The organism is Pseudarthrobacter cellobiosi (genome assembly GCF_023913755.1).
GTDB classification, from domain to species: Bacteria; Actinomycetota; Actinomycetes; order Actinomycetales; family Micrococcaceae; genus Arthrobacter; species Arthrobacter cellobiosi.
Window position 1 is genome coordinate 1 of record NZ_JAMXBJ010000025.1, and the last position, 54,576, is coordinate 54,576.

Consider the following 54,576-nt stretch of genomic DNA (forward strand, 5'->3'; position numbering starts at 1 on the left):
TTGGCACACTATTGAGTTCTCAAACAACAGACACACCCGGCACCACCACAACCAACCATTCGGCCGTGGATCGCTCCGGAGCAACTTTTCAAACTTACCCGGTTTCCCGCCCCGATGCAAATCCATATTCCAGGACCCGCACCAGCAGAAAACACATCCCCACCAAACCGAGGCGCTCAAAAGAACAACCAACATTTGGTCTTGAATTAGGGGGTTTGGCCGCCCGCGGTAACCAGCTCTTCGCTGTTCCCCTCGCGGCGACTTAGAAAACAATACACCCACCCAACCCCCACCGCAAATCCACCCCCACAACAGGCCCTATGCCCCCAGGATCCGCGTCGTGGCGGGGAATCTGGGGGGCTCACCGGGGTCCCGGTTCAGTAATTGGCCAGAACAAGTTTGTGTTGTGTGGATCACATCCAGCGAGGAATGGCCAGCAGCCGAGACGACCAAGGCTGTGGCCTCTCCGGTGGCAGCTCGGAACCTCTGCTTTGTTGTAGGTTCGCCTTATCGTGCACCTGTGCGCATCCCTGCTGGCCGATGACCAGGATCAGTTCGTCTCTGATGCGAGATGGTTTCGAAGCCGGCGGCACCAGGCATCATAGTTAGTTCCCCCACGGGCCAGGAGTATGCAGGCGATACAGCGTGTGGAAATCTCGCGATTTCGTCGCCTTCAAACATTCCTAGTAGGAGAAGCCCGCCAGGAGTTAGGCGCCGTGCCAGCTCCCGGAGAACGGAGGGAACCTGGTCGGGGGCAAAGTGGATTAGCGAGTACCAAGCCAGGATGCCGAATGCATATCCTTCGGGAACTCCGAGACTCGTGAGGGAGGCGACGCGGAATGGGATTCCGGGGAAAGTCGCTTCTGCTTGCTTGATGAGAGAGCCGGCACCAAATCGATTCCTTCGACCGCGGCCCCTTGGTCCGCGAGGAACTTGGTCCAATGGCCGGGCCCGCATCCTACGTCCAGCACTGGCCCCACCAGAGGTGCGACCCACTCAGCTATGAGCTTCCGGTCAGCCGGATGCGTGGACTCGACCGACCCAAATCTGGCAATGTACTCGGCGGCTCTCCTTGAGTACGCGATCTCGACCTCTGCGTCCGTCATGCAGCCACCCTATGGTGGGCGGCAGTAATCGATGCTTTCCGGGCAGAGTTTGCCTATTCGTGTGAGGTGCCCTCTACGGACCGGTGCGGCAGCGGTGGCCATGGATGGCCTGCTGGACCCGACGCCGGCCCTCATCGAGCGCCTCGCCGGCCAGGAGGGTCACGTGGAAGGGATCCAGGACCGCGACCGCCCCGGGGAGCTCTTCGCGGCAGCAGTCTTGAATGCGGTGCACCTGTTCATCGCGGCGTCGCGCCAAGCCGTGGGTCGCTCGGCCAGCCAGGAAATGAACGCCTTCTTCGAGCGGCCCTCGACCACGTCGAGCAGGCGGGCGGGGCCGGTGCCCTCACGGATCGTTGTGAGGTCGATGACCACGGTGACGTACTTGTCGCCACGCCGGGTGTGGCGACACGCGTACCCGCAGTCGATACACCGGTGCCGGCGGATCGTGTCCTTGAGGACCTTGGGACGACACCCCAACGGCTCGTGCGCCAACTCCCGCGTCACCGTGTCCCGCGCCATGCTCTCAAGCCCGCAACGTCGGCATCACCGGTCGATCGAATCGCGGAGCTCGACGACCCGACCGCCAGCACCGCACGATCGGGCTCGGGCCGCAGCCCGGTGACCTTCAGACCCAGCTAGTCGAGCCGACGGAACGTGGTCAGATCAGGACAGGCGAAAGCGGTCGTGGGGGTAGCGTCGAGCACGTCGAGGTCTCCTGGATGGATGGCGTAGGAACCTCCATCATCTGGAGCCTCGCCCGTACCCCGCACCGACCACGGTCGTGTCCACGCGATCCATGGCCGCCCCTTCTCCGCGGGCACGCGCCTAAGGACGCGCTTTCAGACGGTACCGCTCGAGCAGGTTCTGCGGGTCGGTCGCGAGCTCTACCTTGACCACGGGTCGGGCGCCGGAGCCATAATCGGTCTGGGCACCAGAGCGGTGCCGCACAGAAGAGCCGACGGATGGCGCCGCCGGAGCAGAGGAGTCCTCGAATGACGAAATACCTGATCTCGTTCCCCGGTGAGGCCATGGCGTTCCCCGAGGAGGACTTCGAGGCCGTAGTCGAAGCCTCACATGCCGTCATCGCCGAGGCCAAGGCGGCGGGCGTTTACGTCTTCGGCGGCGGAATCGATGAGGACGTAGACCCGGTGCACGTGGCCGGTGACGGCACCGTCACCGGCGGCACGTACCCAGGCCACAAGGTGCCCAACGGCGGCTACACCGTTCTCGAGCTGCCCTCGCGGGAGGCGGCACTCGGGTGGGCCGCGAAGATCGCCGTCGCCTGCCGCTGCTCGCAAGAGGTCCGGCAGTTCCAGTACGACCCGGCCAGCTGACGAGGGCAACCCCAGCCAGAGTCGATCGAAGTCGGTCGGCAGGTCAGCCGGCGAGGTTCCTGTGAGGATCAGGGACGACGTCCGTGTATCTACTACCTACTGGGACTGAACGGTGACTGCACAGGCAGATGACCCGAGCAGCCTCCCCGTTGAACGAGTCCGGTTCCTCGCATGCGACATTGCAGCGTGAGGTGCGGGAATGTGCCGAAATTCACTGTCAGGTCCTGCGCTCGTCGCCTGGACGCTCGGAGCGGAGCCTGTGTGGTGTACGACGGCGGCGGGTTGGGGCCGGTGCCGCTTCTTCGGCTGTGCGCGGGGCGAGGCGGGTGCGCGGCTTTGAGGTGCAACGCAGTCCATGNTCGAAACCCCGCCATTCCGGGCCCAAAGCCGGCATCGGCACCCAAAACCGGGCGCCGCCGTCGTACGTGACTTCTGTGTGCTGCAGCACAACGGCCAACACTGCGCGGGATCTCGACAAGTTCGATCACCAGACGGGGCTCGATCCACAGGGGGAGCTCGATCACCGCAAGACTTAAACGCAGAAGGGCCGGCAACCAAACGGTTGCCGGCCCTTCTCAAGCAGCTGGAATCAGCGGTGCTGGATTACCAGGAAGACTTGGTGATACCCGGGAGCTCACCGCGGTGAGCCATGTCGCGGAAGCGAACACGGGAGATACCGAACTTCTGGAAGGTACCGCGGGGACGGCCGTCGATGATGTCGCGGTTTCGCAGACGGACGGGCGACGCGTTGCGGGGAAGCTTCTGCAGGCCGAGGCGTGCAGCTTCGCGAACTTCGTCGGTCGAGTTGGGGTCAACCAGAGCCTTCTTCAGTTCGAGGCGCTTTGCGGCGTAACGCTCAACGATGACTTTACGCTGTTCGTTCTTTGCGATCATTGACTTCTTAGCCATGTGTTTAGCGCTCCTCTCGGAATTCGACGTGCTGACGGATCTTGGGATCGTACTTCTTCAGAACCATACGGTCCGGGTCGTTACGACGGTTCTTCCGCGTCACGTAGGTGTAACCCGTGCCCGCAGTCGACTTGAGCTTGATGATCGGACGTACGTCCTTGTCCTTAGCCATTAGAGCTTCACTCCCCGAGCAAGGATGGCGGCGACGACTACGTCGATGCCGCGCACGTCGATGGTCTTGATGCCCTTTGCAGAAAGCTGCAGCGTGACATTACGGCGCAGGGACGGAACCCAGTAGCGCTTCTTCTGGATGTTCGGATCGAACCGACGCTTGTTGCGACGGTGCGAGTGCGAAATGCTGTGCCCAAAGCCCGGCTCGGCTCCGGTCACTTGGCAGTGTGCTGCCATGACTTCTCCTCAAGAATTGAATGTAATGATCCGCATATCTGCTGCAGGATCATGCGGCTAAGTGCGACCCAAAGTGATCAGGGTGAACGGTTAGTCACGCAACTTGAGCCCCTAACTACCGGCTACCCTGGAGAAAATTACCGGGCCACCGGAGCAATTGCGCACGCTCCGCGCACTTAGCGCTCACCAAGTCTACGAGTTCACGCAATTAAAGACCAATCCGTGCTCGGACGGTGTATAAGGGGGCGCTGCTTCAGAGGCGCGTGAGCTGGGCGTACTTGGGCGCCAGTCCGTCGCCCGAGGACTTGCCGGTGACACGGCGGACCACCCAGGGGCCGGCGAATTCGCGGACCCAGCGCGCGTTTGCGCGGAGGGCTTCGGCCCGGTTCAGCTCGGGCACCGGGGTCATGGGCGGGACTTCGATCGAGTGGTCGTGCTCCAGGACGGTAAGGACGCGTTTGGCCATGTTGGCGTGCCCGGCGGAGGACATGTGCATCCGGTCCTGGGCCCACATGCCCCAGTCGTAGTACTCGTTAAAGCGCCAGTAATCCACCAGCAACGCTCCATGGTCCCCGGCAATGCCGCGGACCAGTTCGTTGTAGATGGCGGTGCGGCCGCGCATGGTGCTGAAGACCTTCGAGCCGCGCGCGTCGAAGCCGGTGAACATCACCACTGTGGCGCCGGTGGCCGCCAGCTTGCGGATGCCGGCGTCGTATTCGGCCAGCAGATCGTCGATGTCGATCTTGGGCCGCAGAATGTCGTTGGCACCTGCGTAAATGGTCACGAGGGTGGGGTTAAGTTCGACGGCGGCGTCCACCTGTTCTGCCATGATCTGGCGGAGCTTCCTGCCGCGGATGGCCAGGTTGGCGTAGCCGAAGCCGGGATCCGCCGCGCCCAGCTGCTCCGCCACGCGATCCGCCCAGCCGCGGACGCCGTTGGGGCGGCTCGGATCGTCATCCCCGACCCCTTCCGTGAAAGAGTCGCCGAGCGCTACATAACGGGTCGAAAAGTCCATGGCGTCAGTCTTTCATTTGTTGCCGAGAGCAACCAAGGCGGGGCCTGTCCGGACGGTGTCCATCAGGGCGACGGCTTATGGCCGGCTTTCGGTCTCGCGCAGGATCCAGTGGTCATCGTCCAGCCGGGCAACGATCTTTTCGCCGATGCGGGCAAGGTCATTGACGTCACGTTCCGTCAAGGCGTCCAGGAACTTGGTGCGCACCGCCTCCACGTGCCCCGGTGCGAGTGCCTCCAAAGTGGCCATCCCGACGTCGGACAGGTGTGCGGTGGTGACCCGTGCATCGCGGGGGTGCGGACGCCGCTCCAGCCATCCGCGCTTCTCCAGTTTGGCAACCACATGCGAGAGCCGGGAAAGCGACGAACTCGTACGGGCGGCCAGTTGGCTCATCGGCAGGAAGCGGCCCTCGGCTTCGGACAGCATGGCCATGACGTTGTAATCGAACAGGGACACCTTGCCGGCGGTGTGGAGCTGGTTGTCCAGGGCAGCCGGCAGCAGCGTGTTGATGCTCAGGAGTGCCAGCCAGGCACGGCGTTCGTCGGCGTTGAGCCAGCGCGGTTCGGTCATGCGTCCATTCTAGAAGCAGAGCGTGGTTGAGCGTTCAAGTGACGCACCAGTTCCCGTGGACCCATCCGGGTAGGCTGACTTTATGTTTGTTGTATCGCTGACCTACAAGGTGCCCGAAGACATCGTGGACTATCACCGCCCTGCGCATATGGCGTGGGTTAAGCAGGCGTTCGACGACGGCGTGTTCCTTGCGTCCGGACGCCTGGTTCCGGCGGTGGGCGGTGTGCTGTTATCCAAGGCCGACCGAACCACACTGGATGCTGCGTTGGCCAAGGACCCTTTCTACAGCAACGGAGTGGCCGAGTTCGAAGTTATCGAATTCACCGCCACGACCGTGGCGGTGGGTTACGAAAACCTGCTGGACACCTAGGCCCCTGGCCCCTGCGCCAGCAGGCTCCGGGGAACTGCCCGGCAGTTCCCCGGAAGCACCTACTGCTCCAGAACCAGCAGCTGCGCCTTGTCCGGCTCCCAGGTCACGAACAGCTCCGCGACTGGCGCGGGCCGACCTGTCGCATCTGAACGCCGCGTGCCGAAGGGGCAGGTTGGGGATTCCGCGTTCACGCTGGCATCTCGACGGCGGCGGTTCACGCCCCCAAACGGTCCACGCAGCGCTGAGCGGACTAGAGCTGACGCGTTGAGTCGTCGTCAGTGCCGCAAGTATCTGTAATGTTGCACACAAATCAACAGATGTTTACAAACCACTTGCTTTCGGGCTGTTCTTGAGCACCGCGTCCCGGTCCATCAGCTTCTTCAGCCCGCGCTTCCGCGGCACCTTGACGGGTTCCGGCCAGCGCGGCGCGAGGGTATCCCCCAGCGTGACGCCCCTGATTTTGCGGCCAAAAAGCGGCAGCACCCAGTCATTCACCCAACGCCGCTGCCGCTGCTCCCACTCCCGCAGGCTGAGCCGCACCGGCGGGTCCCAGTCCTTGAGCCGGATTTTGTGGGGCACCCCGAGCTGGTCCAGCACCTGCCCGGCGAGGTACTTGTGGCCCGCCTTGGACATGTGGAGGCGGTCCGAGTCCCACATCCGCCGGTCATGGAAGGCGTCCAGGCACCAGTAATCCACCAGGACCGTCCCGTATCTCGCGGCGATCTCACGGACCCGCTCGTTGTAGACCGTGTTCCGCTTCTTCAGCAGCTCCAGAACGGCCGAGACTTTGACGTCGAAGCCGGTGAACAGGACCACCGTGGCCCCGGTCCCGGCGAGTCGCGCCACGAGGTCCTCGTACTCGTCCATCAGGGCAGCCATGTCCGTGCCGATGTCCAGGATGTCATTTCCGCCGGCATACAGCGTGATCAGCGTGGGCTTCATGGCCAGCGCCGGTTCCAGCTGCTCGGTGATGACGTGACGCAGGCGCTTGCTCCTGATGGCCAGGTTGGCATATTCCCACCCCGGCTCAGCCTTGGCCAGTTTCTCCGCCACCCGGTCAGCCCACCCCCGGACCCCGTTGGGCAGCCGCTCATCCCGGTCCCCAACACCTTCTGTAAACGAGTCCCCCAAAGCGACAAACACCCGCCGGCCTTCACGGTCCGAAAGTAAAGGATTAGAACCCATCCACTGAAAGTAACCGCCCAATGAAACGCCAAGGTAAACGGACAGCAACAGGATATGCAGAAGGGTTGAGATCTAGAGGCAGAGTGCGAGGGAGCGGTTGCGAACTAGTGCCGGGTGCAAGGCGTGTCCATCAAGCCGCCGCCGCTGGCTTGGGCCGAATCCCCACCCAAGTTGCGCGGTTTGGCTGGGTTTCCAGATAGTGGCAGTACATGGCTGACCGCAGGCAACAGCTATAGGCGGAGTCCACGAATCGGGGCCAGATAGGTCTGATCATCAGCAGCTGCTCAGCCTCTGTCACATTTTTGCGACCGATGGTCACGATCAGGTAACGTTGGCGGCTGGCCCCAATGCAGGGCCCCGGGCGGCCGATCACTGGACCCCCGATGCGCCCTTTCGGCGCCTGCTAGCTCCGGCCCTGCCAAGGGGCCCAGGGATGCTTTCCGCACTCGTCATCGCCTCAAGTGCATCAGTCGTTTCTTCCAGTCCTGAGCCCGGAGGTATCTTGTTCAAGAAAATAGCCATCGTAACGACCATGGGTGCTTTGTCCCTGACAGGATGCGGCCTAGCCCCTACGACCAATGGGGCATCTGCCCCATCCTCGGCTGGCCGCGCGTCCGCACCTGCCACTCCAGCCGCAACTGCCGCAGCCGCGGCGTCTTCAGCCGCAGCATCTCCGGCGCCCACGGCTTCGAGCAGCGGCCAGACCCCCGCTTCGGCGGCGGCAACCCAGGTGGCAGCCGTCACCTCGGCGCCAGCGCCCGCGCCTGCCGCGGCCCCGGCGACGGTGGTGCCCCCAGCCAGCCAAAGTCTCGCGACGACGGGTGACGGTGCGCAGGCAGCTACCGCCTTCGGTTGGGGCCCGGTCCTGACGGGCGACGAATTCTCCAACACCGGCGCACCGGACCGGACGAAATGGAGTGTCTATAACAGTGCAGGGCATGCAGGCAAAGGCCTGCGCAGTCCCCAGGCTTGGTCGGTTGCCAACGGCGTGGCCACCGTTAGCGGAGACGCGGCCGGCACCACTGGCGGCATGTCGGCAAAGTTCGCGGAACAAAAGTATGGCCGCTGGGAAACGCGCATGAAAACCAATGCACGGGACCCGAAATACCACCCGGTCCTGATCCTCAACAACAACAGTGCCCCGAACTGTGCCGAGATCGATTATGCCGAGGGCAGCACAGTCACCTCCGTGATGAGGTTCTTCCTGCACTACGCCTGTGGTGGAGCGGATTTCCAGACCACAACGGCGACGCCCGTCGATAGCACACAGTGGCACAACTACGCGGTGGAGTGGACCCCGGCCGGCATCACCGGATACGTCGACGGAGTAAAGACCTTCACTGACACGAACCCGGCGCACCAGCCCTCTGTCGCCATGAAGCAGACATTGCAGCTGGATTGGTTCCCGGACGGCTCCGCCACCAAGCCCTCGCAGATGCAGGTCGATTGGGTCCGCGTCTACCGGTAAGACAGGCCTTTCCGGCTGAGGGCTCGCCGGGGAACGGTTGGAATAGCCGCGGGGCCGACTCGCGGGGTGCCGCAAGTCTCTGAGCGGCAACGAAGTAAATGAGAAAGACCCACCGGGACCTGACGAGTTCCAGCGGTCGACTCTTCTATGTCTGTCAAGCCGCTGCCTGGACCTTTTTCGCCAGAGCCGCGGCATTCAAGATCCGGAACACACGACGGGCCTAGACCTCGGCCTTGCCCTGACGCCAGTACCCCATGAACGCAACCTGCTTGCGGTCGATCCCGACGTCGCGCACAAGGTACCGCCGCATGTCCTTGATAACGGCGGCCTCGCCGGCGATCCAGGCGTAGAACGGCATGGCGCCGGCAGGCATGGCGGGGTTCTTGGTGGCCTCGATTTCGGCTGTCTCCATCCGCGCCGGCGTCTCCCAGAGGATGTCCACGTCCACGTTGACGTCTTCGGGCTCCGGGCCCGCACCGGCGTCGGACGCTTTGATGCCCACCCAGCCGGGAACGGGAACTGCCGTGCGCACTGCCTGCTGCAGCAGCTCGCCGTGCGGGCGTGAGCGGCCAATGGCAGCACCGCGGGCAAGCCAGGTGATGTCGACGTCGGCGTCCGTCTTGAGATCCAGGAAGTCACCGGCCTCCGGTACTTCAAGGAAGGCGTGGCCGCTCATGTAGGACGGCAGGCTTTCGAGGATCGCGGAGATGGCCGGGATGGCGGTTTCGTCGCCGGCGAGCAGGACACGCTGGGCCATACCCGGCCGCCACTCGATGCCGGAGTAGATCTCGGCCGTGACGCAGTGGGCGGCGCGGTTGTTGGGGCCGATGAGGGTGATGGCGTCGCCCGGCTTGGCGTTCAGGGCCCAGTTCGCGGCGGGACCGCCGTGTCCCTCGGCGTCGAAATGCATTACGAAGTCAACGTCAATTTCCGGATAAACGGCATCAAGCCGGGATTGACGGACCGTGTAGGTGCGCATGGAGCCGCGCACGGCGGGGTCCATGGCCAGCCATTCCCGGTACCAGCCGGACTGCGCCATTTCGAAGACCGGCAGGGGCAGCTTCGTGCCGTCGGACGCCATGGACGGGATCATCAGCTTGATCCGCAGGTCCATGGTCTCGCCGTGAACGCCGAAGTCCCGCAGCGAGTAGCCGCCGAAGGTGATCCGTCGGAAGTTGGGGCTCAGCTCCTGCACCGAGGAAACGGTCACCTCGAAAGCCAGGGTCATGGGCTCGGTGGCGGCGATGTCGCGGGTCTTCATGAAACGAGCTCCAGTTCGGTTGCGGCGGTGTGGTGGCGGCCGATGGGGATAATCAGGGGCGTGCCCGAGACGGGATCGGGAATCACCCGGGACTCGAGGCCGAAAACGTCGCGGACCAGCTTTTCGGTGACAACAGTTATGGGGTCACCCAGGGCCACGATCTCGCCGCCCTTCATGGCGATGACGTGGTCCGCGTAGCGTGCCGCCAGGTTCAGGTCGTGCAGGACGATGGCCACGGTGGTGCCGCGCTTGCGGTTCAGATCCGTGACCAGGTCCAGGACTTCCACCTGGTGCGCCAGGTCCAGGTAAGTGGTGGGTTCGTCCAGCAGGAGCACGTCGGTTTCCTGGGAGAGCGCCATGGCGATCCAGACGCGCTGGCGCTGGCCCCCGGACAGTTCATCGACGTTCCGCTCAGCGAGTTCCAGCGTTTCCGTCGCTTCGAGCGCGCGCTGCACGGCGGCGTCGTCCTCCGTGCTCCAGCTGCGGAAGAAGCCCTGGTGCGGATACCGGCCGCGGCCCACGAGGTCGCGGACAGCGATGCCGTCCGGCGCCGTGGGGTGCTGCGGGAGGAGCCCCAGGGTGCGCGCCAGTTCACGGGCCGGGCGGGCGTGGATGTCCTTGCCGTCCAGGGTCACCGTGCCGGAGGCGGGTTTGAGGAGGCGGGACAGGCCGCGGAGCAGCGTGGACTTGCCGCAGGCGTTGGCGCCCACAATCATGGTCACCTTGCCCTCGGGGATTTCCGCCGTGAGGCCGTCCACCACGCAGCGCTGGTCGTATTTCAGGGTGAGGTCCTGGGCGCTAAGAACGGCGATGTCAGGCATCCTTTCGGTTGGCCGTGACCAGAAGCCACAGCAGGAACGGGGCACCGAGCGCGCCCGTGATAACACCGACGGGCAGCACGGTGCCGTCCAGCAGCAAGGGGGCGAGGTTGGCCGCGACGTAGTCGGCGGTGAGGACAATCAGGGCACCCACCAGGGCCGACGCCGGGAGGCTGGCCTTGCGGGTGAAGCGCCGGGCGATCGGGCCGGCCAGGAAGGCGACGAACGAGACCGGCCCGGCAGCCGCCGTCGCCACCGCGGCGAGTGCGACGGCGGTGACCACCACGGCGAGGCGGGTAAACCCGACGCGGATGCCCAGCCCGGCCGCGGCGTCGTCGCCGAGTTCCAGGATGCGCAGCGGCCCGGCAAGGGCGATTACGGCGGGGACCAGGATCAGCAGCGCCAGCGAGAGCATGCCCGCCCGGTCCCAGTTGGCGGAGTTGAGGGAGCCGTTGAGCCAGACGAGTGCGTCGGCTGCCGTGCGGATGTCCGCGCGGGTCATCATGAAGTTGACCACCGCATGCAGGGCGGCGGCGATGCCCACACCGGCCAGAATCAGCCGGTTGCCCGCGGCGTTCCCCCGGATGCCGCCGCCTGAGCCCAGTGCCGGTCCGCGGGAGATGGCGTAGATCAGCGCTGGGATGCCCAGCGCGCCGCCAAGCGCCGCTCCGGACACGGCCGGACCGGTGGCGCCGAAGATCACGATGGCGGTGACCGCGGCCGCGCTTGCACCGTAGCTGATGCCGATCACGTCCGGGCTGGCCAGCGGGTTGCGGAGCATGGTCTGGAAGAGGCCGCCGGAGAGTCCGAACGCGGCGCCGATCATCACGCCGATGACGGCCCGGGGCAGCTTGTTCTCCATGACAATGAAGCTTGCGCCCGGGATTCTTTCGCCGCCGGTCAGGTGTCCGATGAGGATCTTGAAAAAGTCCGGGATGGTCACGGTGTAGCTGCCCAGGAGCACGTACACGGCGAACATGATCACGACGCCGAGGGCCAGGGCGGCGGTCCGGTTCAGGATGGTCCGGCGCATCAGGGGTTCGCGAACTGGCAGATAATCCCCTCTTTTCGCGGTTTTGAGGGCGTTATCTGCCAGTTCGCGCCGGGTGGAGGTGGTCACAGCCCGGCCCCCTTGCCGCGGCGGATGAGCCACACGAAGACCGGCGCACCAACAAGTGCAGTCATGATCCCGGCCGGAATCTCGCCGGGAAGCAGCACAACGCGGCCGACAATGTCCGCGCCGAGCAAAAGTGCCGGAGCGAGGACCAGGGAGAACGGCAGGATCCAGCGGTAGTCCGGGCCGGTGAGTGACCGGACCGCATGCGGAATGACCAGGCCAACAAAGCCGATGGGCCCTGCCAATGCCGTCGCGGAACCGCACAGCAGTACGATGCCCAGGGCGGTGACTCCCCGGCTCAGGCCCACACGCTGGCCCAGGCCGCGGGCGATGTCGTCACCCAACGCGAGGCTGTTGAGGATGCGGCCGGTGCCAAGAATAATTAGTGCCCCGACGGCCAGGAACGGGAGGCCCGGGAGCACCACTGCCCAGTCGCGGCCGGAGATTCCGCCCACTTGCCAGAAACGGAAGCGGTCCAGGGTGTCCTGGCTGGAGACGAGAATGACGCTCATCAGGGAATAGAGTCCGGCGCTGAGCGCGGCGCCGGCGAGGGCGAGCTTGACCGGCGTCGCACCGTCCCTGCCCATGGACGCGACCAGGTAGACCACGACGGCGGCGGCTCCGGCGCCGATGAAAGCGAACCAGATGTAGCCGCTCAGGGAGGTGACGCCGAAAAGGTAGATGCCGGTGACCACGGCCAGCGCGGCTCCGGCATTTACGCCCATAATGCCCGGATCTGCCAGGGGGTTGCGGGCAACGCCCTGCATGGCGGCGCCGGCCAGGCCCAGGGCACCGCCGGCAAGTATGCCGAGGACGGTGCGGGGGATGCGCGCGTGGACCACGGCGTGGTCCCCGTTGGCGGCGTCGAACTGGGTGAGCGCCTGCCACACAGTGGCCAGGGAAAGGCCCCGGGCGCCGATGGCCAGGGAAGCGGCGGCTAATAAAGAAAGTACGACGACGGCGGCCAGCAGCCAGGCAGTCTGCCTGGTTCTGGCCTTCCCGCCGGCGCTAGCCAATCGACCGGCGCGAACGGACAGTTGGTGCCCTCGTTGCGACCCGATCGGGGTCCCAAGTGTCCGTTCGCGCTGTCCGGCGGGTGCCGCCGTCGTACTTTCCGTCATGGAGCGGTGCTTACTTCACTGCATCCGCGGCGGTGGCGAGCTGCGGGAGGAAGGTGTCCAGCGCCCACGGCAGGCTCAGCGGCGAGGAGGCCGAGATTGCCAGGACCAGGCTCTTGTCCGCATCTGCAACGAACGCGCCGTTCTTGACGGCCGGAATCTGGCCCAGCAGGGGGTCGCTCTTGACGGCCGCGGCGGTCGCGGTATCCTCAACCGAGCTCAGGAAGATATCGGCCTCAAGTTCGTTGGCTTTCTCGGCGGCCCACGGCACGAAGAAGTCCTTGGAGCCGGCTGAAGCCTTCTCGGCGACTGGGGCCAGCTTCATCCCGATAGCTGAGAGGAACTTCGGACGGTTGTCATTGGCGGTGTAGAAGCCCGTGGCAGTGAGGTCCGAGGGATCGGTGTAACCGTAGACGAAGCTCTTGCCGGCGATCTGCGGGTACTTGGCAGCTTCCGTCTTGACGGTGGCCTCAGTATCGGCGATGAGCTTGGTAGCCTCAGCCTCCTTGCCCAGTGCCTTGCCGATGATGGAGGTTGAATCCTGCCATGAGGTTCCGTAGGCAACCGCGGGGTGGGCCACCACCGGTGCGATCTCGGTGAGCTTCTTGTAGTCCTCTTCGGTCAGGCCGGAGTAGGCGGCCAGGATGACGTCCGGGGTCAGCTTGGCGATCTCAGTGAAGTTGATGCCGTCAGCTTCGGAGAACTGGACCGGAGCCTTGTCGGAACCGAAGCCGGCGCCGAGTTCCTTCAGCGCCGCATCCTTCCACGGGGTGGAGCCCTGCTCGTTGCCGCCCCATTCGTTCTTGGGGACGCCCACCGGAACTACGCCGAGGGCAAGGGCAACATCGTCGTTGACCCAGGAAACGGTGACTACGCGCTTGGGCTGTTCCTTGACGGTGGTTTCACCGAAGACGTGCTTGATGGTGACCGGGAACTGCGAGCTGCTGGAGCTGCTGGCGTCTGACGTCGAGGACGCGGGGCCGGTGGAGCAGGCGGACAGCGTGAGTGCCGCGGCAGCCAGAACGGCCGTTGCCTTGCCGGCGGACTTGAACAGCGTGCGGCGGGTGGCACTCGGGCCGGAGAAGAGGGGGGAAGTCACGGAACTCCTTAGGTGAATGATGCGAACCTAAGTAAGGGTAGCCTAGCCTGCTCATAATTAGAAAAGCTTTGTATTGCGTAATTGATTTATGTGACGCACCAAATAGCAGCAGGTCATTGCCGGCAGGGGGTGAACGGTGGTTCACTCTTTGGGGGGGTAAACGTGCGTTCACCGCGCCGAGCCCCTTCCCAGTCCACACCCGAAAGCACCTGATGCCGCGTTCCAACGCCCTGAACACCACCCGGGGCCCGTCCCCGTCCGCCATCACCGCCGTCCTGGCCCTTAGCGGCACGGTGGTGGCCCTCATGCAAACACTGGTGGTGCCGCTCCTTCCGGATTTCCCCCGGATCCTGGGTATCACCGCCGACGACGCCTCCTGGCTGGTGACCGCCACCCTGCTCGCCAGCGCCGTGGCAACGCCCATCGTGTCCCGCAGCGCGGACATGTACGGCAAGCGCAAGATGATGGTGGTTTGCCTGGCGATCATGGTGGCCGGTTCGGTCATTGCCGCGGTTGGCGGGTCCTTCCTGTGGCTGGTCATCGGCAGGACGCTCCAGGGCTTCGCTTCGGCCCTGATTCCGGTGGGCATCAGCATCATGCGCGATGAACTGCCCAAGGAGAAGATGGGCTCCGCGGTTGCCTTGATGAGCGCCACTCTGGGAATCGGCAGCGCCATGGGCCTGCCCTTGGCGGGAGTGCTGTACGAGAGCCTGGGGTGGGCTTCGATCTTCTGGGTGTCCGCTGCCGCCGGCGCACTGCTGCTTGTTGCCGTGGCGCTGGTGGTCCCGGAATCCAAGGTCCGGACGCCGGGGCGCTTCGATTACGCGGGGGCGTTGGTGCTCTCCGCAGCCCTGGCTGCCCTGCTGCTGGCGATCTCCAAAGGCGGCGCCTGGGGCTGGGGCTCGGAGCCGGTGCTGCTGCTGTTCCTCACGGCCGCAATACTCCTGGCTGCTTGGGTCCCGTACGAGCTGAAAGTCAGCCAGCCGATGGTTGACCTGCGGACATCGGGCCGCAGGCCGGTGCTCATGACCAACGTGGCCTCACTGCTCATCGGCTTCGCCATGTTCGCCAACATGCTCCTCACCACCCAGCAGCTCCAGCTGCCTACCGCCACGGGCTACGGTTTCGGGCTGAACGTCATCACCGCAGGGCTGTGCATGGTCCCGTCCGGGCTCGCGATGGTGATTTTCGCGCCTGTTTCCGGACGTATCATCCGCGTCTTCGGCGGCAAGTCTGCGCTGATCGCCGGAGCCATCGTGATGATTGTGGGCTACGTGAGCCGCGTCTTCTTCTACGACTCCATCGCGTGGGTCATCATCGGTTCAACCGTGGTCAGCGTCGGCACAGCCATCGCCTACGCCGCCATGCCCACACTGATCATGGGCGTGGTGCCGATCACCGAAACGGCCTCGGCCAATGGACTGAACAGCCTGGTCCGGTCCATCGGCACCTCGACGTCGAGCGCAGCGGTTGCCGCGGTCCTCACCTCGGTCAGCATGACGGTGGGGGCCGTGCAGCTCCCGTCCTTCGATGCGTTCAAGGACGCGTTCTGGCTGGCCGCGCTGGCAGCGGCAGCATCGGTAGTGGCCACGGTCTTCATTCCGAAGGCCACAGCAGCTCACCGGCTATCCGCAACTAACACCGCTGCCTCCGTCAATACGGCCGAAATCGTGGTGCAGGGGCGCGTCCTTGCACCTGACAACCGCCCCGTCACCCCCGCCGTCGTGACCGTACTCCAGACCGCCGGCGAGCCGGTGGACTGGAGCCGGGTGGATACGGAAGGCAACTATTCGGTGGCCCTCCCCGGTGCCGGGAAGTACCTCATGGTCACCAATGCAGCAGGCTGGGCGCCGATGGCAGAGGTCTTCGACTTCGACGGCCGCACGCGGCACCAGAACTTCCTGCTTCGGGACCGGCTCGAGATCAGCGGACTGGTCACGGCCGGAAGCGCGGCTGTGGCCGGCGCGGTGGTGACGCTCCTTGAGGCAAGCGGGGGTTACGTGGCCACCGCCGTTTCGGACGACGACGGCGCGTATGCGTTTCCGCTGCCCCTCGCCGGCCGCTACATCGTGACCATGGTTGATCCGGCGACGCATCAGGCTATGGCGCGGAAGCTCGCGGTGGACAACCGCTCTGTCACCGTTCATCTCGCCGCGCCGCGTGTGGAGGAAAAGTCCATGGAGCCGGTGGGCGCATGAGCAGCCGCAGCCACGACGCGATCTTCAGCGCCGCCGGGCGGCTTTTCGGGGAACGCGGCTACCGTGCCGTCACGGTGCGGGACATAGCCGCGGACGCTGGCGTTTCGGCGGCCCTGGTCATGAAACTGTTCGTCTCCAAGGAAAAGCTCTATGCCGCCGTCCGGCCCGACGAATCGCAGCTCGCCGAACTGGAGGTCCCGACGTCGGAACTCGGCAGGGCCCTCGTCTTCCGTGTGTTGATGCGCCGGGAACGCGGAATGCAGGAGCCTTGGGCCATCATCCCGTTCGCCGTTCTGGACTCTCCCGACCCCGAGACAGCTCGAACGGATGTCCGCGAAAGGTACCTCGCCGCCATCGCGAGCCTGATCGGGGACACAACACCGGAGCGGCGGTTCGCCTCCACCGTGGTGGCCCTGATGACCGGATTCGGTGAGGCCGTCCGCACCCTGGGCCTCTTCGACGGCTGGAACTTTGACGAGCTGGTGGGACACTACGGCGCAATCGTCCAGGCCCAGATCGACGCCTGCACCGCCGCCGAGTAGACGCTCTCTGACCGTTGGCCCGAAAACCACCAACGCTCTCTCACTTTCTTGAGGCAAGTGAGAGAGCGTTGGCGAAAAAGGCCCCAAAGGTGAGAGAGCGTCCGGGTCAGCGAAGCACGATGTCCACGGGGTTCGCCTCGGACCGCCACTGACCTTCCGCGCCGGGCCTGGGCCGGATCACCGGGGCGGTGAGCACGCCGGAGCGGTTGGTGCGCTTGTCCCGCAGGATCTCCGTCACGGAGCCCAGGTGCCGGGACAGGTCGATCACGTTCTCCGGAGCGGCCAGCAGCAGCTGGAATCCGAACTCGTGCAGCGCCTTGATCCCGGCGCCGGCGAACTCCTCCGAGGCCAGCACAAACGCCTCATCCATCATCACGGTGCCGTACGTGGTGAACCCCTGCTCGGCGATGCCCAGCTGGTAGCTCAGCGCCGCGGCCATGATGAACGCCGTGAAGCGCTGCCGCTCGCCGCCGGACATGGAGCCGGTGTCAGCATGCATGTAGACGTCCGTCCGCTTGCCGCCGCCCTTCTTGCCCGACGCCGGCCCGGTCACCTCCCGGTGCTCCTTGCACTGGATAAACAGGTGCCCGCGGACATCCAAGACTTCGGCACGCCAGCGCCGGTCCTCGGGGGTGGGCGAGCCGAGCCGCTTTACGAGCGTTTCGAGGGTCTTGTACCGGGCGGTGAGCTCGGCGTCGTCGCCTCCCCCGGTTTCCGGGCCGGAACCCGCGCGGGCGGGCCGCGTATGCCGTGCCTTCAGCGCGTTCTGGATAGCGTCCTTGAACTGCTTGGCCGTGGCTGGCAGGGTCTGCTTGATGTCCAGTTCCAGGAAGCTGCCCTCGTGGAAGTTGACCTCGGACAGGATGCCGTTGAGCGGCAGGATGCGGCTGGTGATGGACCGCCGCTCCTCGTCCAGCAGGTGCAGCAGCGTGCTGAACGATTCATGCGTGCGCTGGTTGAAGAACTGCCGGAACTCGGACTCCTGGGCGGGCAGGCCGTCGCTGATGATGGCGTGGTAGCGGCCTTCGAACTCCCCCGCGGCCCCGATGGAGGTGCCGTGGTCCGCGGAGATCGCGGAGCCCCACTCGCGCACAAAACCCTCGAAGATCCGGGTCAACCGCTCGGACGTTGCCTGCCCGCGCGTCTCGGCGGCGTGCAGCTCCCCGAGCAGCGCGGTCCGAACGCGGTTGGCCAGGTTGTCCAGCTCATGCATCTCGCCGACGTCGCCGAAATCGGTGAAGTACGGTTCAAGCGCGGTGACGGTGGCGGCCGACGGCGGCGCCTGCTCTAGGCGGGCACGCGCGGCTTCCAGCAGCGAATCGGCGGTGCTCAGCTGCCGGTCCAGTGCCTTGTATTCGCTCTGCAGGACGGCTGCGGCTTCGGTGCTGGCCTGGTGTTTCTGCCGCGCCGTTTCGATGTTGGCCCGCAGCGGTTCCAGGTCGGCCTGGGCCGCGAGGGCATCCTTGAGCCGCTGTTCAATCCTGGCGAGTTCATCGGCGGCGACGGCCGCGGACACCTGTTCCCAGGGCCGGTGGTCCTCCGCGATCCGGCGGAGGGCGTCGAGCTGCCGGCTCATGCCCTGGTGCGACTCTTCACGGCTCTGCGCCAGCTCGGCGGCCTTGGCCAGTTCCTGCTGCAGGTCCTCCACCTGGGCGGCCACGAGCTCCAGCTTGGCGGCGTTGTCGAACCCGAGTACGTAGTCCTGGCGGCTGGTGAACCGGTCGTCCTTCTCTACCGTGTGCCGGTTGCGTTTGACCACACCGCCCAAGCTCAGGCCCTTGTCCAGGGTGGCCAACTCATTCGGGTCCTCGACGCACGGGTAGGCGAAATCGAGGGCGATCCGCTCCCGGATCCATTCCCCGGCGTCCGCCACCGCGCCGCTGGCGAGGATGTCCAGCTTGGTGAGCAAGTCGCCGTCGTGCGCGTCCTCCACGGCGAGGGCGCCGCCCGCGAGCGGCTTGGACACGTCAACGGCGCGCAGGGCACCGCGTACCTTGTTGTCGTTCAGGTAGCGGGTCACCGCGGCGAAATGTTCGCCGGGGACCAGCAACGTGGTGGCGAGATTCCGGAGGGCGCGCTCCGCCGCCGGCCGCCACTGCTCCTCCCCCTCAGCGAGGTCCATCAGCTCGCCGCCGAACGGCATCCGGTCTTCAGGAACGCCGGTGGCCGCTGCGATGGCCGCACGGTTTTCAATGCTCGACGGCGGCAGCAGGGACTTGCGCGTCTTCAGGGACAGCAGCTCCTGCTGGGCCGCCGCCAGCTCACGCTTTTTGGTGGCGTGGCCGTCGAAGGCTTCGAAGCGGAGCTCCTGCAGGGCCTGGGAGTCATCCTTGAGCTCGGCCGACCTTGCGGCAGCCTGCTCGTGGGCCTGTTCCCAACCTACAGCGGTCCACTCCAGCTGCAGCCCGGCGTCGGACAGGGCCTTGCGGGCCGCTTCCTCCACCTGTTCGCGGAGCCGCAGACCCACCCTGGCGTTGTCCAGCGACTGCTCGATCGCGGAGATCGCGTTGCCGCCCTGGTTGTTGTAATCGGTCTCCAGCTGGCGCAGTTCCATGGCCAGCCCGTCGCGGACCGAGCGTTCCGCGCCCAGCTCCTTGGCTTTCGCCTGGGCCAGCTCCTTGAACCGGGCCAGCGTTTTCTGGTGCACCGTGACGGCGAGCTGCTGCTTGTAGGCTTCGAACTCCTCGCCCGACAGCTCACGGAGCCGGTTCGCATCCAGCAGCGACTGCGCGTATTCCTTGTTCAGGCCGGGCACGGGGGCCAGCTGGTCCCGCTGCTGCCGCACGTCCTCCAGCCGCTGCCGGATGGACATGAGGTTGCTGAATTCCTCCACCACGTCATCGGCCGCGGCGAGGGTGGCGGGGGCGTCCAGGACCTGGTCGCGGAAGAAGGTATTGACGCTGCCGCCCAGGCCCTTGCCGGCCTGGATCACACGCAGCAGCGGCAATGCCTGGTCCGAACTGATGCCCAGGAGGCGGCGGAAACGCTCCGCGAAGGCCTTGTGGACATCGAAGATCTGGGCGTCCGGGAAGATCGTCTCCAGCGCAGCCTTGGTGAAGCGCTTGTCGGCGATGTCCTCGATGGCCGGCAGGTCCAGCGGCTTGCTGTCGATCAGGTAGAAACGCCCAACGCTGGACTCCGTGCCGTTTTTGGGCAGGTCAAACAAGGCGGACACCGTGATGCGCGTGCCCGCCGCGTTATCGAATGTCAGGGCGACGGCGGACCAGGTGGCACCGGGGCGCTGGAACGCGCTGGCCGAGCCTTCGCCCACCGCTTTGTCGCCCACCTTGCCGCGCATGTACGTGAACGTGGTCCTCTTGTCCTCCACAGCACCGCCGGCACGCTGGGCCGCGGCCTCGTTGGAGCGCGGCCGGGCATCGAACACCCGCAGCATGGCATCAAACAGCGTGGACTTGCCCACGCCCGAGTTGCCCGTCAGCAGGGTTCCGTTCCGGTCCACGTGCATCGTGTGGGCTCCATGGAACGTGCCCCAGTTGACAACCTGCACCAAGGCGAGGCGCATCTGGCCGGGGTTCGTGAGCTCACCCATCGGCAGCATGGTTGCGATGCTCACTTGTCGTTCCCTTCCTCGTGGTCGCCAATCGCGCCACCACCGGACACATGCTCTGCATGCTCGCTCGCGCCTCGCTTAGACGCATGCTGCCGCATGTCCCCGGTGTCGTCGCTCGTGCCCGGAACCTGCGCACCCACGGACGACGACGCCGATGCCGCCCAGGGAGTGGCATCTGAGGAACTGGACGAGGGCCCCGATGCGAGCTTGCGAGCATCGGGTAGTTCTGGGCCGCTGTCGGAGCCGGGCGGCTCGCTGCTTGCAGCAGAGCCGCCCGGCGGAGGGGCGGGGGCGGCATCGGCGTCGTCGTCCTCACCGCCTGTGTCGACGTCGAGCTCTATCAGCGCTTCTGTGCCCGTCGGATCTGTCGTGGCTGCTACCAGGGCTTCGATTTGGGCGGGGATGTCGCCGATGTTTTCGAAGGGGAGGGCCAGCGGGAGGGCGTTGGAGATGGTGTAGACGTCGTCCAGGCTAGTAGTAAGGAGCAGTTGGCGGGCCAGGAGCTTGGTGATGGCACGGGTGACCACGTCCGAATCCCGCAGCGCGTCCTGCTGTCCGGCGGGCTGGTAGTGGGCCACGAGGTCAGCGATTTCCTCCCGGGTGATGGTGGCATCGGTCTGGGCCGTGACGTGGCGGTCCAGCAGCATCCGCAGGCGGAGCAGCACGATGGTCTCCACCCGGCTCAGTGCCCGCTGTTGGCGCAAGATGCTCGATCGGCTGCTGCCGCCGATGGTCTCCGGATCCACCGGGCGGAGGACGGCGATCTTGCGCTCGTGGTCCAGCTGCAGGGTCAGGAACAGCTCGGACAGGCGGCTGCGCAGGATGATCTGGTTATCCAGCAGCGTGGTCCACAATTTTTCGTCGCGTCCGCCGTCGACGTACGGACCCTTGAGCAGCTTGACCAGCGCCTGGCGCACCTTCATCGAGAGCACGCCGGTGTCGCCGGGAAACAGTGCGGCGCCGTCCACAAACGTGTCGCGGGGCGTGACTCCGCCGCTGCGCTGGACCACCGGAATTTCAGGCTCGCCCACCGCAGTTTCGGGGTCGACCGCCGGGGGCGCCGCCGTCGTAATTTCTTCAGTCATCGTCAATCCTTCTTGAGGGTGACCACCGGCAGGTACGCCGTGCGGGTGGTGCCGTCGATCTGTTCGTAGTCCAGGCCATCCCAGGCATCGCGGTCAAAGGCCGCGCCATCCTGGAGGGCGTGCGAGAGGAGTGCGCGGATGGAGTTGATGTGCTGTTCCTCCGGCGGGAGCTGCCCCCAGGCCTCGGCCAGGGTGGACGCACCGGCCACGGCGGCCCGGATGGCGTCGGGACGTGCTTTGCCCGTCCTCGGCGAACGCACGCGGTCCGAGTCGCTGAAGGCAATGGGATCCGCGAGCTTGGGCGGCACGGCGAACTCGTCCGGGTCGTACAGCTTGACCATGGCCAGCGATTCGAACCCGGCGTTGAACAGCACCGGACCGCGGACCAGTCCCGGCCGTTCGCGTTCATACGGCAGGGACCTGATGGCCTGCTCGGCCTCGCGCAGCACCTTCCGGAGACGGACGGACTGGCGGAAGTCGTCGCTCTGGACGTAGGTGTTCAGGCTTTCGCTGAGCTTGCCGTAAATCCGCTGGATCTGGCTGTGCTGGTGGCGGAGCTCGGCCACCAGGTTCTTGAGCGTCTCGCGGTCCTCCGGCGAAAGGTCGTCGGCGAACTGCCGGCTGAGGACCTCACCGATCGCCGACCGGAACCGGAGCTGCTGCTGCGGGTCTTCCAAGAATGCGGTGAAGGAGCGGAAGGTCCTGCCCTCGGGGCTCTGCCGCAGCCGCTTGTCCGCGTCGAGCACCTGCGCCATGGTGGCGCCTTTGCTCAGCGACTCCTCGATGATCTGGTTGCGCAGCTCGCCCACCAGTTCCTCGATGCGGTCGCGCATCTTTTTGTAGTCGGCGGGCAGGCCGGCAGCGAGGTCCAGGATGTTCCCGGCGGCTTCCACCGCTTCGTCGTCGTCCAGCAGGCCGTCAAAGTCGCCGGAGCTGATGTCCTGGATCAGCTGCTGCCGTTCGCCGATCTCGTCCTCAAGGGATTCCAGCCGGGCACTCTGGTCCGGATTGGTCTCGTTGGCCAGCTTCTCCACGTCGCCCAGGAGCGTGCCCAGCCGGGAACCGTTCAGCGTGGACCGCTCGCTGGAGAGGCTGTCCAGGAATGCAAGCACGCGGGCGGCCGGCTCGGTGACCTCGTACACGATCTGCCCCGACTGGTTGCGACGGGTCAGGAAATGCTTGCGTGTCCACTCGTCCGCATAGTTCCTGCCGGACGACGTGCCGATGGCGACACCACCCAGCCCGGGTTCCTGACGCCGGAGCTGCTCAAGGAAGGAGTCGACGTCGGCGTGGAACTCCTCGAGCGGCAGCTGCGGACGGGTGCGGGTAAAGGAGGCCTGCAGCACCGCGATCACCCACGGCGCCGAGCGCGTCAGGGCCCAGGCGGGTCCCTTTGTGAGGAGTTCGAGGTCCCGGAGCCGGGCACTGATCGCGTCAGCGGATGACCTGGCGGAGCGGGGCACGCGCTCTCCTTCAGCTGCTGGGGGATGGTTGGGCAGCGCGGATCGCGAAAACTGCCAACTACAAGGTTAACGCAGGCCCCGCGACCGAATAGTCGTTGTACCTTGCTGGCCGCGGGAGCACACTATTTAGATCACCTGAGAGGAGTTTGTCATGCGTGAAAAAGCTGTACTGATCACCGGCTTGGCGGCTGCGGCTGTCATTCTGGGTGGCGCGACAGTGGCGGTCGCCGCGAGCACCCGGACCAGCGGAGATCTGCCCTTGAGCATGATCGGGGTCAACGTCGACCGATCTTCGCATGTGTCCACCGCTACGGGCTCCAGCCAGGACGACGATGCCAATCTCGCACCACTTGACACTGCTGACCGGGACCAGGCCGCGAACGCCGCGCTGGCCAGGGTGGGCCAAGGCAGTGTCATCGAGGTGGAACGGGAAAGTGACGGGAACGTGGCCTACGAGGTTGAAGTCAGGCTGGATAACGGTTCCGAGGTTGAAGTGGGGCTCGGCGCCGACTTCGCGGTCCTGAACCAGGACGCCCCGGAGTTCGACGACGACTAAGGGCAAGCGCGGACAGTGACTTCCGCGACCGCTCCGTGACCTACGTCCCGGTAGCATTGCGATCCCGTATCAACCCGCCGTGACGGCTGGGCAGGTCTGGCTGGGACACCTAAGCACCCCCTACGCTCATGCTACTGATCTCAACCGAAGCAACGGCGCAGCAGGGGGAACAATGCAGTTCGACTTAAGTGCAGTGGAGACGGCCACCATGGTGTTCATCGGAACCCTGGTGTTTGCCCTGGTTCTGGTGGGCTTCGTCCTGACAGCGGGCTTCCTGGCCCTGGTTCTGGTGGGGGTAGGCAAGTTCGCCTGGTTCCTCGCCTCCACCACGCTGCTGACGGTGGTCCACGGGATCAACCACGGCTGGGACAGGTTGGTCCACCACGCCTCCACCGTGGAGATCCCCGGGGACTTCCAGGGTCAGCCATCCCCTAGCACTGGAAGCTACCCGCGGGTAATGTAAAGAGACAGCTGAAGGGTTCTCCAACCCGGCGGATCCATGGCTTGAACCGGACATCCCGGTCAGAGGAGATACCCTATGAGCTTCGCCACTGACAGTCCCGCCACGAACCCACCTGCCACCGATTTTCCTGCCACGGACGCCCCGGACGCCGAAGTCCCCGTCGCCGCGGCCAATATCGGGCCCGAAGCCACCGCAGCGGATGCCCGGGCACTTGCTGAAGCCTCCCGCGAGCTCGGCTGGGACCGGCCCAGCTTCGCCAAGGGACTCTACCTGGGGAATTTCGACCTCAGCCTCATCCACCCCTGGCCGAAAGCGAAAGCCGATGACGTGGAACGCGGTGAGGCCTTCATGGAGCGCCTCACCGAGTACGCCCGCACCATGTCCGGCCGCGTGATCGAACGCGAGGCCAGGATCCCGGACGAGTACCTCCAGGGCCTGGCGGGCCTTGGCGTCTTTGGCATGAAGATCCCGCAGGAGTACGGCGGACTCGGCTTGTCCCTGGTCTACTACGGCAGGGCCCTGGCGTTGCTCGGCAGTGTCCACCCGAGCATCGGCGCCCTGATCTCCGCGCACCAGTCAATCGGCGTTCCGGAGCCGGTGAAGGTCTTTGGCACGTCGGAGCAGAAACTCGAGTATCTTCCGCGCTGCGCCGCCGGGGCCATTACGGCGTTCCTCCTGACGGAACCGGACGTGGGCAGCGATCCTGCGCGGATGGGCAGCACTGCGGTTCCCACGGACGACGGCGGGACTTACGTCCTGGACGGCGTGAAGCTTTGGACCACCAACGGCGTGATTGCCGAACTTGTGGTGGTGATGGCCGTGGTGCCGGCCCACACCGATGCGGACGGCACCGAGCATAAGGGCGGCATCAGCGCCTTTGTGGTGGAAATGGACTCCCCCGGCATCACGGTGGAGAACCGCAACACCTTTATGGGACTGCGTGGCATCGAAAACGGCGTCACCCGGTTCCACCAGGTGCGCGTGCCCGCGGCCCACAGGCTGGGACGTGAGGGCCAGGGCCTGAAGATCGCGCTCACCACGCTCAATACGGGTCGGCTCGCCCTGCCGGCGTTGTGCGTCGCGTCCGGGCGCTGGAGCCTGAAGATCGCCCGGGAATGGTCCAACGCCCGCACCCAGTGGGGCCAGCCGGTGGGCAAGCATGAGGCAGTGGGCAAGAAGATCGCCTTCATCGCCGCGTCCGCCTTCGCCCTGGATGCCGTCTTCGAACTGTCCGCGGAACTCGCGGACGCCGGGCAGAAAGACGTGCGGATCGAGGCGGCCCTGGCCAAGCTGTGGTCCTCGGAGATCAGCTGCCGGATCGCCGACGAACTGGTCCAGATCCGCGGTGGCCGTGGCTTCGAGACGGCGGAGTCCCTGGAAGCCCGGGGCGAACGTGCGGTTCCGGCCGAGCAGCAGCTGCGCGACCTCCGGATCAACCGGATCTTCGAGGGTTCCTCGGAGATCATGAAACTGCTCATCGCCCGCGAAGCGGTGGATGCCCACCTTGCCGCCGCCGGCGACCTTGCGTCCGTGGACGCGAGCCTCCAGGACAAGGCGCGGGCCGCCGTCGGGGCTTCAGGTTTTTATGCCCGCTGGCTGCCCAAACTGGTGGCCGGCGCCGGAATGGACCCCCGGTCCTACAGCGACTTCGGCAGGCTGGCCAAGCAACTGCGCTTTGTGGAACGGTCCTCGCGCCGGCTGGCCCGCCAGACGTTCTACGGCATGGGGCGCTGGCAGGCGAAGCTGGAGTACAAGCAGGCGTTCCTGGGCCGGGTGGTGGATATCGGCGCCGAGCTGTTCGCCATGGCCGCCTGCTGTACCCGGGCAGAGATGATCCTTCGCACCACGCCCGAACGTGCCGCCAGTGCCTACGAACTTGCAGAGGCATATTGCGAGCAGGCCCGCGTCCGCATTGACGAGTACTTTGACCAGCTGTGGCGGAACACGGACGACGGCGACCACATCCTCTCGCGCAAGGTCCTGGCCGGGGATTACACCTGGCTTGAGGCGGGCGTACTGGATCAGTCGGAGGGCACCGGCCCGTGGATCGCCGATGCGACGCCGGGGGCATCCAGCAAGGAGAACCTGCACCGGAAGTACCGCTAGCAACTCATAAGCAGGCTTGTTATCGCTGGTCGCCAGTGGTTGAGTTGACCCATGAGCAACCAAACGGACCCCGAGGACAAATTTCCGCCAACGACGCGGAACGAGAATCTACGGAATGAAACTGCTCGTGACCAAGCCTTCGCCAATAGCGAGCCCACGCGCGCCTTCGATCAGACGCCGGCGCCGTATGCCGAGCGGGACTATGCGCCGGTGGCCGACGCTTCGGTGCTGGATCCACGCCTGACGGATCCGCGCCTGACCGACCAGCAGACGGCCGTGGCCAGGGAGAAGGAACAGTTCGGCGGCATCAAAGTGGGCTCGGCCTTTTTCGGCTGGCTCGCTGCCACCGGCATGGCCGTCCTGCTCACAGCCTTTGTGGCCGCAGCCGGAACCGCGGTAGGCCTGGCGAACAACACCGACGTGAACGAGGCCGTCAACCAGGTGACGACCAACGGCGCCGTCGGGCTGGTGGGCATCATTGTCCTGCTGGTGGTCCTGTTCGTCTCCTACTACTCCGGCGGCTACGTTGCCGGCCGGATGGCCCGGTTCAACGGCGCCCGGCAGGGTTTTATGGTGTGGATCTGGGCGCTTATTGCCGCGGTGGTGATTGCTCTGCTGGGCATCATCGCCGGCCAGCAGTTCAACGTCCTGGCCAACCTGAACAGCTTCCCCCGGATCCCCATCAACGAAGGCGAACTGACGCTCACCAGCATCATTGCCGCCGTTGTGGTGGCCCTGGTCGCGCTGGTGGGTGCCGTGCTCGGCGGCCTGGCGGGCATGCACTTCCACCGCAAGGTGGACCGGGCAGGCTTCACGCCGGACGAAACGTACAACGGGGGCTAGGCGAGCATCACGGCGTCGACGTAGTACCAGCGGCGGTTCTCGCGGACGAAGCGGCTGGTTTCGTGGTGGACTCCGCGTTCGCCGTTGTGCCGGAAGTGGGCTTTGAACTCCACGGTCCCCTCAGTATCCAATGGGCCGCCGCGGCTCGTGGACAGAACGTCCAGGCGGCGCCACTCCATGGCCGGGTCCAGGTCCAGGTCCGAAGGTGCAGTATCCGGGTGCCAGGTTTTCCGGAGGTATTCGGCGTCCAGCAGGACAAAGGCGCTGTAGCGGGAGCGCATCAGCTGCTCCGCCGTGGCGGCTTCGGCCCCGCCATTATGGAACCGCCCGCAGCAATCCGCGTAGGCCTCGCCGGACAGGCAAGCGCAGGGGCCGGCGTCGATCGGATTCTCGGGCATGGTGCTCCTGTCGCGGTTGTCCGGACCTTGTGGGTCCCTTCCGACTATAGGCCGCGGCCGGTGTGGTCATATCCGGTAACAGCTTCGAAACAACCTCGGACGAACCCCGCCCGGGAGCGGCAGGACCGAAAAATAGTCCGTAAGGTGGAGGAGGGCTGTTGCCCGTGGTGATGAGTGCCGGGACGGACTCCGCCGCCGGCAGAGAGGAGAGATGACGTGGGAGATTCAACGACGATCGCTCTCAACCTGACTTTTTTCGGCACGCTCGGCCTGGCGCTCCTGATGTTCCTGGGCCTGTTCCTGCTGGTGGTCATCACCTTGCTGCTTGCGGGCGCCGGGCGGCTGTTTGTGCTGACCGTAATGGCCCTCTTTGGGCGGCTCCCCAAACACGAAGCCCTCCCCCTGGTCCGCCTGACCGGGGAGTCCGTGCCGCCGTCGGGCGCCCCCGTTGAAACGCACGACGACGGCGCTGCCGCCCCGGCCGCAGTGAGCGCGCCGCGCGACTGGCGCAAAGCCCTTCAAGACGCCCGCACCTTCCTGAAACCCTCCGAACTCCGGCCCCGCTTCCACCATGCGGTGGAGCATCACCCGCTGCTCACCGCGGCCCGCAAGGAACCCCCGGTGCTCGCCGAGGACTGGGCTGCCGCGGTGGCCGAAGCGGATGCCCGGGCCATGGCGCGCGCCCGGGCCGCCGTCCCCGAAATCAAGATCTCGGTCCGCGATCTTCCCGGCCCCTCCGTTCCCGCAGCGAAGGTGGAAGCGGTGGCTCCGTTGGTGGAGTCGGCGCTGCACCAGGACAACCCTGCGCGGGACAATTCCAACCGCGACCCCAGCCGTGAGAGCGCCGGCCTTGGGGCCGCCCGCTCCTTCACGAAGCCGCCCGCCCCCGCGCCCCTGTCCCTGCTGGACACCGGCTCGCTGGTGTCGTTGTCCGGCCACGCGAACGTCCTCAAGGCCAAGCTGCCTGCCGACCGGAGCTGAGGACCGTGCGGCTCCCGGGCCGTCACAAACCGTCACTGCCCCGGCCCGCGTTACCCCGTGCTACGAAAAGCGAAGCACCATGGCGCTTTCCTGCAGCACACCGCCGAATTTGTGTAGCGTCGTGACGATCCACAGCAATCCGCGTGGGAAATCGATCGTGAGGAGCCGGGGAATGAGCCTCAGCGAACTTCGTGTGTTCGGGCGGTCCGGCACGCCCATCAGCCCGCTCACACTGGGCACCATGAACTTTGGCGAAGGGCCGGGCGGCGCAGCCGGCGGCCCCCAGGCCGGCGGGGCCCAGGCCGGCGGGGCCCCCACCGGCGCGGATGAAAGCATCCGCATCATCCAGACCGCCCTCGACTCCGGCATCACCGCGGTGGACACCGCCGACGTGTACTCCAAGGGAGAGTCCGAACAGGTGGTGGGCCGGGCGCTCCGCGGCCGCCGCGACGACGTCTTTCTCGCCACCAAGTTCCACGGCCAGATGAGCGCCAACCCGGCCCACTCGGGGAACTCCCGGCGCTGGATCATGCAGGCGGTGGAGGGCAGCCTCCGCCGGCTGCAGACAGACCGGATCGATCTGCACCAGGCGAACCGGCCCGACTACAACACCGACGTGCTCGAGACCATCACCGCCCTGAACGACCTCATCCGGCAGGGAAAGATCCTCTACTACGGCACCTCGGTGTTCACCCGGGCGCAGCTCGTGGAAGCCCAGTGGCTGGCCACCACGAACCACCTGATCCCGCCCGTTGCCAACCAGGTCCCCTATTCGATGCTGGTCCGCGGCAACGAGCGCGATGTCCTGCCCATCGCGCAGCAGTACGGCCTGGGCGTGCTGGCGTACGGTCCGCTGGCCGGGGGGTGGCTGTCCGGCGAGTTTGTCCTCGATGCCGGGAAACCGCCAACCCGCGTCCATTCACTCCCGGGACGCTACGACATTTCCGGGCCGTCCAGCGAACGGAAGCTGCATGCTGCGGACGCGCTGGCCCGGCTGGCCGACAAGCTGGAAATCTCGCTCGTGGAACTGTCCGTCGGGTTCGCGCTGAACCACCCCGCCGTCAGCAGTGTGATCATCGGCCCGCGCACCGAGGACCATCTCAAGGCCTATCTCAAGGCAGCGGACACCCTCCTGGGGGAGTCCGTGCTGGATGCAATCGACGAACTGGTGCCGCCCGGGACCAACTTCGTGGAGCGCGACGCCGGGGCGATAGTGCCCTCCCTGGAGTACGCGGAACTCCGCCGCCGCTGATCGCGGGGGCGGCCGCAACGCCGTCGTGCGTTTGCGGAAAGCCCTTTCCCTAAATAACTATCTCCGCTAGCGTGGAAACCATGGAATTCAGATACCTCGGAAACAGCGGCCTCAAAGTCTCGGAAATCACGTTCGGCAACTGGCTGACGCACGGCTCGCAGGTGGAGAACGACGTCGCCACCCAGTGCGTGCGGGCCGCGCTCGACGCCGGCATCAGCACGTTTGACACGGCGGACGTCTACGCCAACACGGCCGCGGAGACAGTCCTCGGTGAAGCGCTGAAGGGCGAGCGCCGCGAGTCCCTGGAGATCTTCACCAAGGTCTACGGCCCCACCGGCCCCAAGGGCAAAAACGATCTGGGCCTGTCCCGCAAGCACATCATGGAATCGATCAACGGTTCGCTCAGCCGGCTCCAGACGGACTACGTGGACCTCTACCAGGCCCACCGGTACGACTTCGAGACGCCACTGGAAGAGACCATGCAGGCGTTCGCGGACATCGTCCGGCAGGGCAAGGCGCTGTACATCGGCGTCAGCGAATGGACCGCAGACCAGCTCCGCGACGGCCACGCGCTGTCCAGGCAACTGGGTTTCCAGCTGATCTCCAACCAGCCGCAGTACTCCATGCTGTGGCGCGTCATCGAGGCTGAGGTTGTGCCGGCGTCGGAGGAGCTGGGCGTGTCCCAGATCGTCTGGTCCCCCATGGCGCAGGGCGTGCTGAGCGGCAAGTACCTCCCCGGCCGGCCTTCGCCTGCGGGCAGCCGCGCCACGGATGACAAGGGCGGGGCCAAGATGATCCAGCGCTGGATGCGTGACGACGTCCTCGCCGGTGTCCAGGACCTCAAGCCGATCGCCTCGGAAGCCGGGCTCACCATGCCGCAGCTTGCGGTGGCCTGGGTCCTGCAGAACCCGAACGTGGCCTCCGCCATCGTGGGCGCGTCACGCCCCGAGCAGATCGCTGACAGCGTGGGCGCCGCGGGTGTGGTCCTGGAGCCTGAGGTCCTGAAGAAGATCGACGACGCCATCGGCTCACTCGCGGAACGCGATCCGGCGCAGACCAAGTCCCCCGCCACCCGGGAAGCCTAGGAGCAGCCTTCGAAGTCCGTGAGCACTTTGACCTTGTCCGCCGAGGCCGAGGTGGGGTCGAACGTGTAGCCGATCCATTCGCGGGCCAGCCTGCTGGCCAGTTCCACTCCCACAACCCGCTGCCCCATGGTGAGGACCTGGCAGTCAGTGGACAGGACGGACCGCTCCACGGAGAACGAATCATGGGCCGTCGTGGCGCGGATTCCGTCCACCTTGTTGGCGGCAATCGCCACACCGATTCCCGTGCCGCAGAACAGAATGGCACGGTCGGCACGCCCGTCGCGGATCAGCTCTCCTGCCGCGATGCCCACGTACGGGTAGGGCCTGACGAAGTCCGCCGGGGCATCGCTCCGGTTGACCCCGATGTCGATGATTTCGCTGATCCTCGGGTCGTCCTGCAGGTCGGCCAGGATGCGGTTTTTGTAGTCGACGCCGGCCTCATCGGCGCCGAGGACCAGGCGCAGTCCCGGGGTTGCTGGAATGGGGGTTGCTGGGTCCATGGTCATGAAAGCGCCCTTGCGGTCTGGTTGGATGTGATGCGTGATTGGCTGGAGCCGGGCTGGCCCGAACCTGCCAGGAAGGGCCCCATGACGGTGAAAATCATGGCGAGGGACGTTGCTCCGGGGTCCGGCGTGCCCAGGCTCTTCTCCGCCAGTGGCCGCGCCCGTCCCTTCAGTGGGCGGAGTGCGGCCGTGGCCTCGGCCGCCGCCACAGCGTCAAGGGCCGCGGAGGCCCAGGCCTGACGCGGTTCTGCACCCTCCTGCACCAGCCGGGTGAAGGCTTCCGTGAACGGCAGGAGCGCATCCACCATGGTCTTGTCGCCCGGTCCGGCCTTCCCCAGGTCAGTGATTCTGGCAGCGAAGGCGCTCATTCCGGCCGCCAGTTCCTCGGCGCCAGGGACCCTGTGGTTCCCCAAGGATTCGCCCAATGCGCGGAGCCCCGCACCCCATAGAACCCCGGAGGTGCCGCCGGCCTTGTCTGCCCAGGCGTCACCGGCGGCGACCAGGACCGAGCCCGCCCCGGCACCTCGGGTACCGGCCGCGGCGCCTGCCGTGGCGGCGGCGTCGATCCCGCGGACCATTCCGCGGCCGTGGTCACCGTCGCCGGCCACGGCATCGAGGTCCCCCAGCCGTGATTCGGCCGCATGCAGCGATTGGCGGGCGGCTTCGAGCGCCGCAACGCACTGGACGGCGTAGGTGCGGGAGTCGGCGTCGGCCTCGAATGGCGCATCGGCCGTCCCGGCGTCGGACGTTTCCTCGCCGGAGGCGTCCCCTGACTGAACGGCGGCAGTTCCCCGGCGGTACGCAGGGGTTTCCGCCGGCGCCGTCCAGAGCGGTTCCAGCTCCGCATCCAGCCAGGTGATGGTGAGGGAGACGCCGGACATGTCGAGGCTGGTGACGAGCTCGCCCACCTCGGGCATCACCAGCGTGTAGCCGGCGTCCCGCAGGAGCGGGGCCACGGTCAGCCAGAGGACAAAGAGCTCCTCGTGCTTAGTGGACCCCAGCCCATTGAGGATCACCGCGAGCCGGTCGCCGGCGCCGGGCGGGGTTTCGGCCAGCAGCCGGGCCACAAATTCCTGCCCGAGTTCCTTGGCGGACGGCAAGTCAGTGTCGAACAGACCGGGTTCGCCGTGGATTCCCAAGCCGAGGCCCATCTGCTTGTCCTGAAGCGCAAACAGCGGGGCGTCGGCGCCGGGGAACGTGCAGCCGTGGAAGGCGCTGCCGATGGTCCTCGTCAGGCTGTTGGCCTTCCGGCCCAGGCGGACGACGTCGGCCAGGTCAGCGCCCGCCTCAGCTGCAGCGCCCATGATCTTGAAGACCGTGAAGTCACCGGCGATGCCGCGGCGTTTGTCGGATTCCGACGGCGGTGCGCTGGCGATGTCGTCGGTGACCAGGACGTTCTCGACCTGGATCCCTTCGGCGGCGAGGCGTTCGCTGGCCATGCCGAAGTTCATCACGTCCCCGGCGTAGTTGCCGTAGGTGAAGATGACGCCGGCGCCCGAATCCGCGGACTTGGCCACGGCGTAGGCCTGCTGCGCCGAAGGCGACGTGAAGATGTTGCCCACCACGGCCCCGTCGGCCAGTCCGGTGCCGATCAGCCCGGCGAACGCCGGGTAGTGTCCGGAACCGCCGCCGGCGAGGACCGCCACCTTGGGCTTGGCGGGGCGGTGGCGCCGCACGGCGCCGCCGGGGACCTGACGCACCAGCCCGGAATGGATGTCGCAGAATCCGGCCAGGGCCTCTTCTGCGAATTCGGAGGGATTGTTGAAAATCTTGGTCATGGTGGGCTCTCTGACGTGGACTTAGTCTTCTGGGTGGAGCGCTGTTAGTGGATGTGGCTTCCGCCGTTGATGTCGATGGTGGTTCCGGTGAGGTACGCGGATTCCTCGGAGGACAGGAACGTGATGACGGCCGCGATCTCTTCGGTGGTGGCGTTCCGGCCCAAGGGGATGCCGGCGTTGATGGCGGCTTCCTGCTCGTCGGTGCTGCCCACGCGGATGTTGGTATCCACGGCGCCGGGCGTGATGGCGTTCACGGTGACGCCGGTGGCGCCGATTTCGCGGGCCAGCGCCTTGGTCAGGCCCAGGATCGCGGCCTTCGCGGCGGAGTAAGGGACCTTTCCGAACACGCCGCCGCCGCGCTGGGCGGAGACCGAGGACATGTTGACGATCCGGCCCCAGCCGTTCTCGATCATGTCCGGCAGGAACGCCTTGGTGACCAGGTAGGTTCCGGTGGCGTTGACGTCCATCACCTTGTGCCAGAGGTCCAGAGTAGTTTCCAGGAACGGGACCGGGGAGGTGATGCCGGCGATGTTGGCCAGGGCGCCCACCGGGGGGAGGATCCCTGCGGTGATCTCCTTCTTTACGGCGGCATAGGCGGCGTTGACGGAGCCTTCGTTGGCGACGTCGATCTCGTGCCCGAATGCCGGCACGTTGAACTCATTGCCGATGTCGGCGGCGACCTTTGCGGACTTCTCGCCGTCCAGGTCCAGGATAACCACCGCCCAGCCCTGGCTGGCGTAGCGGCGGGCGGTGGTGATGCCGATGCCGCGGTCCGAGGTTGCCCCGGTGAGGACGGCGGTGCGCTGGATGGTGGTGTTCATGATGCTCCTTGGATGGTGTGTTGTGTCAGATGAGGTCGGTGATGTAGCTGGCAGCCTTGGCGGCGGCCGCGGGGCGTTCGTCGTGCGTGACGTCGCGGGTTTCGAGCTCGAGGGAGAAGTGGCCGGTGTAGCCGCTCGCCGCGAGGCCGCTGAGCCCGGCGGCGAAGTCTGCCTGGCCGTTGCCGATGCTGAGGTTGATGTTGCCGGGCACGGCATCGCGGAGGTGGACGTGGGAGATCCGGCCCTCGTGGCGGGAGAGGTACTCCAGCGGATCTTCGCCGGCGGCGACAATATGGCTGAAGTCCATAACAATTCCGACGCCGGTATCCGCCAGCCGCCCGGCCAGCAGTTCCGCGCGTTCCAGGTTCCAACAGAACCTCAGGAAGTGCAGGGATTCGGTCCAGAGCTCGACGCCGAACTCCGCCGCCCGCTGTCCGGCATGGATCAGTTGGGCGGCAATTTGGTCCAGGTCCTCGTCGACGCTCCGAACCGGTTCGTGGCTCAGCGCCCCGCACGGAAGGACCAGCGCCTTCGCCCCGGTGTTGGCGGCGAGCGTGAGCAGCGCCTCGAGGTGCCGTTCGCGGGAAACCTGCTGGCCGTCGTCGAGCACTGCGTTGAGATCGCCGATATCTCCGTTGACGGAACGGACGCGCAGGCCGGAGGCGGCAACTTCCGCAGTCACCGCAGTAACGGCAGCTGCATCCAGGTTGTACGGCACGTGATCGCATACTCCCGGGAGGGCGCCGAGATCGATTTCGTCGAATCCCAGGCCGCTGATGGTCCGCAGAGCGGCCGGCAGGTCTTGGTGCCTGAAGCTGATGGACGAGCAGCCGAGTCGGGAATTGAACATCGTCGTTGATCCTCTGAACGAGTGGGTGGTGATGTGAATCACTGTAGATGATTTCATTGTTGACAGTCAACCTCAAACATTGACTGTTGACATTGACGCATGATGCGGGTCACAATGGCATATCATTTGTTAACAGTCGACAGCGACGGTGCGGAAGCGTTCCTCGCTCTTCGAAAGGGATTCAGCAATGAGCAATGAGGCTCTCAAAATGCGCGGCCACGTGCATGGCACAAAGGACGCAAAGCGCGTCGCAATCGGGTCCGGCGTTGGCGCCGTAATCGAGACGTATGACTTCATCGGCTTTGGCACCGCGGCTGCACTGTACTTCGGCACGGCGTTCTTCCCCACCGGGGATCCGGTGACGGGCACGCTGGCAGCCTTCGCCACCCTCGGCGTCGGCTTCGCCGCCCGCCCCATCGGCGGCATCATCGGCGGCCACCTGGGCGACAAGGTAGGACGCAAGCCCGTCCTAGTGGCCTCCCTGATCCTCATGGGTGTGGCCACGTTCCTCATCGGGCTTCTGCCCACCTACGAGCAGGTCGGCCTGCTGGCCCCGGCTCTGCTGGTGTTCGTCCGAGTGGTCCAGGGCCTCGCCTTCGGCGCTGAGTGGGGCGGCGCCATCCTCATGAGCTACGAACACGCGCCTTGGAAGTCCAAGGGCAAGTACACGGGCATCGTCCAAGCCGGCTTCCCGGTTGGCCTCCTGCTTGCGAACCTCGTTTTCCTCGTCAGCGTGAACCTGGGCGGCGAACTCGCCTGGCGTGTCCCGTTCCTGGCCAGCATCGTGCTCGTCGCCGTCGGCCTGATCATCCGTTCGAAGGTCCCGGAATCACCGGTCTTCGACGAGGTCAAGGAAAGCGGCTCCATCGTCAAGTCCCCGATCATCGAGGTCATCAAGACTGACTGGCGCAACATCGTCAAGGGCATCGGCCTGCGCATCGCGGAGACCGCCGGCTATGCCGTGTCTATCACGTACATGATTTCCTACCTCCACACCCAGCACCTGGCCGACAAGACCCAGACCCTCGTGGCCCTCTGCATCGCCTCGGCCATCGGCATCTTCGCCACCATGGCCTGGGCCCGGCTCACGGACAGGATCGGCCGTCGGCCCCTGTACATCTGGTCCACCGCCTTCGCGTTGCTCTTCGGCATCCCCATGTTCCTGCTGGTCAACACCGGAATGTTCCTTGCCATTATCGCCACGGTCGCCATTTCCTACGCTGTCTGCCAGAACTCCCTGGCCGGCGCCCAGGGCGCGTGGTTCCCTGAACTGTTCCAGGCCAAGACCCGCTCCTCCGGCGCCTCGCTGGCCTACCAGATCTCGGCCATGGTTTCCGGGTTCACGCCCTTCGTCACCACCCTGCTCTTCGTTTCCCTGGGCTGGATGGGTCCTGCGATCCTCTTCAGCTTCTACGCGGCCATCGGCCTGTGGGCCGCCTTGGTCACCCGGGAGACCTGGGGCAAGCGCGAGCGCCAGCTCGCGGATGAGGCCACCAAAAGCACCCCCCAGTCGGTGAGCGTCTGATGACCGTGACTCACGAACTGCACACGCACGAACTCCCCCACACGGAACGAATGTCACACGAGACCGATTCAGAACGCCTCGAACGCGTCAGCGCCGCGGCGTACCGGATCCGGCACCATGCCCTGAACATGGGCGAGGTGCAGGGCCAGGGCTACGTGGGCCAGGCCCTCGGCGCCGCGGACATGCTGGCCGCTGTGTACTCGGACCAGCTCCGTTTCCGCGCCGAGGACCCCGAATGGGAGGCCCGGGACCGCTTCCTGCTCTCCACCGGCCACTATGCGATCGGGCACTACGCGGCGCTGGCAGAGGCCGGCATCATCCCCGTGGAAGAACTCGAAACTTACGGCTCGGACGATTCCCGGCTGCCGATGTCCGGGATGTCCACCTACACCCCCGGCATGGAAATCTCCGGCGGATCCCTGGGCCACGGCCTCCCCATCGCCGTCGGCATGGCCCTAGGCCTGCGCTACCAAGGCTCTTCGGCCAGGATCTACAATTTCCTCTCCGACGGCGAACTCGACGAAGGCTCCACCTGGGAAGCGGCCATGGGCGCCCACCACCACCAACTCGGCAACCTCACCGCCATGGTGGACATCAACGCCCTCCAGGCCGACGGCAAAACCGACACCGTCCTCCGCACCGAGCCCGTCACCGAAAAATGGGAAGCGTTCGGCTGGTACACCCAGCGTGTGGACGGCAACAATATGGCCGCGCTCCTCGCAGCGTTCGACAACGCGGCCGCCCAGGCCGCCGCCGTCGGACGTCCCTCCGTGATCCTCTGCGACACCAAAGTGGGCCGCGGCGTCCCTCTGCTGGAGGAGCGCGAAAAGGCGCACTTTATGCGCATCGAAGAACACGAATGGCAGACCTGCCGCGAACAGCTGACCGCAGGATACGAAGGAAAGGACGCCCGATGAGCACCGCAGCCGTTTCCACGGGACCCGCACCGAAGTTGAAGACGTCGGCAATGATCGCGTCCTTCGCCGACCCCGGCCAGAAAACTGCCTCCGCACCGTTCGGGCATGCGCTCGTCAAAGCCGCGCAGGAGAACGACAAAATTGTCGGCCTCACCGCGGACCTCGGCAAATACACCGACATGCACATCTTCGCCCAGGCGTACCCCGAACGATTCTTCCAGATGGGCATGGCCGAACAGCTCCTCTTCGGCGCCGCCGCAGGCATGGCCGAAACCGGGCTCATCCCGTTCGCCTCCACGTACTCCGTGTTCGCCGCACGCCGCGCCTACGACTTCCTCTGCCTCGACAGCGCCGAACCCAACCTGAATGTCAACATCGTCGGCGGGCTCCCGGGCCTTACCACCGGCTACGGACCCAGCCACCAGGCCACCGAGGACATGGCCATCTTCCGCGGCATGCCCAACCTGACCATCGTGGACCCCTGCGACTCGATCGACATCGAGCAGGCCGTCCCCCAACTCGCCGCCAGCGACGGACCCACCTACCTGCGCCTGCTCCGCGGCAACGTGCCCACGGTCCTGGACGAATACGACTACACCTTCGAGCTCGGCAAAGCCAAGGTTCTGCGCGGCGGCAACGACGTTGTCTTCATCTCCTCCGGGCTGATGACCATGCGCGCCCTGCAGGCAGCGAAAGCCCTCGCGGCACACAACGTGGACGTCGCCGTCGTCCACACACCCACCATCAAACCCTTCGACGCCGCCACCGTCCTGGCCGAAATCAACACCGACCGGCTCGCCATCACCCTGGAAAACCACAGCGTGATCGGCGGCCTCTTCGAAACGGTTGCGTCCGCCATCGTCACCGCCGGACTTGGCAAACGCGTGGTGCCGGTGGCGCTGCCGGACCAGTTCCTCGACGCCGGCGCGCTCCCGACGCTCCACGACCGCTACGGACTCACGGTCCAGAAGATCGTGGCAAAAGTGCTCGCCGAGCTGAAGTAGAAGCGTTTCGCCGGAAGCGCGGGGCCGTACCAGCTGGCGCCGCGCTTCTGGCGTACCATCGACAGTTAACACATCGACTGTAAACAGTTGACCACTGACATTGAGGAAGTACCACGATGGCCGGAGCAACGCTGCTGGGACTGCAAAAGAAGAGCCTTCGCGAGCAGGCCCTCTCGGCACTGCGCGCCGCCATCACCAGCGGCGAGCTGGAACCGGGGCGGCATCTGGTGGAAACCGAGCTGTCGGAAATGCTCCAGATCAGCCGCGGCACGTTGCGGGAAGCGCTGCGCCAACTCGAACAGGAAGGCCTCCTCTCCCCCGGGCCCCGGGGCCGGCTTTCCGTCCGGCACCTGGATGAGAAGGAAATCCGCGACATCTACTCCGTCCGGGCAGCCCTTGAATCCCTGGCGGCCCGCACCCTGTGCGAACTCCCGGACCGGGAGCACGTCATCACCTCGCTGCGGGCCGCCATTGAAGCCATGGCCGCCGCAGAGCAGGCCAGCCTGCAGGAACGCATCGAGTCGGATCTGGAATTCCATCGGACCCTGTGCCGCCTGACCGGCAACGAAACCCTGCTGCATTCCTGGGAGTCGCTGGAAGGGTCCATCCGCATGTCCATCATGTTCGCGGGCCGGGACAAGGGTGTGAAGAACATGAGCGTGGACCGGCACTACGACATCGTCACCGCCATCGAGACCGGAGACGCCTCGCTGGCCCGGAACACAATCCGCGAGCACATGGACACCGCTGCTGCGAACCTTGTGGCGTAGGGCAGCGGACTTAGAACAGCCCGGGCAGCCTGCCGCTCGCGGCCGTGTATTTTCCGGGAGGGACCGTAGGAGACCGACGCCGTATACTCGGTGCCAGCCATGACCATCCTTCCGTCCTCCCCCGCCAGCGTCCGCATTGATGCGTGGCTGTGGGCGATCCGCGCCTACAAGACGCGCTCTGCCGCCACCGCGTCGTGCCGGGCCGGGCACGTGCGGCTGAACGGAAGCCCGGCCAAAGCCTCGGCCACTCTGGTCACGGGCGACACCGTCACCGTGCGGATGTCCGGCTTCGAACGCACCCTCGAAGTCCGCCGCCTGATCGCCAAACGCGTCGGCGCAGAGGTGGCTTCGCACTGCTTCACCGACCACACGCCGCCAAGGTCGGTGGCGCCGGCACTGGGCCTCCCGCAGCGCGACCGTGGCGCGGGACGTCCCACCAAGAAGGACCGCCGCGAGATGGAACGGCTCAAGGGCCCCGCAACCTAGGCCCTCGAGGCCAGCAGCGTCGGTACGTGGGGACTGCTGTGAAACCCTTCATCAATGTTCCCGTCGGGTCAGAGTCCTGCTCCGCGACTGAGCTATCAGAATTGAAACTGTGAACAACATCGTCCTGACCTCCGTCCGACAGCCCGGCGAGGACACAGTCTCGGACCTTTACATCGTTGACGGCGTGGTGACCCGGATCAGTGCCGGCGCCGGGATCCCGGGCGACGCCCGCGTGGTCAGCCTGGACGGGCGCTACGTCATTCCGGGGCTCTGGGACGAGCACGTCCACATGACCCAGTGGGCGCTGCATTCAAGCAGGCTGGACCTGTCCGCCGCCGCATCCGCGCGAGAGGCGGCGGCCGACGTCGGACTTTCTGTTCGCGACACCGATCCTTCGGTCACCACGGTGGGGGTGGGCTTCCGCGACGCCCTGTGGGCGGACGTCCCCACCCTGGAAATGCTCGACGCCGCCACCGGCAGCCAGGCCACCGCCCTGATCAGCCACGACCTGCATTCTGTCTGGCTGAACAGCGCAGCCGCCCGGCGGTTTGGGGTGGAGGTTGACGCCGGCGGCCTGCTGCGGGAGGAACCTGCTTTTGCGCTGACCCGTGAGCTGGGCCAACTTCCGGACTCAGTGGTGGACGGCTGGGTCCGCGATGCCGCAGAAGCAGCATCCGCCCGGGGCATTGTGGGCGTCGTTGATTTTGAAATGACCTGGAACCGTGACGTCTGGCTGCGCCGCTTTGCCGGTGGACTCAACAGCCTGAGGGTGGACGCCGGTGTCTACCCGGAGGACCTGGAGCGGGCCCACCACGACGGCATGCGCACGGGCCTGGAGCTCGACGGCGGCAAGGGGCTCCTGAGCGCCGGCCCGCTGAAGGTGCTCATTGACGGTTCGCTGAACACGCGGACGGCGTTTTGTGTGGATCCCTACCCCGACGGCGGCTACGGGCTGCTGACTGTCAACGTTGATGACTTGTTGTCCCTGCTTAGCCGGGCGCGGGAGTACGGCTTTGTCCCGGCGGTCCATGCGATCGGGGATGGCGCCAACCAGGTGGCGCTGGATGCCTTCGAGCGAGCAGGGATCGGCGGCCGGATTGAACACGCGCAGTTTGTCCGGACGGAGGATTTGGCCCGCTTTGGGCGTCTGGGGGTTACGGCAAGCGTGCAGCCGGGGCATGCACTGGATGACCGCGACGCCGCGGAGGCCAACTGGGGCGGCCGCACGCAGCGGGCGTTTCCGCTGAGGTCGCTGCTCAACGCCGGAGCCACGTTGGCGCTGGGTTCGGACGCGCCGGTTGCGCCGCTGGATCCTTGGGCTGCGATGTCCGCGGCCAGCACCCGGTCCCGGCAGGACACCCGCGGGCCGTGGCATCCCCAGGAATGCATCAGCCGACGGCAGGCACTTGCCGCTTCAGCTAGGGGCCGGAGCCGGCTCCGGGCCGGGGACCCGGCGGACCTGGTGGTGCTCGACGCCGATCCGCTGGCCTCGCCGGACCCGGAATTCGCCGCCATGCCGGTTGCGGCAACGCTGGTGGCCGGCCGCTTCACGTACGACGGCGGCCTGGCTTAGTTCCGCACCTTGGCCTGCACGAGATTCGCGAACGGCAGCCGGCCATGCTCCGCAATAAAGGCTGCGTGATACGCGGCCTCGGCTTGGTTTACTTCTTCGGCGGGCACCTCTTTCCACGCCATGATGAGTTCATCCGTGTGGGTCAGCTGCCAGATGAGGCGGCCGTCCCAATGGCCCGGCGGCCTGCCCCGCCCAAAATCCAGGAACTCCTTGATCTGGTTCCGAAGGCCGCGGTTGCCCTTGCTTCCCGGCCCGGCTTTGCCAAGGTAGAGAATGTCGGCGCCGTCCACCCATTCCGCCCATATGGCGTCCGCCGGCAGAGTGGGATTCTTTTTCTTGAAGGTCCCGGCGGTGCTGATCTTCAGGAAGTGCGGCTCGAACTCATTCGGCCGAAGAACGGCGAACACCCCGGTGCCCTGCGGAACCCTGATGATCTCAAGGCTGTCGAAGCTCCGGAAGCCGGCAAAGCCGTCGGACTTGAGCGTTTTCCTGTTCATCATCATGACGTTACCCGGCCAGGCGCCGGTCCGGAGCAAACTTGCACTGCGCACCCATACGCCCAAAAGCGTAGAGTGGGTTAAGACGCCTGTTTCTGGACGCCGTGCTGCTGAGGGAGAGATCGTGACGATTGACTGGGACGAAAAAAAGGCCCTGCTACAGGAACCAAACATCGCGGCGGTAACGCAGCTCTGCGATGAACTGATGGAAAAGAAGCCAGGGTCCGTCGTCCCCTACATCGACCCCGTGCACGACGAGGACGAATGCCGGATCGTCAGCCTCCACGTCAGTCCGGGCAAGGGCACCGAATCCGGCTTCGTCTCCCATTTCAACGACGACGAAGCCGCCCGCCGCGCCACCCAGATTTACGAACTTGCCGAGCTTGATCCGCGCTATGTGATGCCGTGGAACGCGTACCCGTGGGTGCGGGATCCGGAGCTTCCGTCGGCGCTGAACGTGCAGGAGAAGACCGACGGCCTGCGGCCCTTCCGGCAGTTCCTGAAGATCAACCGCCGTGTCTCCGCAGTCATCGCCCACGGCACGGACGCTTCCACATTCCTCACCCTTTTCGAGAAGACCTACCATTCATCCCTGAAGAACAGCGGCATCAAGATCTACAAGGCCAGCGCGCTCGGCGGGCGGGCCTTTGCTGTTTCCGAAGCAAAACAGGAGGATCTCCTCGCCAAGAGCGTGGACGTCTACAAGGACGCCATGCAGCGGGCAGGCATCCAGCACCTTTAGCCACGCACGACGGCGGCAGTCACCGCGGTTGCCTCAGCCTTCCAGCAGCCTCCGCCGGTGTTTCAGCTCCTTCACCCACGCCCTGGTGACCATGTCCGGGAACGGCGAGCCGCCGTCGTCGTTCTTCGCCGGACCTCCGAGCCCCGCGAACGCTGCGCCTGACTCCAGGTCGGCGATCAGCGGACCTGACGCCTTCAGTGCAAGCTCCAGCACCTGGGCGGCCGTGCGGTCACTCAGTCCCAGGTCCTTGGCCCAGCCAAGAAAGTGGCGGCGCGAGATCCCGCTCCGCTTCCCGTTCAGGGTCAGCGCAAGGGTCTTGTCCCCGTAGACCACGGTGGAGGGAATGTCGTAGACCGGGGCGATGGTCCACTCGCCATGCGGCTGCTGGACCATGGAAACGTTCTTGGCGTGCAGGTCCCCGTTACCGCTCAGCCACGCAAACGCCCCCTGGACCGCCAGGTTCCGGAGAGCCGGGAGAGGCGCCGAGCAATAATCGGCCAGAGCATGGCAGACCTGCCCATAAGCCACGTTGTACTTGTCCGCCGGGTAGAGCTTCAGGACCTGCGCCCCATCCTCCACCGCCAGCCGCCGGACGTCGTCCGGCCCGCCGCCGGAGATGGGCACCCGGTCGAAGCGTTCCACCAGGAGCCCTGGCCGGCCCGCGACGTCCCGGATCAGCCGGACCCGGCTCAGCGGAATCCGCAGCCTGGCCGCATACCGGAACATCACCAGCTCGTTCTCCACCACATGCGGGAATTCGGGGGCGTTGAGCTTAAGGATGAACCGCCTGCCGGCGCTGGCCACAGGGAGCGAGATCATGCCGGCAGACAGCTTGTCCTGCACACCGGCCAGCGCCACTGGGTCGATCAGGTCCGGATCGCCGAGCAACTTGTCGAAGTCCACCGGCAGCTTGGGATCCAGCTGGACAGCGTGCTCGTCGGAATCCAGCGGCTCGCCGTGGCCTATGATCTGGACGTCGCCCACCGGGTTCCCGCCAGCGGCGATCAGCAGGGACAGGTCATCGTCGGCGCTGGTCTTGATGGACCGCCGCAGCGCGTTAAGCCGGCGGCCCTCCGGCAGGAGGCCGGTGAAATAGGGCGGCGCCGCCCCCGCCGCTGAATCGACGGGCGCGCCGGTGAGCGGCAAGGAACTGGCGACCGCGGCTCCCCCGGACGCGAGGTACGCCGGCACGTAGCTGAACCGGGTGCCGCCGTCGTGCCGTTCGAGCCGGGCTGCCAGCACCCCGGCCTTGTAGATGTCCGCGACGCGGTGCTTCATTGGTTTGTTTCTTGGGTCTTGCCGTGGCCAGCGAGGGCGCGGGCGGCGTGGCTGGTCCGGGCGGCCAGCCGGAGCTCAAGCCCCAATGTTTCCAGCACGGCGGTGAGTGAGTCCAGCTGGATGCTGGGCTTGCCCTGCTCGACGAAGCGGACAAAGCGCTCGGAGACTCCGGCCATGTCGGCTAGATCCTGCTGGGTGAGGCCTAAGGCTGCCCGGCGCGTCCGGACTTCACCCGCGAGCCGGTCCGCGAATGCATCCGCCATGGGCATCTCCAATAGGTACGATCGTGCCGTTTTAGCTGTATCCCTATTCTAGCCGGGCAACTCGCTCCAACCTAGAGAGATATCGGAACGAACGTGCCGTTCCGATTGCCACGAGGGAACCTTTCTCTGCCTCCGACGGCGTGGACTTTACGGTGTCGGCGGAAGTGCCTGGTTTAGCGCCGTCGGATCCACCGCTGGCGCTTCCCCCGCCAGCCGCGGGGCCGGCGGAACCCAGCGGTCGAGGGTCGCCTCCAGGGCGGCGGGGTCGACGGGTTTGGTGAGGTAGTCGTCCATGCCGGCAGCGAGGCACCGCTCACGGTCTTCGTCCAGGGCGCCTGCGGTCATAGCAATGATGGGCAGATGCCCCGTCACCTCGCCCTTGCGGATGGTCCTGGTGGCCTCAAAACCGTCCATCACCGGCATGTGGCAGTCCATGAGCACGGCCGCGTAGGAGACGGCTGCAATGGCCGAGACGGCTTCCGCCCCGTCGGGCACAACGTCAACCAGGTAGCCCAGTCTTTTCACCATCTCCCGGGCAACGAGCTGGTTCACCTCGTTGTCCTCCACTACCAGTACGCGTCCCCGGGAAGGGATGCTCTGCTTCTCCGGCACACCACGGGCCGAAAGCCGTTCGGCCACCTGCGTTCCTCCCCTCAGCCGCAGAAGACGGTCGTAGAGTTCAGAACTGCGCACCGGTTTCATCAACCATTCACGGACACCCGCAGCTGCCAGCTCAGCCGGATCCATCTGCGGCGTTGACGTCAGCATAATCAGGGAGGTAGGAGCCAGAACTCCGTCGGCGCTGATGGCCCGCGCCAGCTCCAGCCCGTCCATCTCCGGCATGCACATATCCAGTACGACGACGTCGAAGGGCCGTCCGGCGAAGGCCGCATCCCGGCACCGGTCCAGGGCAGCGCGCGCATCGCCGACGGTGTCCGGGTCCATGTTCCACGCCCTGAGCTGGGACTCCAGCACCAGCCTGTTGGTCGCGTTGTCATCCACAACCAGGACCCTGACTCCGGTCAGCAGATCCGGGAAGCGGACCGCCGCCTCGTCGATGCCCCCGGCGTCCACCGCGGGCTGCAACGGGAGCACAATCCAGAAGGTGCTGCCCTCACCTGGAGCGCTGGTCAGCCCGATTTCCCCGCCCATCATTTCGGTCAGCCGCCGCGAGATCGCCAGCCCCAAACCGGTCCCGCCGTACCGGCGCGTGGTGGAGGAATCGGCCTGGGAAAAGGACTCGAACAGGCGCAGATGATCTTCTGGCTCAACTCCGATCCCGGTGTCACGGACTTCAAACCGCACCGCAGGCCCACGGGGATGAAGGTCAACGGGCTGCACGCGAACGGACACTTCCCCGGTCGGCGTGAACTTTACGGCGTTGGAGGCAAGATTGAGCAGGACCTGCCGGATGCGTCCGACGTCTCCGGACAGCCGCGCCGGCACCTCCGGGCGGCAGTAGGCGATGAGTTCCAGTCCTTTGGCGCGGGCGGACTCGCTCACCAGGCCCGCCACCTCCTCCACCAGAAGCCGCGGATCAAAGGCTGCGATGTCCAGATCGACCTTCCCGGCCTCCAGCTTGGACAGATCCAAGATGTCGTTGATCAGGGCCAGCAGCACCTCGCCCGCGCCCCTCACCCCTTCGGCATACCGGCGCTGCGTCTCATCCAGCGGGGTCTCCAGCAACAAAGCGGTCAGGCCGATGACGCCGTTCATCGGTGTCCGGATCTCATGGCTCATCGTCGCCAGGAATTCGGACTTCAACCGGCTCGATTCAAGCGCCGCCTCCCGCGCAGCCAGGAGCTCTGCCGCTGCGAGCCGCTGTCCGGTGACGTCGCGGACAATCTGCGCCATCCCGCGCACGCCCCCGCCTTCGGCCCGGATGGGTGAAATAGTCACGGAAACGGGGACCGTCGTCCCGTCTTTGCGCACGCGCTCCGCCTCGAAACTCCGCGCTACACCGCGCTCCCGGACATCAGCGAGCAACGCCTCCTCGCTCAGGCGGAGATGATCCGGAATCAGGAACTGGACGTCCCGGCCTGCCACCTCGTCCGCACCATACCCGTACAGCCGTTCGGCGCCCTGATTCCAGCTGGTGATCACACCCTCCGGGGTGATGCCGATGATCGCGTCGACAGAGGAACTAACGATCGCGCCGAGACCCTCCAGCTCTGCGATGGCTTCACGGGCCCGGTCCTGTGCACGCCGGCGGGCCGTGATATCACGGAAGCTCCAGACCCGGCCGACAATGTCATCCCCCACCCGTTGGGGCCGGGAGTAGCGCTCAAACGTCCGGCCATCACGGAATTCCAGCACATCCAGGCTCTCCGCTCCCGGTTCGGCATACAGCTCTTGGACCTTGCGCATGAAGCTGCCCGGATCGGAGAGCTGGTCCAGGACGAAACCGATCAGTTTGCCGTCGTCATGGGAATCCAGCAGATCCGCCGGGATGCCCCACAACGCGGCGAACCGTTCATTGGAACCGGCAATCCTCCCGTCGGCAGTCACCACCAGGATGCCGTCGGCGGTGGATTCCAGGGTGGCGCCGAGCAGCGAAAGGGCATCCCGCAGCTCGCTGTCGGTGCGGCGGCGTTCGCTCACGTCCCGGACGGAGGCGACGATGTCCGCGCCCGGACCGTCCCCGAGAGCGGCGGCGCTGATTTCGATGGGGAACTCGGTCCCGTCGCGGTGCACGCCGAACAGGCCCAGGCCGGTCCCGATCCGGAGTATCCGCTGCCCGGACGCGAAATCATCACTGGTGCCGGCAAACTGGCCTTCGAACTGCTGGGGCAGGAGCATCCCGTAATGCCTGTCCAGCAACTCGTCCCGCCGGTAACCAAAGAGCTGTTCCGTCTGGTTATTGACGAAGACAATAGAACCGTCCGCACCGACCCTTAGCAGTGCATCCGGCGCCGCCTCGACCAGCTCCTGGTAGAAATCCGCATGATCGTTTCCCTTGACTGCCTGTTCCATTTCAGCCCCCAACAAACGTCGACGGCCTTCGCCGCCGCGCACCCGGTCGGCCGGACGGGCCTCCCCACACACAGCTTATCCGCCAGCCCCGGATGCGCCCTAGAGGCTGGACAGCGACGTCGCTCCCGCGGCCCCTGATCCTGGAGTCAGCCTGCGCCGGGAAACCCCGTCCCGGGCCCGATTGACAGCCCGTGTGACCCGTGCCATATTTTATATATGAACCTGTCAGACAGCCGGATAGCAGGACAGCCTGCGGAATCCCCCGGCGAGCTGTCCCTCCGAGCCCAGCCCTTGGCCCGGCTCAGCGCTGCCGAAGCGGTGTTCAACGCCATCCGCGCCGACATCGAGTCCGGCAGGGCGGCCGTGGGCGGCAAGCTCAGCTCCGAAGCCACCCTCGCCCATCAGTACGGGGTCAGCCGCTCCGTCATCCGCGAGGCCCTCCGTTCCTGCACCGCCCTGGGCCTCACCGTCACCAAAACCGGCAAGGGCACCTTCGTTGTGGCCGACAAGGTGGCCAATGACCTAACGCTGGGGCAATACTCGGCCCGGGAGCTCACCGAAGCCCGGCCGCACATCGAGGTACCCGCCGCCGGACTCGCCGCCCAGCGCCGCACCGACGAACAGCTGGAAACGCTCCGGCACATCGTGGACGCCATGACCGCGGAAACAGACCCCGAATCTTGGGTTTCCCTGGACTCCAGCTTCCACGCCGCCATCGCCCGCGCCAGCCGCAACAGGGTGTTCGCCAGCGTGGTCGGGGACATCCGGGGCGCCCTGGCGCACCAGTCCGAAACGCTCAACATGGTGGCGGACCGCCAGCACGCCTCGGACGTGGAACACCAGCGGATCCTCGCCGCCATCGAGGCCGGCTCCGCGGACGAAGCCAGCGCCGCCATGGCCGCGCACCTGCACGCCGTGGGCGTCGCGCTCGATTCCATCCTCAACCAGTAACCGCCACCCAAGGACCCCATGCCAGCCCCTGCCATTCCCGCTGCCCTGCCGGCTCCCTTCGACGCAATGGACGGCCAGTTATCCAGCGGTCTCCCGCAGCACGCCGCCCTGGCCGTGGCCACCCGCGACCGCCTGGTGGAGAGCATCCACTACGGCTCGGTCATCGCCACCGCGCCGGACGGCTCCACCCTGGCAGCGGCCGGCGATCCGCTGGCCCCCTTCTACCCGCGCTCCTCGCTCAAGCCGCTGCAGGCCGTGGCCCTGGTCCGTGCCGGCCTGGACCTCCCGGCCGGCCTCCTGGCGCTGACCGCGGCCAGCCACTCCGGCGCCGCCAGGCACCGCGACGGGGCCCTGCGCATCCTTGAACTCCACGGCCTGGCCCCCAGCGACCTGGAGAACAGCACCGACCTCCCGTACGGCGCCACCGAGCGCGAGGAATGGCTGCGTTCCGGCGGGCACGCCACCCGGCTCACGCAGAACTGCTCCGGCAAGCACGCCGCCATGGCCGCCACCTGCGTCATCAACGGCTGGCCGGTCAAGGGCTACCTGGACCCGTCCCATCCGCTGCAGCAGCTGATCGCCAGCACCGTCACCGAGCTGACCGGCGAGGCGCCGCTGGCCCTCAGCACGGACGGCTGCGGCACCCCGCTCTTCGCCCTGACCCTCCGGGGCATGGCCCGCGCATTCGGGCGCATCGCCGCCGCCAGCAACAGCGCCGCCGGCAACACCGCCAACAGCACCTCCGACGGCGGCGGGCACGCGCCACTGACCGCGGAAGCCGCCGTCGGCCTGGCCATGCAGCAGCACCCCGACATGGTGGCCGGTGAGCGCCGGGACGTCACCGAACTGATGCGCCTGTCCCCCGGCATAGTGGCGAAGGACGGCTTTGAAGGCGTGCAGCTGGTGGGCCTGCCGGACGGCCGCGCCATCGCGGTAAAGATCTCCGACGGCGGCGACCGCGCCAGGATGCCCGTCACCGTCCGCATGCTGGAGGCGCTCGGCGTGGACACCGCGCCGCTCGCAGGGATCGGCACCGCGCCCGTCCTGGGCGGCGGCCATCGGGTCGGCCTGCTGCAGGCCACCGATTTCCTGTCCACGCCCGTCAACGAAGCCCTGTGAGGACCCCCATGACCACTGCCAACAAGGCCACCACGTCAGCCGCCGGCACCAACGCGGCCGGCACCTCGGCCGCAACCCGCTCCGAGCATGACCTGCTGGGCGACCGTGACGTCCCCGCCGCAGCCTACTGGGGTGTCCACACGCTCCGCGCCGTGGAAAACTTCCCCATCACCGGGCAGCCGCTGTCCTCCAACATGCACCTGGTCCGGGGACTGGCCGCCGTGAAGCTTGCCGCCGCCCGTACCAACCGCGAACTGGGACTGCTGGACGCCGAACGCGGCCAGGCGATCGAACGGGCATGCAGCGACGTGATGAACGGCCAGCTCAGCGGCCAGTTCGTGGTGGACGTGATCCAGGGCGGCGCCGGGACGTCGTCGAATATGAACGCGAACGAGGTCATCGCCAACCGCGCCCTCGAAATCCTCGGCCACCCCAAAGGCGAATACGCCCGCCTGCACCCCAACGACCACGTCAACCTCAGCCAGTCCACCAACGACGTCTACCCCACCGCCGTGAAACTGGGCACCATCTTCGCCGGCCGGGAACTGCTGGACGCACTGGCCGAACTCGAAGAGGCCTTCGCCGCCAAAGCACTGGAATTCCGCACCGTGGTGAAGATGGGCCGCACCCAGCTGCAGGACGCCGTCCCCATGACGCTGGGCCAGGAGTTCGGCACCTACGCCATCACCATCGGCGAGGACCGGCTGCGCCTGGCCGAGGCGGAGCTGCTCATCCACGAAATCAACCTCGGCGCCACCGCCATCGGCACTGGCCTGAACGCCCCCGCCGGCTATGCCGAGGCAGCCTGCCGGCACCTGGCCGAGGTCACCGGCCTCCCCCTGGTCACCGCCGTCGACCTCATCGAAGCCACCCAGGACGTGGGCGCCTTCGTGCACCTCTCCGGCGTGCTCAAGCGCGTGGCCGTGAAACTCTCCAAGATCTGCAACGACCTCCGCCTGCTCTCCTCCGGCCCGCGCGCCGGCTTCGGCGAGATCAATTTGCCGGCCGTCCAGTCCGGCTCCTCCATCATGCCCGGCAAGATCAACCCGGTAATCCCCGAAGTGGTCAGCCAGGTGGCCTACGAGGTCATCGGCAACGACGTCACCATCACAATGGCCGCCGAAGCCGGGCAGCTCCAGCTCAACGCTTTCGAACCGATCATTGTCCACAGCCTCCACAAGAGCATCTCCCACCTCGAAGCAGCCTGCCGCACCCTCACCGCACGCTGCGTCCGGGGCATCACCGCCAACACCGAACACCTCCGCCTCACCGTGGAACAGTCCATCGGCCTGGTCACAGCCCTTAATCCCCACCTTGGCTACGCCACCGCCACCGCCATCGCCCAGGAGGCTCTCGCCACCGGCAAGGGTGTGGCCGAACTCGTGCTCGAACACGGCCTGCTCACCGCCACCCAGCTCCAGGAACTCCTCAGTCCTGAGCGCCTGGCGAATCTCAGCAAATAGTCCCTACCCGCCCGCCCAACCACCCCCAAAGGACACCGCATGACAACTCCCCAACAGGACACTGCCCAAAAGCAGGTCGTCACGGACCACACGGTGCCGCCCCAGGCGCACGCCTCTGAATCGGCCCTGCACGCGGAGGATAAGGGCTACCACAAGAACCTCAAGCCGCGGCAGATCCAGATGATTGCCATCGGCGGCGCGATCGGCACCGGCCTGTTCCTCGGCGCCGGCGGCCGGCTCAACGCCGCTGGCCCGTCACTCGTCATCGCCTACGCCGTCTGCGGCTTCTTCGCGTTCCTTATCCTGCGCGCCCTCGGCGAACTGGTCCTGCACCGCCCCTCGTCGGGCTCGTTCGTCTCCTACGCCCGCGAATTCTTCGGCGAGAAAGCCGCGTTCGTCTCCGGCTGGTTCTACTGGATCAACTGGGCCACCACCACCATCGTGGACATCACCGCCGCCGCACTCTACATGAACTTCTTCGGCAACTACATCCCCTGGATGGCCGAAGTACCGCAGTGGGCCTGGGCCCTCATCGCCCTGGTAGTGGTGCTCTGCCTGAACCTCGTCTCCGTAAAGGTGTTCGGCGAGATGGAATTCTGGTTCGCCCTGATCAAGGTCGCCGCACTGGTGGTCTTCCTCGTGGTGGGCACCTACTTCGTCATCTTCGGCACCCCCGTGGACGGCCAGCAGGTGGGCCTCAGCCTCCTCTCGGACAACGGCGGTATCTTCCCCAACGGCCTGCTCCCCATGATCATCCTGATGCAAGGCGTCCTGTTCGCCTACGCCTCCATTGAACTCGTGGGCACCGCCGCCGGCGAGACCGAAAACCCGGAAAAGATCATGCCCAAGGCCATCAACTCCGTAGTCTTCCGGATCGCGGTCTTCTACGTCGGCTCCGTCATCCTGCTCGCCCTCCTGCTGCCCTATACGTCCTACGAAAAGGGCGTCAGCCCGTTCGTGACATTCTTCGGCTCCATCGGCATCCAGGGCGTGGACGTCATCATGAACCTGGTGGTCCTCACCGCCGCGCTCTCCTCCCTCAACGCCGGCCTATACTCCACCGGCCGCATACTCCGGTCCATGTCCGTGAACGGCTCCGCCCCCAAGTTCGCGGGCCGCATGAACAAAGCCGGCGTCCCCTACGGCGGCATCGCCATCACCGCCGGAGTGTCCCTCCTCGGCGTCCCGCTGAACTACCTCGTACCCGCACAGGCCTTCGAAATCGTGCTGAACGTGGCATCCGTGGGCATCGTTATGACCTGGGCAACCATTGTGCTCTGCCAGATCCAGCTCCAACGCTGGGCGAACAAAGGCTGGCTCAAACGCCCCTCCTTCCGGATGTTCGGTGCCCCGCACACCGGCTACCTCTCACTGCTCTTCCTCGCGAGCGTCCTGGTGATGGTCTTCATCGACTCACCCCTCACCATGCTCGTCACCGCCATCGCCTCCGCACTCATGGTCGTCGGCTGGTACGCCTGCCGCCAACGAATCCGTGAGATCGCCGAAACCCGCGAAGGCTTCACCGGCACCGCCCCCGTCATCGCCAACCCGCCCGCGGAGTCCTTCAAGAAGTAACGCCCTGCCGGCCAGCTGGCCGTGACGTCCGACGGCGGCACCTGGGTTCTGTTTCCACGGAACCCGGGTGCCGCCGCCGTCGTCACTTCCGCAGTCCTCTTGACGCCTGACAGGCGCAGGTCTAACGTCGGCCGCATCCTGCTGTTTCAACGTCGAACCCAGTTAAGGAGCATCAGTATCATGCCGGAATTCATGGACGTTCATCGCAACATGGTCGGAATCACCCAGGAAGCTTTGCAAGCAGCCCACGACGCCGATCTCGCCATTCAAAGCGACGAGAGCGTTGACTTCAAATCTGCCTGGGCAGATCCCGAGTCAGGTTTGGTTTACTGCCTGTCCGAGGCCCCCTCAGAGGAAGCTGTACGGCGTATCCACGAGCGCGCGGGCCACCCCGCCGACGAGGTCCACCCCGTTCCGATCAAGGTCTGATCAGGCAGCAGAGTACGACGGCGGCACCTGGGTTCTGTGGACACGGAACCCAGGTGCCGCCGTCGTACTTTTTGTAATGCAACGCTCCCGCAACCCTTCGCCGAGGGCTGATCGCCTATGCTCAGCAGAGCGCCTCACAGCGCCTTTTGCAGTTCGACGACGAAGCTCAATGACCCGTTCAATGACGAACCACCCGGGAGACACGGCATGACCAACTGGCGCATCAGGGATTTCCATTCAGCAGACCTGGACGGGATCCTGCACCTCTGGGAGTCGCTCAAGGCCACTGATGTGGAGCCCGTCTATGCCCTCTCCGAGGTGCTGGCATCCTGCGAGAAAGACCACGCGGTGGTGGCGGTGCAGGGCGATCAGGTGGTGGGCGCCGCCGTCGGACGCGCCGCGCATGACCAGGGCTGGATCGTCTTCCTGGCCACGCTGCCTGAATACCGCGGGCGCGGGATCGGCACCTCACTGCTCGCCGCCGTCGAAAACCGCATGGCCCCGCACGGGCTCAACAAACTCTCCGCGCTGATGCCGGAAGCGGAAACCCGGGTGGAGGCGTTCCTCAGCCGCGGCTTCGCGCTCAAGAAGAACCTGCGCTATTTCGAGCGGACCATCCCCGTCCAGCGTCAGGAACTGGGGGCACTGGGCCAGCTGGGCGGCCGGATCCTCGCCCGCGACCTGTGGGAGAACGTGGCCGGCATGCGCAAGGAAAAGGAACTCCTGGAGCGCCGGCTGGTCCTGCCCCTCGCGGAGGCCGACCTTGCGGATGAATACGGTGTGGTGCCGCCCCGCGCCGTGGTCCTCTTTGGTCCTCCCGGGACCGGCAAAACCACGTTTGCGAAGGCCATCGCGTCCCGGCTCGAGTGGCCGTTTGTGGAGGTTTTCCCGTCCCGGCTGGCCTCCGACCCCAAGGGCCTCGCCGGGGCCCTGCGCGAAACGTTCCTCGAGATCGCGGAGCTGGAGCACTGCGTGGTGTTCATCGACGAGGTGGAGGAAATCGCCTCCCAACGTTCGGGTGAACCGCCGTCGCCCCTGCAGGGCGTCACCAACGAGCTCCTGAAGATCATCCCGGCGTTCCGCGAACAGCCCGGCCGCCTGCTGGTCTGCGCCACCAACTTCATCCGCGCGCTGGACACCGCCTTCCTGCGCCACGGCCGGTTCGACTACGTCATCCCCATCGGCCTGCCGGACCGCCAGGCCCGCGAAGCCATGTGGCAGCGCTTCATCCCGGCCACAGTTGTGGACGATGTGGACGTGGAGCTCCTGGTGGAACGGACCGAGGGCTTCTCCCCTGCGGACATTGAGTACGCCGCCCGCAGCGCCTCCCAGCGCGCGCTGGAAAAGGCAGTGTACGACGACGGCGGCGCGGCTTCCGCAGGCAGCGTTTCAGTCCGCGAGGCGGTCCGGAAGGGGCCGTGCACGGAGGACTACCTCGACGCGATCGGCGATACCCGGACCACCGTGAGCCAGGAAGTCCACGAGCTGTTCCTTGAGGACATCGACGCGCTGGGGCGGGTCTAAAACCTCCGGCCCAGGACGAACTGGAAGGAAGGCAACAGCGGTCTGGAGCCGGCCAGGCGCTGGCGGTAATCTTTGACGCATGTCCTCCAATCCCCTCCGGCATGCCTTCGCCGGCATGGGCGGCGGGGATCCGCATGAGAAGCACCGGGCCGCCACCCGCTGGAACTATTTTTCGACCTGACCTTCGTCATTGCCTTCGGTGGGGCTGGCAGCCAGTTCGCCAGCGCCTACGACACCGACGACTGGGTGTTCCGGCTGGTCACCATGGTCCGGATTATCGGCATCCTGATCCTGGCGATGGGCATCGAGCCGCTGTTTCACTCCATCGTCGAATGAGACCACGTCGACAACCGGGTGATCGTTGGAGGCTAGTGCTCATGCGTCTGGCCCTCATGACGCAGTGGGTGCGCGCGTCCAGGCAGGACCCAGCCCGCCGTGAAACCTGCCTGCGCTACGCCAAGTACCTCGCTGTGGTGCAGCTGGGGTGGATTGCGGTGTTGATCATCGAGGCCGACGTCGCCACCACCTTCCTTATGACGGCGCCCCTCATCATGCTTGAAATGGCCACGCCGTACGTCGCCGAACGGAAGGCGAAGACACCTTGGCACGCCCACCACATCGCCGAGCGCTACAGCCTCCTCGCCATCATCGCCCTGGGAGAATGCCCCATCGGCGCGATAGAAACCCTTCGTGCCATTGCCGCCAACCACGGCTGGAGCGTAGACGCGGCCCTGGTTGGCTTCGGTGGCAGGGCCCTGGCCTTCCGTATGTGGTGGATCTACTTCATGCTTCCGGCTGGCGGTGGCTGTGGCCAGCATCGCGGTACCGGTGGCGTTGTTCAAGCTCACCCTGACCTGGCTGTTCAGCATCATGATGGGCCGGGACCGGACGGTGCTGGCCGTCGCCGCCGGCATCATGGTGGCCCTTGCCGGGTCCATCGGCCTGGCGGCAGCCGGGGTTTCGGTCCCGGTATGCCTACTGGTCATCGTTTTGGCACTGGGCGCTTCGATTGTCATCGATGAGCGGCGCGGCGCAGAGCGCGTGAACGCTGCCTCGGCGAAACTCCAAGCCGAGGCTACTTCTCCTCGCCCGTAGTGGCGTCCGCCTTTTCCAAGGTATCGATGCTCCTATGGTTGTCAAGCGGCTTGTTGAAGGGTTTGGTGGCGTTGTTGGATCTTGATGAGGATGGGATGAATTTCGCGGCAGACGTAGCGTTT

52 protein-coding genes and 3 pseudogenes are annotated in these 54,576 nt (G+C 66.0%); 29 read left to right on the forward strand and 26 right to left on the reverse strand.

Going from position 1 to position 54,576, the window contains the following annotated elements:
* Positions 1-266: hypothetical protein (locus NG696_RS01730; protein ID WP_252573691.1), on the forward strand; the 266-nt coding region annotated here is incomplete at its 5' end.
* Between the two features lie 241 nt (positions 267-507).
* Here the strand turns inward: NG696_RS01730 and NG696_RS21050 are convergent.
* The 3 genes and pseudogenes from NG696_RS21050 to NG696_RS01740 form a co-directional block, all read right to left on the reverse strand.
* A complete protein-coding gene (locus NG696_RS21050; RefSeq protein WP_374208648.1) occupies positions 508-876 on the reverse strand; it encodes a class I SAM-dependent methyltransferase in 369 nt (122 codons plus the stop codon).
* Positions 765-1,106: a class I SAM-dependent methyltransferase gene (locus NG696_RS01735; protein WP_252564386.1), complete on the reverse strand. Its 342-nt coding sequence runs from the start codon at positions 1,104-1,106 to the stop codon at positions 765-767. The genes NG696_RS21050 and NG696_RS01735 overlap by 112 nt, the downstream gene beginning before the upstream one ends.
* Positions 1,107-1,185: 79 nt before the next feature.
* Positions 1,186-1,741, reverse strand: a pseudogene (locus NG696_RS01740) (ISL3 family transposase); the annotation flags it as partial.
* A gap of 357 nt (positions 1,742-2,098) precedes the next feature.
* On the opposite strand from NG696_RS01740, the gene NG696_RS01745 reads away from it, so the two are divergent.
* Positions 2,099-2,440 carry a YciI family protein gene (locus tag NG696_RS01745; RefSeq protein WP_252564388.1) on the forward strand — a complete coding sequence of 114 codons (342 nt, stop codon included), beginning with the start codon at positions 2,099-2,101 and terminating at the stop codon, positions 2,438-2,440.
* A 603-nt stretch (positions 2,441-3,043) separates the two neighbouring features.
* Here the strand turns inward: NG696_RS01745 and rpsN are convergent.
* From rpsN to NG696_RS01770, 5 genes are all read right to left on the reverse strand, one after another.
* Positions 3,044-3,349: a 30S ribosomal protein S14 gene (rpsN, locus tag NG696_RS01750; RefSeq protein ID WP_026266887.1), complete on the reverse strand. Its 306-nt coding sequence runs from the start codon at positions 3,347-3,349 to the stop codon at positions 3,044-3,046.
* Between the two features lie 4 nt (positions 3,350-3,353).
* Positions 3,354-3,521, reverse strand: a complete 168-nt coding sequence (rpmG, locus tag NG696_RS01755) for a 50S ribosomal protein L33 (protein WP_013602737.1) — start codon at positions 3,519-3,521, stop codon at positions 3,354-3,356.
* Positions 3,521-3,757, reverse strand: coding sequence for a 50S ribosomal protein L28 (gene rpmB / locus NG696_RS01760; RefSeq protein WP_056342125.1), 237 nt, complete (start codon positions 3,755-3,757; stop codon positions 3,521-3,523). Before rpmB ends, rpmG begins: the two co-directional genes overlap by 1 nt.
* A gap of 253 nt (positions 3,758-4,010) precedes the next feature.
* On the reverse strand, positions 4,011-4,772 hold the full coding sequence (locus NG696_RS01765; protein WP_252564390.1) for an SGNH/GDSL hydrolase family protein: 762 nt from the start codon (positions 4,770-4,772) through the stop codon (positions 4,011-4,013).
* A 75-nt stretch (positions 4,773-4,847) separates the two neighbouring features.
* Entirely contained in the window at positions 4,848-5,339 is a 492-nt protein-coding gene (locus tag NG696_RS01770; protein ID WP_056342119.1) for a MarR family winged helix-turn-helix transcriptional regulator, read from the reverse strand.
* Positions 5,340-5,421: 82 nt separating this feature from the next.
* On the opposite strand from NG696_RS01770, the gene NG696_RS01775 reads away from it, so the two are divergent.
* Positions 5,422-5,709: a YciI family protein gene (locus tag NG696_RS01775; protein ID WP_252564392.1), complete on the forward strand. Its 288-nt coding sequence runs from the start codon at positions 5,422-5,424 to the stop codon at positions 5,707-5,709.
* A gap of 321 nt (positions 5,710-6,030) precedes the next feature.
* Here the strand turns inward: NG696_RS01775 and NG696_RS01780 are convergent, their stop codons facing one another.
* Complete coding sequence (locus NG696_RS01780) at positions 6,031-6,894, reverse strand: SGNH/GDSL hydrolase family protein (protein WP_252573693.1); 864 nt, start codon at positions 6,892-6,894, stop codon at positions 6,031-6,033.
* A gap of 555 nt (positions 6,895-7,449) precedes the next feature.
* Here NG696_RS01780 and NG696_RS01785 point away from each other — a divergent pair.
* Together NG696_RS01785 and NG696_RS01790 are read left to right on the forward strand one after the other, a co-directional pair.
* Positions 7,450-7,719 carry a hypothetical protein gene (locus NG696_RS01785; RefSeq protein WP_252573695.1) on the forward strand — a complete coding sequence of 90 codons (270 nt, stop codon included), beginning with the start codon at positions 7,450-7,452 and terminating at the stop codon, positions 7,717-7,719.
* A gap of 205 nt (positions 7,720-7,924) precedes the next feature.
* Complete coding sequence (locus NG696_RS01790; protein WP_256471872.1) at positions 7,925-8,362, forward strand: glycoside hydrolase family 16 protein; 438 nt, start codon at positions 7,925-7,927, stop codon at positions 8,360-8,362.
* Between the two features lie 220 nt (positions 8,363-8,582).
* Here the strand turns inward: NG696_RS01790 and NG696_RS01795 are convergent, their stop codons facing one another.
* The 5 genes from NG696_RS01795 to NG696_RS01815 form a co-directional block, all read right to left on the reverse strand.
* A complete protein-coding gene (locus tag NG696_RS01795) occupies positions 8,583-9,623 on the reverse strand; it encodes a siderophore-interacting protein (protein WP_252564400.1) in 1,041 nt (346 codons plus the stop codon).
* A complete protein-coding gene (locus tag NG696_RS01800; protein ID WP_252564650.1) occupies positions 9,620-10,435 on the reverse strand; it encodes an ABC transporter ATP-binding protein in 816 nt (271 codons plus the stop codon). Before NG696_RS01800 ends, NG696_RS01795 begins: the two co-directional genes overlap by 4 nt.
* Position 10,436: 1 nt before the next feature.
* The gene (locus NG696_RS01805) at positions 10,437-11,474 is read right to left on the reverse strand and encodes a FecCD family ABC transporter permease (RefSeq protein WP_252573725.1); all 1,038 of its coding nucleotides are present in this window, start codon (positions 11,472-11,474) and stop codon (positions 10,437-10,439) included.
* A gap of 83 nt (positions 11,475-11,557) precedes the next feature.
* Complete coding sequence (locus NG696_RS01810; RefSeq protein WP_252573698.1) at positions 11,558-12,679, reverse strand: FecCD family ABC transporter permease; 1,122 nt, start codon at positions 12,677-12,679, stop codon at positions 11,558-11,560.
* 10 nt (positions 12,680-12,689) lie between these two features.
* Positions 12,690-13,775: an iron-siderophore ABC transporter substrate-binding protein gene (locus tag NG696_RS01815; RefSeq protein WP_252564404.1), complete on the reverse strand. Its 1,086-nt coding sequence runs from the start codon at positions 13,773-13,775 to the stop codon at positions 12,690-12,692.
* Positions 13,776-13,987: 212 nt separating this feature from the next.
* Between NG696_RS01815 and NG696_RS01820 the strand changes: the two genes are divergently transcribed.
* Positions 13,988-15,973: an MFS transporter gene (locus NG696_RS01820; RefSeq protein WP_252573700.1), complete on the forward strand. Its 1,986-nt coding sequence runs from the start codon at positions 13,988-13,990 to the stop codon at positions 15,971-15,973.
* The gene (locus NG696_RS01825; protein WP_252564407.1) at positions 15,970-16,515 is read left to right on the forward strand and encodes a TetR/AcrR family transcriptional regulator; all 546 of its coding nucleotides are present in this window, start codon (positions 15,970-15,972) and stop codon (positions 16,513-16,515) included. Before NG696_RS01820 ends, NG696_RS01825 begins: the two co-directional genes overlap by 4 nt.
* Positions 16,516-16,621: 106 nt before the next feature.
* Here NG696_RS01825 and NG696_RS01830 read toward each other — a convergent pair whose 3' ends face one another.
* The 3 genes and pseudogenes from NG696_RS01830 to NG696_RS01840 all read right to left on the reverse strand — a co-directional run bounded on the left by NG696_RS01830 (position 16,622) and on the right by NG696_RS01840 (position 22,634).
* Entirely contained in the window at positions 16,622-20,089 is a 3,468-nt protein-coding gene (locus NG696_RS01830; protein ID WP_252573702.1) for an ATP-binding protein, read from the reverse strand.
* Between the two features lie 281 nt (positions 20,090-20,370).
* Positions 20,371-21,171 (reverse strand): annotated as a pseudogene (locus tag NG696_RS01835) (DUF4194 domain-containing protein); the annotation flags it as partial.
* 2 nt (positions 21,172-21,173) lie between these two features.
* Positions 21,174-22,634: a DUF3375 family protein gene (locus tag NG696_RS01840; RefSeq protein ID WP_252573704.1), complete on the reverse strand. Its 1,461-nt coding sequence runs from the start codon at positions 22,632-22,634 to the stop codon at positions 21,174-21,176.
* Between the two features lie 151 nt (positions 22,635-22,785).
* Between NG696_RS01840 and NG696_RS01845 the strand changes: the two genes are divergently transcribed.
* The 4 genes from NG696_RS01845 to NG696_RS01860 all read left to right on the forward strand — a co-directional run bounded on the left by NG696_RS01845 (position 22,786) and on the right by NG696_RS01860 (position 26,602).
* On the forward strand, positions 22,786-23,190 hold the full coding sequence (locus NG696_RS01845; protein ID WP_252564421.1) for a PepSY domain-containing protein: 405 nt from the start codon (positions 22,786-22,788) through the stop codon (positions 23,188-23,190).
* 172 nt (positions 23,191-23,362) lie between these two features.
* The gene (locus NG696_RS01850) at positions 23,363-23,653 is read left to right on the forward strand and encodes a hypothetical protein (RefSeq protein WP_252573706.1); all 291 of its coding nucleotides are present in this window, start codon (positions 23,363-23,365) and stop codon (positions 23,651-23,653) included.
* A 75-nt stretch (positions 23,654-23,728) separates the two neighbouring features.
* Complete coding sequence (locus NG696_RS01855) at positions 23,729-25,759, forward strand: acyl-CoA dehydrogenase family protein (RefSeq protein ID WP_252564425.1); 2,031 nt, start codon at positions 23,729-23,731, stop codon at positions 25,757-25,759.
* Positions 25,760-25,810: 51 nt separating this feature from the next.
* Positions 25,811-26,602 carry a M48 family metalloprotease gene (locus NG696_RS01860; RefSeq protein WP_252564426.1) on the forward strand — a complete coding sequence of 264 codons (792 nt, stop codon included), beginning with the start codon at positions 25,811-25,813 and terminating at the stop codon, positions 26,600-26,602.
* Here NG696_RS01860 and NG696_RS01865 read toward each other — a convergent pair.
* Positions 26,599-27,000: a YchJ family protein gene (locus NG696_RS01865; RefSeq protein ID WP_252564427.1), complete on the reverse strand. Its 402-nt coding sequence runs from the start codon at positions 26,998-27,000 to the stop codon at positions 26,599-26,601. The genes NG696_RS01860 and NG696_RS01865 overlap by 4 nt on opposite strands.
* Positions 27,001-27,216: 216 nt before the next feature.
* On the opposite strand from NG696_RS01865, the gene NG696_RS01870 reads away from it, so the two are divergent.
* The 3 genes from NG696_RS01870 to NG696_RS01880 all read left to right on the forward strand — a co-directional run bounded on the left by NG696_RS01870 (position 27,217) and on the right by NG696_RS01880 (position 30,318).
* Positions 27,217-27,981 carry a hypothetical protein gene (locus NG696_RS01870; protein ID WP_252564429.1) on the forward strand — a complete coding sequence of 255 codons (765 nt, stop codon included), beginning with the start codon at positions 27,217-27,219 and terminating at the stop codon, positions 27,979-27,981.
* 172 nt (positions 27,982-28,153) lie between these two features.
* The gene (locus NG696_RS01875; protein WP_252573708.1) at positions 28,154-29,233 is read left to right on the forward strand and encodes an aldo/keto reductase; all 1,080 of its coding nucleotides are present in this window, start codon (positions 28,154-28,156) and stop codon (positions 29,231-29,233) included.
* Between the two features lie 80 nt (positions 29,234-29,313).
* Positions 29,314-30,318, forward strand: coding sequence for an aldo/keto reductase family protein (locus NG696_RS01880; protein ID WP_252564435.1), 1,005 nt, complete (start codon positions 29,314-29,316; stop codon positions 30,316-30,318).
* Here NG696_RS01880 and NG696_RS01885 read toward each other — a convergent pair.
* Genes NG696_RS01885 through NG696_RS01900 form a run of 4 tightly spaced genes read right to left on the reverse strand, consistent with a single transcriptional unit; the run spans position 30,315 to position 34,270 of the window.
* Positions 30,315-30,824: an RpiB/LacA/LacB family sugar-phosphate isomerase gene (locus NG696_RS01885; RefSeq protein ID WP_305884613.1), complete on the reverse strand. Its 510-nt coding sequence runs from the start codon at positions 30,822-30,824 to the stop codon at positions 30,315-30,317. The genes NG696_RS01880 and NG696_RS01885 overlap by 4 nt on opposite strands.
* The gene (locus NG696_RS01890) at positions 30,821-32,599 is read right to left on the reverse strand and encodes a dihydroxyacetone kinase family protein (RefSeq protein ID WP_252573710.1); all 1,779 of its coding nucleotides are present in this window, start codon (positions 32,597-32,599) and stop codon (positions 30,821-30,823) included. The genes NG696_RS01885 and NG696_RS01890 overlap by 4 nt, the downstream gene beginning before the upstream one ends.
* Before the next feature lie 44 nt (positions 32,600-32,643).
* On the reverse strand, positions 32,644-33,420 hold the full coding sequence (locus NG696_RS01895) for an SDR family NAD(P)-dependent oxidoreductase (protein WP_252564437.1): 777 nt from the start codon (positions 33,418-33,420) through the stop codon (positions 32,644-32,646).
* A 25-nt stretch (positions 33,421-33,445) separates the two neighbouring features.
* Entirely contained in the window at positions 33,446-34,270 is an 825-nt protein-coding gene (locus tag NG696_RS01900) for a sugar phosphate isomerase/epimerase family protein (RefSeq protein ID WP_252564439.1), read from the reverse strand.
* A gap of 187 nt (positions 34,271-34,457) precedes the next feature.
* On the opposite strand from NG696_RS01900, the gene NG696_RS01905 reads away from it, so the two are divergent.
* The 6 genes from NG696_RS01905 (at position 34,458) to NG696_RS01930 (ending at position 40,545) form a co-directional block, all read left to right on the forward strand.
* Entirely contained in the window at positions 34,458-35,795 is a 1,338-nt protein-coding gene (locus NG696_RS01905; RefSeq protein ID WP_252564441.1) for an MFS transporter, read from the forward strand.
* A gap of 50 nt (positions 35,796-35,845) precedes the next feature.
* Complete coding sequence (locus NG696_RS01910; RefSeq protein WP_252564656.1) at positions 35,846-36,712, forward strand: transketolase; 867 nt, start codon at positions 35,846-35,848, stop codon at positions 36,710-36,712.
* Positions 36,709-37,716 carry a transketolase family protein gene (locus NG696_RS01915; RefSeq protein ID WP_252564443.1) on the forward strand — a complete coding sequence of 336 codons (1,008 nt, stop codon included), beginning with the start codon at positions 36,709-36,711 and terminating at the stop codon, positions 37,714-37,716. Before NG696_RS01910 ends, NG696_RS01915 begins: the two co-directional genes overlap by 4 nt.
* A gap of 116 nt (positions 37,717-37,832) precedes the next feature.
* A complete protein-coding gene (locus NG696_RS01920; protein ID WP_252564445.1) occupies positions 37,833-38,486 on the forward strand; it encodes a GntR family transcriptional regulator in 654 nt (217 codons plus the stop codon).
* Positions 38,487-38,585: 99 nt separating this feature from the next.
* Positions 38,586-38,972, forward strand: coding sequence for an RNA-binding S4 domain-containing protein (locus NG696_RS01925; protein ID WP_252564447.1), 387 nt, complete (start codon positions 38,586-38,588; stop codon positions 38,970-38,972).
* Positions 38,973-39,081: 109 nt separating this feature from the next.
* On the forward strand, positions 39,082-40,545 hold the full coding sequence (locus NG696_RS01930; protein ID WP_252573712.1) for an amidohydrolase: 1,464 nt from the start codon (positions 39,082-39,084) through the stop codon (positions 40,543-40,545).
* Here NG696_RS01930 and NG696_RS01935 read toward each other — a convergent pair.
* Positions 40,542-41,048: a hypothetical protein gene (locus tag NG696_RS01935; protein WP_252564450.1), complete on the reverse strand. Its 507-nt coding sequence runs from the start codon at positions 41,046-41,048 to the stop codon at positions 40,542-40,544. The genes NG696_RS01930 and NG696_RS01935 overlap by 4 nt on opposite strands.
* Positions 41,049-41,166: 118 nt before the next feature.
* Here NG696_RS01935 and NG696_RS01940 point away from each other — a divergent pair, with 118 nt between their 5' ends.
* Positions 41,167-41,784: a uracil-DNA glycosylase family protein gene (locus NG696_RS01940; RefSeq protein ID WP_056342023.1), complete on the forward strand. Its 618-nt coding sequence runs from the start codon at positions 41,167-41,169 to the stop codon at positions 41,782-41,784.
* Between the two features lie 33 nt (positions 41,785-41,817).
* Here the strand turns inward: NG696_RS01940 and NG696_RS01945 are convergent, their stop codons facing one another.
* From NG696_RS01945 to NG696_RS01955, 3 genes are all read right to left on the reverse strand, one after another.
* Complete coding sequence (locus NG696_RS01945) at positions 41,818-43,062, reverse strand: type II toxin-antitoxin system HipA family toxin (RefSeq protein ID WP_252573714.1); 1,245 nt, start codon at positions 43,060-43,062, stop codon at positions 41,818-41,820.
* On the reverse strand, positions 43,059-43,325 hold the full coding sequence (locus NG696_RS01950) for a helix-turn-helix transcriptional regulator (RefSeq protein WP_252573716.1): 267 nt from the start codon (positions 43,323-43,325) through the stop codon (positions 43,059-43,061). Before NG696_RS01950 ends, NG696_RS01945 begins: the two co-directional genes overlap by 4 nt.
* 147 nt (positions 43,326-43,472) lie before the next feature.
* Entirely contained in the window at positions 43,473-46,298 is a 2,826-nt protein-coding gene (locus NG696_RS01955; RefSeq protein ID WP_252573718.1) for a PAS domain-containing hybrid sensor histidine kinase/response regulator, read from the reverse strand.
* A gap of 216 nt (positions 46,299-46,514) precedes the next feature.
* On the opposite strand from NG696_RS01955, the gene NG696_RS01960 reads away from it, so the two are divergent.
* The 8 genes and pseudogenes from NG696_RS01960 to NG696_RS01995 all read left to right on the forward strand — a co-directional run bounded on the left by NG696_RS01960 (position 46,515) and on the right by NG696_RS01995 (position 54,454).
* On the forward strand, positions 46,515-47,249 hold the full coding sequence (locus NG696_RS01960; protein WP_252573720.1) for a FadR/GntR family transcriptional regulator: 735 nt from the start codon (positions 46,515-46,517) through the stop codon (positions 47,247-47,249).
* A gap of 18 nt (positions 47,250-47,267) precedes the next feature.
* Positions 47,268-48,368 (forward strand): asparaginase, encoded by a 1,101-nt coding sequence (locus tag NG696_RS01965; protein ID WP_374208646.1) that lies wholly within the window; start codon positions 47,268-47,270, stop codon positions 48,366-48,368.
* Positions 48,369-48,376: 8 nt separating this feature from the next.
* Complete coding sequence (locus NG696_RS01970; RefSeq protein WP_252573722.1) at positions 48,377-49,831, forward strand: aspartate ammonia-lyase; 1,455 nt, start codon at positions 48,377-48,379, stop codon at positions 49,829-49,831.
* Positions 49,832-49,870: 39 nt separating this feature from the next.
* Positions 49,871-51,406, forward strand: coding sequence for an amino acid permease (locus NG696_RS01975; RefSeq protein ID WP_252573723.1), 1,536 nt, complete (start codon positions 49,871-49,873; stop codon positions 51,404-51,406).
* A 180-nt stretch (positions 51,407-51,586) separates the two neighbouring features.
* Positions 51,587-51,835, forward strand: coding sequence for an SCO4226 family nickel-binding protein (locus tag NG696_RS01980; protein ID WP_252564463.1), 249 nt, complete (start codon positions 51,587-51,589; stop codon positions 51,833-51,835).
* 207 nt (positions 51,836-52,042) lie between these two features.
* The gene (locus tag NG696_RS01985; RefSeq protein ID WP_252564465.1) at positions 52,043-53,359 is read left to right on the forward strand and encodes an ATP-binding protein; all 1,317 of its coding nucleotides are present in this window, start codon (positions 52,043-52,045) and stop codon (positions 53,357-53,359) included.
* A gap of 392 nt (positions 53,360-53,751) precedes the next feature.
* Positions 53,752-54,096: pseudogene (locus NG696_RS01990) on the forward strand (low temperature requirement protein A); the annotation flags it as partial.
* 91 nt (positions 54,097-54,187) lie between these two features.
* Positions 54,188-54,454: a hypothetical protein gene (locus NG696_RS01995; RefSeq protein WP_252564666.1), complete on the forward strand. Its 267-nt coding sequence runs from the start codon at positions 54,188-54,190 to the stop codon at positions 54,452-54,454.
* Positions 54,455-54,576 lie beyond the last annotated feature (122 nt).

Coding starts and splice junctions, on each gene's coding strand:
- NG696_RS01735 (WP_252564386.1), bottom strand. CDS start 1,106: ATGACGGACGCAGAGGTCGAGATCGCGTACTCAAGGAGAGCCGCCGAG.
- NG696_RS01745 (WP_252564388.1), top strand. CDS start 2,099: ATGACGAAATACCTGATCTCGTTCCCCGGTGAGGCCATGGCGTTCCCC.
- rpsN (WP_026266887.1), bottom strand. CDS start 3,349: ATGGCTAAGAAGTCAATGATCGCAAAGAACGAACAGCGTAAAGTCATC.
- rpmG (WP_013602737.1), bottom strand. CDS start 3,521: ATGGCTAAGGACAAGGACGTACGTCCGATCATCAAGCTCAAGTCGACT.
- rpmB (WP_056342125.1), bottom strand. CDS start 3,757: ATGGCAGCACACTGCCAAGTGACCGGAGCCGAGCCGGGCTTTGGGCAC.
- NG696_RS01765 (WP_252564390.1), bottom strand. CDS start 4,772: ATGGACTTTTCGACCCGTTATGTAGCGCTCGGCGACTCTTTCACGGAA.
- NG696_RS01770 (WP_056342119.1), bottom strand. CDS start 5,339: ATGACCGAACCGCGCTGGCTCAACGCCGACGAACGCCGTGCCTGGCTG.
- NG696_RS01775 (WP_252564392.1), top strand. CDS start 5,422: ATGTTTGTTGTATCGCTGACCTACAAGGTGCCCGAAGACATCGTGGAC.
- NG696_RS01780 (WP_252573693.1), bottom strand. CDS start 6,894: ATGGGTTCTAATCCTTTACTTTCGGACCGTGAAGGCCGGCGGGTGTTT.
- NG696_RS01785 (WP_252573695.1), top strand. CDS start 7,450: ATGCGGCCTAGCCCCTACGACCAATGGGGCATCTGCCCCATCCTCGGC.
- NG696_RS01790 (WP_256471872.1), top strand. CDS start 7,925: ATGTCGGCAAAGTTCGCGGAACAAAAGTATGGCCGCTGGGAAACGCGC.
- NG696_RS01795 (WP_252564400.1), bottom strand. CDS start 9,623: ATGAAGACCCGCGACATCGCCGCCACCGAGCCCATGACCCTGGCTTTC.
- NG696_RS01805 (WP_252573725.1), bottom strand. CDS start 11,474: ATGCGCCGGACCATCCTGAACCGGACCGCCGCCCTGGCCCTCGGCGTC.
- NG696_RS01810 (WP_252573698.1), bottom strand. CDS start 12,679: ATGACGGAAAGTACGACGGCGGCACCCGCCGGACAGCGCGAACGGACA.
- NG696_RS01820 (WP_252573700.1), top strand. CDS start 13,988: ATGCCGCGTTCCAACGCCCTGAACACCACCCGGGGCCCGTCCCCGTCC.
- NG696_RS01825 (WP_252564407.1), top strand. CDS start 15,970: ATGAGCAGCCGCAGCCACGACGCGATCTTCAGCGCCGCCGGGCGGCTT.
- NG696_RS01845 (WP_252564421.1), top strand. CDS start 22,786: ATGCGTGAAAAAGCTGTACTGATCACCGGCTTGGCGGCTGCGGCTGTC.
- NG696_RS01850 (WP_252573706.1), top strand. CDS start 23,363: ATGCAGTTCGACTTAAGTGCAGTGGAGACGGCCACCATGGTGTTCATC.
- NG696_RS01855 (WP_252564425.1), top strand. CDS start 23,729: ATGAGCTTCGCCACTGACAGTCCCGCCACGAACCCACCTGCCACCGAT.
- NG696_RS01860 (WP_252564426.1), top strand. CDS start 25,811: ATGAGCAACCAAACGGACCCCGAGGACAAATTTCCGCCAACGACGCGG.
- NG696_RS01865 (WP_252564427.1), bottom strand. CDS start 27,000: ATGCCCGAGAATCCGATCGACGCCGGCCCCTGCGCTTGCCTGTCCGGC.
- NG696_RS01875 (WP_252573708.1), top strand. CDS start 28,154: ATGAGCCTCAGCGAACTTCGTGTGTTCGGGCGGTCCGGCACGCCCATC.
- NG696_RS01880 (WP_252564435.1), top strand. CDS start 29,314: ATGGAATTCAGATACCTCGGAAACAGCGGCCTCAAAGTCTCGGAAATC.
- NG696_RS01885 (WP_305884613.1), bottom strand. CDS start 30,824: ATGACCATGGACCCAGCAACCCCCATTCCAGCAACCCCGGGACTGCGC.
- NG696_RS01890 (WP_252573710.1), bottom strand. CDS start 32,599: ATGACCAAGATTTTCAACAATCCCTCCGAATTCGCAGAAGAGGCCCTG.
- NG696_RS01895 (WP_252564437.1), bottom strand. CDS start 33,420: ATGAACACCACCATCCAGCGCACCGCCGTCCTCACCGGGGCAACCTCG.
- NG696_RS01900 (WP_252564439.1), bottom strand. CDS start 34,270: ATGTTCAATTCCCGACTCGGCTGCTCGTCCATCAGCTTCAGGCACCAA.
- NG696_RS01905 (WP_252564441.1), top strand. CDS start 34,458: ATGAGCAATGAGGCTCTCAAAATGCGCGGCCACGTGCATGGCACAAAG.
- NG696_RS01910 (WP_252564656.1), top strand. CDS start 35,846: ATGTCACACGAGACCGATTCAGAACGCCTCGAACGCGTCAGCGCCGCG.
- NG696_RS01915 (WP_252564443.1), top strand. CDS start 36,709: ATGAGCACCGCAGCCGTTTCCACGGGACCCGCACCGAAGTTGAAGACG.
- NG696_RS01920 (WP_252564445.1), top strand. CDS start 37,833: ATGGCCGGAGCAACGCTGCTGGGACTGCAAAAGAAGAGCCTTCGCGAG.
- NG696_RS01925 (WP_252564447.1), top strand. CDS start 38,586: ATGACCATCCTTCCGTCCTCCCCCGCCAGCGTCCGCATTGATGCGTGG.
- NG696_RS01935 (WP_252564450.1), bottom strand. CDS start 41,048: ATGATGATGAACAGGAAAACGCTCAAGTCCGACGGCTTTGCCGGCTTC.
- NG696_RS01945 (WP_252573714.1), bottom strand. CDS start 43,062: ATGAAGCACCGCGTCGCGGACATCTACAAGGCCGGGGTGCTGGCAGCC.
- NG696_RS01950 (WP_252573716.1), bottom strand. CDS start 43,325: ATGGCGGATGCATTCGCGGACCGGCTCGCGGGTGAAGTCCGGACGCGC.
- NG696_RS01955 (WP_252573718.1), bottom strand. CDS start 46,298: ATGGAACAGGCAGTCAAGGGAAACGATCATGCGGATTTCTACCAGGAG.
- NG696_RS01960 (WP_252573720.1), top strand. CDS start 46,515: ATGAACCTGTCAGACAGCCGGATAGCAGGACAGCCTGCGGAATCCCCC.
- NG696_RS01965 (WP_374208646.1), top strand. CDS start 47,268: ATGCCAGCCCCTGCCATTCCCGCTGCCCTGCCGGCTCCCTTCGACGCA.
- NG696_RS01970 (WP_252573722.1), top strand. CDS start 48,377: ATGACCACTGCCAACAAGGCCACCACGTCAGCCGCCGGCACCAACGCG.
- NG696_RS01975 (WP_252573723.1), top strand. CDS start 49,871: ATGACAACTCCCCAACAGGACACTGCCCAAAAGCAGGTCGTCACGGAC.
- NG696_RS01980 (WP_252564463.1), top strand. CDS start 51,587: ATGCCGGAATTCATGGACGTTCATCGCAACATGGTCGGAATCACCCAG.
- NG696_RS01985 (WP_252564465.1), top strand. CDS start 52,043: ATGACCAACTGGCGCATCAGGGATTTCCATTCAGCAGACCTGGACGGG.